This is a genomic window from Devosia sp., from assembly GCF_028290435.1.
Classification (GTDB): domain Bacteria; phylum Pseudomonadota; class Alphaproteobacteria; order Rhizobiales; family Devosiaceae; genus Devosia.
This window is the reverse complement of record NZ_JAQGJV010000015.1, coordinates 111142-166644: the sequence shown is the minus strand read 5'-3', so window position 1 is coordinate 166644 and position 55503 is coordinate 111142. Positions and strand designations below refer to the sequence as shown.

Here is a 55503-nt window from a genome sequence, read left to right as displayed (position 1 = left end):
AGATCTCCGACGGGCCGGCGAGCTGATCGATACCGACCGGCCCGAACACCTGCCTCTTGGCCTCGTTGACGAAGGCATTGCCGGGCCCGACGATCTTGTTGACGGCCGGCACGCTCTCGGTGCCGTAAGCCATGGCCGCAATGGCCTGGGCGCCGCCGATCTTGAAGATGCGATCGGCACCCGACAGGTGGCAGCCCGCAATCATGGCCTGATGGGCATTGGGCGGCAGGCAGGCGATCACCTCGTCGACGCCCGCGACCTTGGCGGGCACGATGGTCATGATCGGCGCGGAGAGCAGCGGATAGCGGCCACCCGGCACGTAGCAGCCGACGCGCTGGATCGGGATGACGCGGTGGCCCATATGAACGCCGGGCAGGGTTTCGACCTCCAGCGGCAGGATGGTCGCCAATTGCGCCTTGGCGAACTTGCGGACGTTCTCGATGGCAAATTCTGTGTCTTTGCGCGTTTGCGGATCGAGCGTCGCCAGCGCCTCCTCGCGTTCGGCCTGGGTCACTTCAAACACCGAAATATCGGATTTGTCGAACTTCACCGAGTATTCGCGGACTGCGGCATCGCCCCTTTTGCGGACATTGGCGATGATTTCGCTGACCAGGGTTTCGACCGGCGCATTGTCGCCGATCGAGGAGCGCTCGGGCGCCTTGAGGTAATGCACGCCGGCAAAGGGGGCGGGATTGGCTTGGGTCATGGCAACTCCGAATGCGAGCCGGCGGCTCTGCTGCAATCTCGGTCCATCGATGCAGGCGCTGGTGGCCACCGCCATATCGAGGAACGCGTTCTAAACGTCCGAAACGTCGAAATTGATCTTGCATACGTATTCAATATTTGCCAGTGTTTTTTGCCGAGCATTGCATTTTGACCCCACAGGACCCCAGCGCCCACCATGTCGCGCCGATTTCCCATAAAAACTCCCCAGTCTGCAGGCGTTTCGTGACCCAAGACCTGCCCTTGCTGCTGCTCGCCGGCACGCTTTGCGACGCACGGCTGTTTGCCCCGCTGATGCAGCAACTGGACCGACCCGACATGCAGGTCATCGTTATGACGGGCGCGACCACGGCGGCCGAGATGGCGCAGCGCATTCTGGCCGAGGCGCCGAAGCGGTTTTCGCTGGCGGGATTTTCCCTGGGCGGCATTGTGGCGCTGGAAATGATCGCGCAGGCGCCTGAGCGCATAGCGCGGCTGGCACTGATCGATACCACGCCACGGCCGGACCTGCCGGGCAATGCCGAAATACGGCGCGCCGCGGTGGCTAAAGCGCGGGCCGAGGGCCTCGATAGTTACGTGCTGGACGGCTGGCCAACGCAGGTGGCCCCGGCCAATCAGGACGATTATGCCTTGCGCCAGACGGTGCTGGCGATGGCCCGCGATGCGGGGGCGGAGGTGCTGGCCGCCCAGTCCGAACTGGCCATCGAGCGCGCAGATAGCCGGCCACGCCTTGGCGCAATCAACGTTCCAACCCTGATCCTGGCCGGCGAGCACGACGGCATCTGCCCGCGCCCGGCGCAGGAAGAACTGGCGACCGGCATTTCCGGCGCCCGGTTTTTTACCATTCCCGATGCCGGGCACTTCGCCCCGCTTGAAAATCCTGCCGCCATGGCGCGTCATATGCGCGAATGGCTGCAGCAGACCGATAGTTTTTCACCCAATCAGACTTTGCAGACAGGAGCCACGATGAGCCCGACCGAAACCCACAAGCATGCCAATGGCGGCTCAGCGATCGCCCAGACCGAAGCGGTATTGCAGGTGGAACGCCGCGACTATCCGGAACTGGCTCCCACCAATCGCGCCCGTGTCCAATCGATGGATGGTTTCGACGACATCTATACCGACATCGTCGATTACATCGTGCGCTGCACCCACAAGATCTGGGACGAACGCGATATCGGGCTGATCTACACCCACTACACCCATAATTGCGTGCTCTATGGCACCACCGGCACGATCTACAACCGTGAAGATGTCGTCCGCGACACCATCCAGCGGCTGGTATCCTTCCCCGAACGCCGCGGCATGGCCACCCAGGTGATCTGGAACGGCAATGATGTGGACGGGTTCTATACCTCGCATCTGGTGACCGGTTCGGGCCGCCACACTCAATATGGGCATCTGGGCCAGCCGACCGGCAAGCCGTTCGTCTCACGCACCATTGCCGACTGCATGATTTTTAAAAACAAGATCTATCGCGAATGGGTCGTCGCCGATCAGATGGCAATCATCAAGCAGTTGGGGCTTGATCCCAACCATTTCGCCGCACGCACCGCCAAGTCCAAGTTCGACGCTGGGCTGATCTCGCTCGATATTGGAGAAAACCGCCGCTTCCTGGGCCAGACCCCGCCGCCCGAAAAGGCCGATACCTCGCTGGCGCATAACGACATCGAAGTGCAGACGCTGGAAATGCTGCACGAGGTGTTCACCAAGCGCATGTTTGGCAAGATCGCCGAAGTCTATGCGCCCACGGCGCAATATCACGGCCCTCTGATGAAGGAGCTCTATGGCGTCGCCGCCATCATCCACCAGCATCTGGGGCTGATCGGTTCGATCCCCGACGCCTCGTTCGAGCCGCAATATGTCTCGTCGAACCCCAGCGAAGAGGGCGGCACCAAGGTTGCGGTGCGCTGGATCATGGAAGGCCACCATCTCGGCTACGGCATCCTGGGCGAGCTGGGCGATCCAACGGGCAAACGCCTGCAGGTGATGGGCATGTCCCACTATCACTGGAAAGACGGCAAGATCGTCGATGAATGGAACGTCTATGACGAATTGAGCCTGTTGACCCAGATCAAGCTGGCGCAGCTCGGTGACGGAGCGGCCTGACCTGCATTCCGTGTGGCTGTCTGAAAGGCAGCCACCGACCAGGCACGCTTCAGTTCGATCTGCCTGCCGCCGATTATTGCCACCGTCCACGACCGTGACAGATTGCGCCTGTACAAGCCGGTCGCCATTGTGAACACTGGCGCAAACACACGCGCTAAGCGCGAACGAGGAGACTGGCAATGAATGTGCTTTTCATCGGCGGCACGGGACAGATTTCCTATCCGTGCGTCGAGCGGGCCGTGGCCCAGGGGCATGCGGTGACGGTGTATAATCGCGGCAAGCGGCCGGACGAGCTACCGGCTGGCGTCACCTCCATCGTGGGCGACCTGACCTCGCCGGACTATGCCGATCTGGCCAAGGCCAATTATGACGTGGTGTGCCAGTTCATCGTGTTCACGCCGGACCAGATGGCGCGCGACATCGAGGTATTTGCCGGCCATTGCGGCCAATACATCTTCATCTCCTCGGCCTCCGTCTACGAGAAGCCGGCACGCCATTATGTGATCACCGAAAACACTCCGGCGATTAACCCATACTGGCCCTATAGCCAGGCCAAGATCGCCTGCGAAAACCTGCTCATCGCGTCCAGCAACCTGGCCTGGACCATTGTACGTCCGAGCCACACGGTGCGCACGGGCCTGCCCATCATGATGGGCGACAGCGATGTCATGGCGCGACGCATGCTGGATGGCGAGCCCACCATCGTCGCCGGCGACGGCAATACCCCCTGGACGCTGACGCGATCGGTCGATCTCGCGGTGCCCTTCGTGGGCCTGTTCGGCAAGCCGGCGGCCCTCCACGATACGTTCCACATCACCAATGACCGCGCCCATATCTGGAACGATATCCAGACGGCCATTGGCCGGCTGCTTGGTGTCGAAGCCAAGATCGTTCATGTCCCCACCGACACCCTGGTTCGCTATAATCCGGAGTGGATTGGCCCCCTGACCGGCGACAAGGCCTGGACGGCGATCTTCGACAATTCCAAGGTCAAGAGCGTTGCCGGCGACTTCACCTGCGCGCAGAGCCTCGACGAAATCCTGGCCGAACCGATCGCGCATCTGAAGCAGCGCCTCGCCACCAACCGCCCGCCAAAGGGCGAGTTTGACGCCCTTGTCGACCGCATCTGCGCGGCCCAGTCCGCATTAGGGTAGGCGCGCTAAGGCTGCGAGCGGGTTTGCTCTATCACCTCGGCAATCCGCTCGAAGACGGGGCTAAGGGGATTGGCGGCGCGCCACACCAGCGAGAGCATCCGGCTCGGTCCCGGCAGCGCGATGGCGTGGATAGCGATGCGCGCGTCAGCCTCCTTGCGAAGGGCAATCTGGGGTAGCAGCGTCACGCCCTGCCCATTGGCTACGAACTCCACGATGGTCGACAGCGATGTCGCCGCAAACGCGCGAGCGGTGGGATGCCGGTCCAACCGGCACGCCGCGATGGTCTGATCGCGGAAACAGTGACCCTCATCGAGCAGCAGGATGCGCTCGGGCGCCAACTGGTCCAACTGCACCGGACCATCGAACGCTTCCCCAAGGCTGGTGGCCAGCACAAACGAATCCCGGAACAGCGCGCGGCTGACCAGTTTAGGGCCGTTATCGGGCGGGTCGGTGCCGATCAGGGCGATATCGAGACTGCCATCGGCCAGGCCGGTAATCAGAGCCTCGGTCCGGTTCTCGCTGATGGTGAAATTGAGCGTCGGCATGCCGCTGGTCAGCGCCGGAAAAATCTCGGGCAACAGATAGGGTGCAACAGTGGGAATGAGCCCGAACCGGAGTGCCCGGTCCAGGCTGCCGCCATGACCAAGCGCGAAGGCATCAAGGGCCTCCGCGCTTTCTATCGTCGCCTGCGCCATTTCAACGAAGCGGCGCCCGAACGGCGTCAGTTGAATACCGCTCTTGAGCCGGTCGAAGAGCGGCGTTCCACACAAATCTTCCAGCGCCGAAATCTGCTGGGACAGCGCCGGTTGGGACACGGCGCACGCTTCGGCAGCGCGGCCAAAATGGGCATGGCGGGCGAGTGCCGCGGCATAGCGCATCTGCTTGAGGGAGATCGGCATTATAATTTCATCCTATCGACATGCCAAGATTTATCGATTGGCCTAATGGAAGTCACGCTCCTATAACCGCCCCAGCAGCAGCAATAGGAGCCCCCATGAGCGATCCCCACGCCCCCAATCCGCATGACACCACGAGCACCGGCGCCGGCGAGTGCCCGGTCGATCACAGCGGCAAGGGTGGAAAGCCGCCCAAAGCCCGCCATGGCAATGGCGATTGGTGGCCCAAGCAGCTCGATATCGGCATGCTGCACCGCAATTCGTCCCTGTCCGACCCGCTGGGCGCGGAGTTCGACTATGCCGAGGCGTTCAAGACGCTCGATCTGGCAGCGGTCAAGGCCGACCTGACCGCCCTGATGACCGATTCGCAGGATTGGTGGCCCGCCGACTTCGGCCATTATGGTGGCCTGTTCATCCGCATGGCCTGGCACAGCGCCGGCACCTATCGCATCACCGACGGCCGCGGCGGCGCCGGACAGGGGCAGCAGCGTTTCGCACCGCTCAATTCCTGGCCCGACAATGCCAGCCTCGACAAGGCCCGCCGCCTGATCTGGCCGATCAAGCAGAAATACGGCAATGCGATTTCCTGGGCTGATCTGATGATCCTGACCGGCAATGTCGCGCTCGAATCCATGGGCTTCAAGACCTTCGGCTTTGCCGGTGGCCGCGCCGACGTGTGGGAGCCCGAAGAGCTGTTCTGGGGTCCCGAAGGCACCTGGCTGGGTGACGAGCGCTATTCGGGCGAGCGTGAGCTGAGCGAGCCGCTGGGCGCCGTGCAGATGGGCCTGATCTATGTGAACCCGGAAGGCCCGAACGGCAATCCGGACCCACTGGCCTCGGCTCGCGACATTCGCGAGACCTTCCGCCGCATGGCGATGGACGACGAGGAAACCGTGGCGCTGATCGCCGGCGGCCATACCTTCGGTAAGACCCATGGCGCGGGCGACCCGTCGCTGATCGCTGCCGAACCGGAAGGCGCGGACCTCGAAGACCAGGGCCTGGGCTGGAAGAGCAAGCATGGCACGGGTATTGGCCCCGACGCCATCACCTCGGGCCTCGAGGTCACCTGGACGCAGACCCCGACGCGCTGGAGCAATTTCTTCTTCGAGAACCTGTTCAACTATGAGTGGGAACTTTCGGCCAGCCCGAACGGCGCCAAGCAGTGGGTGGCCAAGACCGACGATGCGGTGATCCCCGACGCTTTCGTCGCTGGCAGGAAGCATCGCCCCACTATGCTCACTTCCGACCTGGCACTGCGGTTCGACCCGGCCTATGGGCCGATCTCGCGCCGCTTCTTCGAAAACCCGGACCAGTTCGCCGATGCCTTCGCCCGCGCCTGGTTCAAACTGACCCACCGCGATATGGGCCCGAAGGTGCGCTATCTCGGCGCCGAAGTGCCGAACGAGGACCTGATCTGGCAGGACGTGATCCCGGCCGTCGATCACGAGCTGGTCAATGATGCCGATATCGCCGCGCTCAAGGGCCAGATCGCCGCGTCGGGCCTGACGGTTTCTGAACTTGTCTCCACCGCCTGGGCTTCGGCTGCCACCTATCGCGGCTCCGACAAGCGCGGCGGCGCCAATGGCGCCCGCATCCGCCTCGCCCCGCAAAAGGATTGGGCGGTCAACCAGCCCGCTCAACTCGCCAAGGTGCTGGCCAAGCTCGAAGCCATCAAGACCGCATTCGGCAAGACGGTGTCGCTCGCCGACCTGATTGTCCTCGCCGGTGGCGTGGGCATTGAGCAGGCCGCCACGGCCGCCGGGCGGGATGTGGTGGTGCCGTTCACGCCAGGCCGCATGGACGCGTCGCAGGATCAAACCGACAGTGTGTCCTTCGGCGCCCTCGAGCCGCGTGCCGATGGTTTCCGCAACCACTACAGCCCGCGCGCCTTCATGGAGCCCGAGGAATCCCTGGTCGACAAGGCCCAACTGCTGCGCCTGACCGGGCCGGAAATGACCGTGCTGGTGGGTGGCCTCCGCGTGCTGAAGGCGGGTGCCAGCGAGCATGGCGTGTTCACCACCCGGCCGGAAACCCTGACCAATGACTTCTTCCTCAACCTCTTGGACATGGCCACGGTGTGGTCGCCCAAGGCCGGCGAGCAAGGCGTCTACGAGGGGCGCGATCGCAAGAGCGGCGAGCTGCGCTGGACCGGCACTCGTGTCGATCTGATCTTCGGCTCGCATTCGCAACTGCGCGCCTTGGCCGAAATCTACGGCCAGTCGGACGCATCGGCCAAGTTCACCAAGGACTTCGTTGCCGCCTGGGTCAAGGTGATGAACGCCGACCGGTTCGACCTGCGCTAGCGCCTGCCCGGCGAGTTCGCCGGGCCATGATTGTTCAGACGCCGCGAGGGTCTCGCGGCGTCGCTTTGAAATCGAATTACCGCGTTTGCGGATGCATTTCCCATTACTCGGCCGGTTGAGGTTGTCCGTCCGCGACGGCCTCAGTCTGCTTTTCGCAGAGGCTGCTCTGGCCGAGAGCCACGGTCAGGACGGTTGCCGCACCCGCCGCAACAGAGACCCAGAAGCCGTTCTGTGCGCCGTAGGTGTCGACGACCCAGCCCGACACGAGTGAGCCCAGAGCCATGCCGATACCGACGCCGGTCATCACCCAGGTAACGCCTTCGGTCAGCATGGACTCCGGAACCCGCCGCTCGATCAGGCCGAAGGCGGTGATGAAGGTCGGCGAGATGGCGACACCGCTAAAGAAGATGGCTACCGCTAGAAGCGTGACGGAGCTACCGGCAATCACCAACGGCAGGGCAGTCAGGGCGACAACACTGACAGCGATCAGCATCTGGCGCCGGAGAGGCATTTTTGGATTGATCGCGCCGAGGACGAGGCCGAGCACAAACGATCCGACCGCGTACACGCCGATGACGACACTGGCCGCACCCGGCTGGTCGAGTTCATTCGTGATGGCGACCGACGTCACTTCCGCCGTGGCGAATATCGCCCCTACGAAGACCAGTGCCAGCGTGATGATCTGAACCGGCCGCAGCCAGATAGCCGAGCGCCGCGGGGCATTATGGTCAAGCGCCCGCACTTTTGGCTCGCTCGACCGCTGCAGCAGAAACGCAGCCGTGCCAAAGGCCAGGAAGGCCACGGCGGCGAGCATGCCGGCCTCCGGGAAGAGTGACACGGACAGGGCGACCGAGAGTGAGGCGCCCGCGATGTAGATCAGCTCGTCGGCGCTCGACTCAAAGGCGAAGGCGGTGTTGATCTCCGGCCGATCGCGGAACATTTCGCTCCAACGGGCACGAACCATTGCCGATATGCTGGGCATCGTCGCGGCGGCCAATGCGGACACGAACAGCGTCCAGACCGGCCAGCTCTGGTTCACAGCCGCAATCAGCACCAGAAAGGCGGCGACCGACACGAGCGCCGCTGGCGCGACGACCGCAGTCTGGCCGAAGCGGTCGACCAGGCGGGACAATTGCGGCGAAACAAACGCGTTTGCCAGCGCGAACGTGGCCGAAACGGCACCAGCCAGCCAGTACTCGCCGTAAGTCTGGGACAGCATGGTGATGATACCGATTGGCGCCATCGCAACGGGCAGGCGTGCGATGAACGCGGCCGCCGAAAAGCCCTTGGCGCCCGGCGTCCTGAATATTTCCGCATAGGGATTTGACATTTGGAAGCTCCTTGAACAGCAGCGCATGTCACGCATATACTCAACGTATGTGAGTGAGGTAATCACATACGTTTCGTATGTCAATTCAAATACGAAGCGTATGTGAGCGTGGAGTGCATGATGCGAAAGACGCGCCAGGAGATGATTGCGGAGACCCGCGCCAAGCTGATCGCCGCGGCCCGTCACACCTTCGGCACCGTCGGCTACGCCGAGTCGAACATGGATGAGTTCACCGCCGAGGTGGGACTGACCCGGGGCGCCCTCTACCATCACTTTGGTGACAAGCAGGGCTTGCTGCGGGCGGTGATCGAGGAAATCGATGCCGAGATGACGGCGCGCCTGAAGGAGATTTCGGGACGTGCGCCCACGCGCTGGCAAGGCGTTGTCGATGAGTGGATCGGCTATATCCAGATGGCGCTCGAGCCTGAGATCCAGCGGATCATGTTCCGTGATGCCCCGGCAGTTCTGGGGGACATTTCGCAGTGGCCGAACACCAATGGTTGCGTCATGGCCCTGAAGGAAAGCCTGGATGAGCTCAAGGCCGATGGGGTGCTGGTAGACGTCGACACGGAGGGCGCGGCGCGCCTGATCAACGGCGCCAGCAGCCACGCGGCCACCTGGATTGCCAGCTCCGACAATCCCGAGCAAACCTCCATTACGGCCGTGGCCAGCTTTCGCACCCTGCTTGAAGGCCTTCGGTTGCGCTGAATCCCCCATGGTTCAAGGCCGGCGTCTTGGCTGGCGCCAAGTCGCTGGCTCTGCCTTCGCCGGCCGTCATCGAAGATGACTACAAGAGAGAGGGTTCCGTTTTGAGGGCCGGCCTCTCGAGGCGCTGCAGCCACGCGACGCCGCTGGCAGCCACTCGTACCAATTATCCTGGGTAGGTCCAATACGGGCCTTGGTGGGGCGAAGTTCGGAAATGCTGCGAACTGATTTCGAACGCCTGCCCGTCGCTCGACGGTGTTCTGCCACCAGGTAATTTTGGCTCGTCATCGGTGGTGAACCAGAACACGATCGTTGCCAGCCGCAAGCGGATCTGGCTGCTTCAGGGAGGGCATGCGACGAGACGCCGGGTACATTTTCATGGGCACGGACCAGCGCCGCAACGTGGTTTACCGAACCTTAAGTGCCGGGGCCGTACTCAGATTCCCAAGGCCTATCCTTCGCTGTGAACGGTCATTCTCCAACCAGAAAGACCAACAGTGTCAGCCCTCCTTACCGGTAGCATCGCCCGTCGCCTTTACAGCCTCATCGCCGTTTTTGCGGTCGGCTTTGCGGGGGTGCTGGCGTTCCAGCTTTATACGCTGCGTTCCAATCTCGATGATTTCAAACGCACCGAATTGCAGAGCGTGGTGCAAGGGGCCGTCAGCATTGCGCAGAACTATTACGATCGCGCGCAAGCTGGCGAGTTCACTGAAGACGAGGCCAAGAAACTGGCTTTGGCGTCGCTGCGCGGGTTCCGTTACCAGGGCAAGGAGTATGTCTTCATCGACACCGTCGACATGGTGATGCTGATGCATCCCACCAAGCCGGAGAAGGAAGGCAATGACCGCTCGATCGAAGCAGATGGCCGCGGTAAGCTCTACATGAAAGAGATGATCACCAATGCGGTGGCCAACGGCTCGGCATACGAGACCTATCTGTTCAAGGATCCCAAGGGCGGCGAATTCGACAAGGTCAGCTATTCCGAAGTTTTTCGTCCCTGGGGCTGGAATATCGCCTCGGGCGTGCTGCTGACCCAGGTCGATGCCATCTTCATGACCGCGGCTCTGACCAGCGGCGCCATCGCGCTGGGGGTGACGCTGTTGCTGCTGCTGATCGGCGTGTTGATCGCGCGCAGCATCAGTCGGCCGATCGCCGGGCTCAATGCCAACATGGCGGCGCTGGCCCAAAATAACTTCGATATCGAGCTGAAGGGACAAAACCGCAAGGACGAGATCGGCGACATGGCGCGGGCCGTGGAAGTATTCCGCGAGAACGGGCTCAAGATCAGCCAGATGACCGAAGCGGAAGCGACCCGTGTCATTGCCGATCAGGCGGAACGTCAGCGCATGATGGCTGAACTGCAACGCGCTTTCGGACAGGTGGTGGATGCCGCTATCGCCGGCGATTTCAGCAAGCGGGTTGATACCGAATTCCCCGATCCCGAGCTCAACGGCCTCGCCGGCAGCGTCAACAATCTGGTCACTACGGTCGATCGCGGCATCGCCGATGTTGGGCAGGTGCTGACGGCATTGGCCAATACCGACCTAACGCGACGCATGACTGGCGACTATGCCGGGGCCTTCGCCAAGCTGAAGACCGACGCCAACGGTGTGGCCGATACGCTGACCGATATCATTGGCAGGCTCAAGGGCACCTCTGGAACGCTGAAGACCGCGACGGGTGAAATTCTGGCCGGGGCCAATGACCTCAGCGAGCGCACCACGCGGCAAGCGGCGGCGATCGAGGAAACGTCGGCGGCCATGGAGCAACTCGCCTCGACGGTGCTGGCCAGCGCCACCAAGGCTCAGGCCGCTAGCGTCCAGGCCAAGTCGGTATCGCGGACGGCCGAAGACAGCGGCGCGGTGATGGGCCAGGCAACCGAAGCGATGGATCGCATCACGGCCTCGTCCAGCAAGATTTCCAACATCATCGGGCTGATTGACGATATCGCCTTCCAGACCAATCTTTTGGCGCTGAACGCCTCGGTGGAAGCCGCTCGGGCAGGGGATGCGGGCAAGGGGTTTGCGGTGGTCGCCGTGGAAGTGCGGCGGCTCGCGCAATCGGCAGCGTCCGCATCGGCAGACGTCAAGATTTTGATCGAACAGTCGGCCAACGAGGTCAAGGGCGGTTCGCGTCTGGTCTCGGACGCCGCCAGCAAGCTGCACGGCATGCTCGACGACATCCGCGAAAACACCGCGGCGCTGGAGTCGATCTCACAGGAGAGCCACGAGCAGGCTTCGGCGATCCGTGAGGTCAATGTCGCTATGCAGCAGATGGACGAAATGACCCAGCATAATGCGGCGCTGGTCGAGCAAACCAATGCAGCGATTGAACAGACCGAGGCGCAGGCCAACGAGCTCGACAATATCATTGACGTGTTCACGACCGGGGATGTGCCGCGCTCACTTGGGTCCCACACGGCACCCGTCGTGGTCGTGCCGTCGAAATCACGGCCATCGCGCGCCTATCTGACCCAAGGCAATGCGGCGATAGCGCAGGATTGGAACGAATTCTAGGTGCGGCGGCATTGCCGAAGCCCCATTGCCTTCACCCACCTAAGCGCGGCTGCATAGCGGCTGCGGGACTTCCCCGACGTTTCCGATATCGATCAAGGTCGCCAAGCCCTGCCCAATTCCCACCCACTGCCAACGCCGGTAGCGCACTTTGGAGCGTAGGTTTAGTCGAGTTCAGTCTCGGCACGAGTGCACATTGAAAAACGTCAGTCTTTTCAACTGCATAGCTTATTTTGAAATGGGAAGTGGAGCGGGTGAAGGGAATCGAACCCTCGTCGTAAGCTTGGGAAGCTTCTGCTCTGCCATTGAGCTACACCCGCAATCGCCTCTTGATGCGTCAAATGGGGCAGGGCGTCAAGCGCGACGCGATGGCTTGCACGATCAATGCGCTTGATAGACGCGATCCTGCGCCGTTCGATCGGATATCCGCGTCGGCCCCGGGCCCTCGCCCCCGGCTCGTCCTCGCCGGTCTGAGCTGCTCCATACCCCATTGTGGGGGGATGACGGGTAGTAAACTTTGCTGAACCATTCGCTCCAGACAGCAGGACCGGGGGCGGTCCGGAGGGAGCATCGATCATGAACCGCAGGGTTTTCATCGTCGCGGCCATTGCCGCATCCATCGCCATGCCGGCTCTGGCTCAGAACGACGTCTGCCGCGACCAGAACGGCAATGTCGACCAGAACCTGAGCCAGGGCTGGCAGCAGTTTCAGGCCGGCGCCGATCCACAGGCCATGGGGCAATTGACTGGGGTCTGGTACACCGAAATCCCCAACCAGTTCAGTCCCGGCCAGGTTGCCCAGCGCTATACCACCTTTGAGCCCAGCGGCCTGTTCACCACCCAGACCCGCGTCTGCGCCAATGGCCAGATGTGTTCCGATTATCCCGGCCACGGCTTTTGGGCCTCGCAGATGCAGAACGGCGTGCTCGTCACCTTCTCCATCTTATCCGATACCCAGGTGACCAACTACTGCTCCATCACCCAGGCCCAGTTCACCGGCCCCAACACGCTGCGCGACCAGAACGGGCAGGTGCAGCAGCGCGTGCAATAGCGCTACGATCCCGCTGGCAATGCGGGCATGCTGTGCGCCATAATCCCCGCATAGCGAGGGGATGAATTGCCATGCAGCAGCCGAGTTTTGATTTGAGCGGACAAGTCGCCCTGGTGACCGGCGCCGGCCGGGGATTGGGCCGGGCGATTGCCCTGGCATTAGCCAATGCCGGCGCCGACGTGGCGCTGGGCCTGCGCGATATCGCCGCCGATGGTGGCCTGGCCGATGAAATCGCTGGCCTCGGTCGCCGCGCGCTGAAGCTGCAAATGGACGCGGGCAATCTGGATCAATCGCGCGCCGCCATGGACGAAGCCATCGCCAAGCTGGGCCGGATCGATATCCTGGTCAACAATGTCGGCGGCGGTGGCAGCCAGGGCCCGGTTGAGGACTTCACCGAGCAAACCTTTGACGACACCATCGGCATCAATCTCAAGTCCTCGTTCTTCATCGCCCAATATGCCGGCAAGCACATGATCGCCAGGGGCAGCGGCCGCATCATCAATATGAGCTCGCAAGCCGCCTTCGTGGCCCTGCCCGGCGAGGCGATCTACTGCATCGCCAAGGCCGCCGTCTCCCACATGACCAAGTGCATGGCGGTCGAATGGGGTAAATACGGCATCACCGTCAACGCCGTCGCCCCCACCTTCATCGCCACCCCCGGCACTGCACCAGCCCTGGCCGATCCGGTCTTCAAAGCCGATGTCGAAGACCGCATCGCCGCCCTCCACCGCATCGGTGAGCCCCACGAAGTCGCCGGTGCCGTCGTATTCCTCGCCTCGCCCGCCGCCTCGCTGATCACCGGCCAGACCATGCTCATTGATGGCGGCTGGACCGCGCGCTAGGGCAAATACGGCTTGAAATGCTTCGACAATTTCAGCGTCTGCGCCTGATAGTTCGAGCCCAGCGCTGAGCCGTAGAGCCGATCCGGCGGCTCGGCCAGTTTCTCATAAATCAGCCGCCCGATGGTCTGCCCATGCCCGAGCAAAAACGGCACCTCGCGACTGCGCACTTCCAGCACCGCGCGGCTGCCCGTGCCGCCGGCCGCCGAATGCCCAAACCCGGGATCGAAAAACCCCGCATAATGCACCCGGAATTCGCCCACCAGCGGATCGAACGGCACCATTTCGGCCGCATGGGTCGGCGGCACGTGCACCGCCTCGTCACTGACCAGAATGTAGAATTCATCCGGATCGAGGATCAGCTCGTCGCTCCCGCGATTGGTCAGCGGCTCCCAGAAATCCAGCACATCGAGCGCCGCCTTCTTGTCGACATCCACCACCGATGAATGCCGCTTGGAGCGAAATCCGATCAATGCATTGCGATCCGCGCCCTTGAGATCGATCGACAGCGCCACCCCATCGTCCACCGGCCGGTGATCGCCAAACACCAGTGTCTGCTGCCGATGCAGCGCCTGATGTTCCGCCACGGTGAGTTTGGTATCGCCCGACCGGAACCGCATCTGGCTCAGCCGCGACCCGGTGCGCACCAGAATGGGGAACGTGCGCGGGCTGACTTCGAGATACAGCGGCCCATGATAGCCCGCCGGCATCTGGTCGAACCCACGCGCCCGATCACCGATAACGCGGGTGAACACATCCAGCCGGCCGGTCGAACTCTTCGGATTGGCCGAGGCACTCACCGCGTCCGGCAGCGCCAGGCTCTCCTGCAACGGCACCAGATAAACGCAGCCACGCTCCAACACCGCGCCATGCTTGAGGTCGATTTCGTGCAGTTTCAGCGCATCGATCCGCTCTGCCACCGAATGGCTCGGCCCCGGCAAAAAGCTGGAGCGCACCCGGAACGCCGTATCCCCCAGCCGCAGGTCCAGGCTCGCCGGCTGCACCTGGTCCACATCGAATTCGCGCGTCGTGGCGATAGCGCCTTGCTGGCGCAAGACCTCGATGAGCCGCGCCGGAAAAATGCCCTGCGGCCAGGCCTGTTGCGTGCTCATAGCGATCTGTCCCGCATGCCGATGCTTTCCCCTATCAATCCGCGCAATTGACGCCAAGCGACAAATGGAATTACATCCCGATCAGTGGTGATTTGGCCGGTCTGGTTGCAGCCACTTTAAACAAATTGCTAAGAGACCGTTCAACCGGCCGCATGTTTGTGGGCCGGTTTTTTTGTTTGAAGGCATTCCATGTCCAAGGCCGACAACCCCCTCAGCGACCCAAGCAAGCGCGCGCCCGAAACCCAGCTCGTCCATGGCGGCGACAAGCGCACCCCGTTTAATGAGACCTCCGAGGCGCTGTTCCTCACCTCCGGCTACAGCTATCCCAGCTCTAATCACGCCGAACGCCTGTTCAACAACGAGATTCCGGGCGCGCACAATTACTCGCGCTTCGCCAATCCCACCGTCGATATTTTCCAGGAGCGCATGGCGCTGCTCGAAGGCGCCGAGGCTGCGCGCGGTTTCGCCAGCGGCATGGCCGCCGTCACCAATGCGGTGATGAGCCAGGTCAAGGCCGGCGATCATATCGTGGCGGCGCAGGCCCTGTTCGGTGGTTGCCGCTTCGTGGTCGAGGATTTCATGCCGCGCTGGGGCGTGTCCTCGACGCTGGTCGATGGCCGCGATCCCGAAAATTTCGCCCGCGCCATGCAGCCCAACACCAAGGTCGTGTTCATCGAAACGCCGACCAATCCGACCCTCGAACTGGTCGATATCGCCGCCGTCGCCGATATCGCCCACGCCCATGGCGCCAAGCTGATCGTCGACAACGTCTTCGCGACCCCGCTCTACCAGAAGCCCCTGCAGCTCGGCGCCGATCTCGTCACCTATTCGGCCACCAAGCATATCGACGGGCAGGGCAGGGTGCTCGGCGGCGTCGTGCTCGGCAGCAAGGAACTCATTACCGGCGACGTGCATACCCTGCTGCGCCAGACCGGCGCGACCCTCAGCGCCTTTAACGCCTGGGTCCTGCTCAAGGGCCTCGAAACCCTGCCTTTGCGCGTCCGCCAGATGACCGAAAGCGCCGCCAAGATCGCCGATGTCCTGGGCAATCACCCCAAAGTCAATCGCGTCATCTATCCCCATCACAAGTCGCACCCGCAATACGATCTGGCCAAGCGCCAGATGACGGCCGGCTCGACCCTCGTGGCGATCGACGTCAAGGGCGGGCAGGAGGCGGCATTCAAGCTGTCGGACAGTCTGGCGGTCATCCTGATTTCCAACAATCTGGGCGATGCGAAGTCGATCATCACCCACCCCCGCACCACGACGCATCAGCGCCTCACCGAAGAAGTGCGGTTGGAAACCGGCGTGACACCGGGCCTGCTGCGCCTGTCGGTTGGCTTGGAAGCCAGCGAGGATTTGATCGCGGACTTGTTGTACGGCCTGGATCAAATCTAGCCAAGCGGGCGGGGCCCTCTTCACCTCTCCCTTTGGGGGAGAGGTGAAGAGGGCCTTTGCTGGGTGAGGTGCCCGTAGAGGGCCCCCTCACCCGCCCCAAGAGGGTCGACCTCTCCCCCAAAGGGAGAGGTGAAGAGTGCCCTCGCCAACCCCGCCAAACTCGGCCATAAGAACTTTGTTCTCATCCAAGGCAATGGCGTGCGGCCCATGCGTTTGATCGTCGTCCTGATTGGCCTGCTTGCGGGCATGGTGTCAGCATCCGCCCAACCCATCCCCTATCACGCCGATCCCAGCGCCCGCGAAATCCTGCCCAATCTCGCACCCGTCCCAGCCATCCGTTTCCTCACCACCGCCGATTTCCCACCCTTCAATTTCCGCGACGCCGGCGGTGAGCTGATCGGCTTCAATATCGATCTCGCCCGCCGGATTTGCACCGAGGTCAACGTCGCCTGCACCGTACAGGCCTGGCCGTGGGAGCAGGTCTCCAACGCGCTGGCCGACAATCAGGGCGATGCGCTGATCGCCGGGCTCGACATGTCCGCGCAAAACGGCGCCAAGTTCGATTTTTCCAGCATTTACCTGGCTTTGCCCGGCCGCTTCGTCACCCGTGCCAGTGACATCGCCGCCTTTTCGACCGTCGGCCTCAAGGGTAAAACCGTTTCCGTCCGCACCGGCTCGCGCCACGAGGAATTCCTCAAGCGCTATCTGCCTGACGTGAAGATCGCCGGCTTCCCCAGCGAAGTCGAAGCCCTGGCCGCCGTACAGAACAACCAAGCCTCAGCCTTTTTCGGCGACGCCATGCGCGCCTCCTTCTGGCTCAATGAAAACCTGAGCTGCTGTGGCTTCGCCGGCGAACCCTATTTCCGCCCCGACCTGTTCGGCGAAGGCCTCTCCATTGCCGTCCCCGCCGGCCACGACGCCGTCCGCCAAGTCATCGACTGGGCCCTGATCAAGCTCAAGAACAAGGGCACGTTGGACGAACTCTATCTCCGCTGGTTCCCGGTCGGGTTTTACTAGCAGGACAGTCGGGTTTTGCGCACGGGCACGGGCCTTGCTGGGCAGACACCCTCATCCGGCGCTGCGCGCCACCTTCTCCCCGACGGGGAGAAGAATAGAAAGAGCGCCGGCCTCTCAAGATTCCTCTCCCCGTCGGGGAGAGGGTGGCCGAGCGAAGCGGAGGCGGGGTGAGGGTGTCTGCCCCTAGCGACCCAAGCCCCTCACAATTACAGAAATCCTACCCCGGCATCCGCCGATGCCGCGCCCGCGCCGCCGTCTCGATCGCCGCGGTCACCAGCCGGTCCAGATCCATCTTGTCGCGCATCAGTTCCAAAAACCGCAATTCCTCCTGCGTCAATTGCAAATCCACCGCGGTAATCTCCACCACCAGCGAATAGGCCGTGTCCTGCAATTTCCTCGGCAGCGCCGCAATCGCGTCGTCCACCAACTGGTCCAGCCCATCGCCATTCAGCTTGTCGACGCAGTCATTGGCCACGGCTCCGAGCCGGTCCCGATCAAACCCCTCGAACACCGGCAACCGCCCGACCAGCGTTTCGATACGGCGCAACTCCTTGTCGCTCATCGCCTCATCGGAGGAGGCAGCAACGACCATCAACTGGATCAGCGCATCGTGGGCGGCGGTGGACATAAGGCAATTCCCCGTGGATCAAGGCCGATACATAGGCGCACTACGCCATTTGACAAGCGTCCCCAACATTGACGCAAGCCCCCCCAAATGCAACACACCAGCCTTCACCTGACCTCGAAAGGGCTGTCCCTTGTCTGCTCCGCTCCCCGCTCTCGATCCTGCGTTTTTCGACGCTGCCCAAACTGCCCGCGCCTGGCCGTTTGAGGAAGCCAAAAAGCTGGTCGCGCGGATCGAGAAAACCGGCAAGAGCGAGGTCCTGTTCGAGACCGGCTACGGCCCCTCGGGCCTGCCCCATATCGGCACCTTCGGCGAGGTCGCCCGCACCACCATGGTGCGCACGGCGTTCCGCCTGCTGACGCGCGACGAAATCCCCACGCGCCTCTTGGCATTTTCCGATGACATGGACGGCTTCCGCAAGGTGCCGGGCAATGTGCCCAATCAGGAGATGATGGCCAGCTTCCTCGGCAAGCCCCTGACCCGCGTGCCCGATCCGTTCAGCAACGAATATCCCTCGTTCGGCGCGGCCAATAATGCGCGCCTGCGCGCCTTCCTCGACGGCTTCAACTTCAACTACGAATTCGCCTCCTCGACCGATTACTACACCTCTGGCAAGTTCGACGAAGCCCTGCTGCGCATGCTGTCCGTTTATGACGCCGTCATGGACATCATGCTCCCCAGCCTGGGGCCGGACCGCCGCGCTACCTATTCGCCGTTCCTGCCGATCTCCAAGGTCAACGGCAACGTGCTGCAGGTGCCCATGGTCGAGATCAATGCCAAGGCCGGCACGATCGTCTACATCGACCCAGCTGACGGCGAAAAGTACGAGACCACCGTCACCGGCGGCGCCGTCAAGTGCCAGTGGAAGCCCGATTGGGCCCTGCGCTGGTTCGCGCTCGGCGTCGACTACGAAATGGCCGGCAAGGACCTGATCGACAGCGTCAAGCTCGCCAGCCGCATCGTTACCGCGCTCGGCGGCAACCCGCCCGAAGGCTTCAATTACGAGCTGTTCCTCGACGAGGGCGGCCAGAAGATTTCCAAGTCCAAGGGCAATGGCCTGACCATCGACGAGTGGCTGACTTATGCGGCCCCATCGAGCCTGGGCCTCTACATGTTCGGCAAGCCCCGCGCCGCCAAGCGCCTGCATTTCGACGTCATCCCCCGCGCCGTCGACGACTATTACAGCTTTGTCTCCAGCTACCACGCCCAGACCCCGGCCGAGCGGCTGGAAAATCCGGCCTTCCACGTCCACTTCGGCGCCGTGCCGAACCCCGACGTGCCGCTGAGCTTCGCCTTGCTGCTCAACCTCGTCTCGACCGCAAACGCCGAAGACACCACCGTCCTCTGGGGCTTCATCTCGCGCTACCTCAAGGGCGCCACCGCCAAGACCCATCCCGAGATCGATAGCCTCGCCGGCTACGCGGTGCGCTATTTCAACGACAAGGTGAAGCCCACCAAGATCTACCGCGCCCCCACCGATCAGGAACGTGCGGCCCTGCAGGACCTCGCCGACCAGCTCGCCGCCCACGAAGGCTCGGTCGACGCCGAAATGCTGCAGAACCTGGTGTTCGAAGTGGGCAAAGCCCACAATTTCGACCCCCTCCGCGCCTGGTTCGGCGCCATCTACGAAGTCCTCCTCGGCCAGACCCAAGGCCCCCGCTTCGGCTCTTTCATCGCCCTTTATGGCGTCGCCGAAACGCGCAAGCTGATCGACACGGCGCTCGCCGGGAAGCTGCTCAAGGCCGAATAATGTCCGCTAAACAGGCCGGTCATTTACCGCACAGACGGGAGTGGCTGGCTTGGATGGTATCGACAGCCGCCAAGACGGCCTGCGCTCTTTACCGCGCCGAAATTCACACGTCGATTCGCCCCGCCGGCCGCTACGATCCGTGGAAGACCGCTTCGATATTGTAGCCGTCCGGATCTAGGACGAACGCCGCGAAATAGTGTTGGTGATAATGCGGACGCAAGCCGGGAGCACCGTTGTCACGTCCCCCGTTACCCAGAGCTGCCGCGTAAAATGAGATCACCTCTTCGCGGTTCATGGCGGTGAAAGCTATATGCACGCGGGGCTCGTGCGGGGTTCCGCGCGAGATCCAGAAGGCGCCTCCGGGGTCATCGCCCTTTTGCGTCTGGGCCCGGCCAAATCCGATGGCATCCCCCAGGTCTAGCTTCCCACCCATGCCCAATGTGGCCAGAACCGCGTCGTAAAATACCCTGGAGCGCGCCAGATCCGTGACGTTGATTCCCGTGTGATTGATCATTTGCCCCTCGTCACCACCGGCACAGCCAGCCACGGTAATTGCGCCCTACTGGCTCGCCCAGATAATCCGCGCGATCCATTCGATCTCGTTCATCTCCAACATCCGCGGTTCATAGGCGGGGTTGAGCGAATGCAGTTCGATCTGCTTGGCGCTCTGGCGCGCCAGTATCTTGGCCATCACCTCGCCATCGCGCGTTTTGACCACGACCCGATCGCCGCGCCGCACCTGCTGGGTGGGCGACACGACCACCCGGTCGCCCTCGCGATACAGCGGCTCCATCGAATCGCCGTGGATTTCCAGCGCGTAAATCCCGGCCTCGCCCGGCGTCGGCAGCGCAACCTCATCCCAGCCTTGCCCGACCGGAAACCCCGCGCTGTCGAAAAACCCACCGGACCCGGCCTGCGCCAGCCCCAGCAGCGGCACCGTACGCATGCTCGGCGCATCGGAGATTTGCATGAACGCCCCGGTGCCATTGAGAAAACTGTCAAAGCTTTCCCCCGTGGCATCGAGAATTTTGGAAATGCTTTCGGTCGAAGGCCAGCGTTCCCGCCCATCCTTGCTGACGCGCTTGGACACATTGAATGCCGTGGCGTCCAGCCCGGCGAGCTTGGCTAGCGCCGAGACGGAGTGACCCTGCCGCCGCGCCAGTGCGTCGATACCATCCCAAATGGCTCTATGTGACAGCATGACCGGATAATCCGAACAGGAAATCAATCTTATATACGGAATTATATCCTATCTAAGCACATCTCTTCCCCTTGTAAAGACCCTTCTCGAGCCGCCCCGCTTGCGCACCCACCAGCCCCCCGCTAGGGTCCGCGCATGACCAATTTAGACCTGATCTACAAGATTGCCACCGAGGCCATCTACGCTCCCTCACGCGGCACGGCCAGCTTCGCCGGCATGCCCATCGATGCCAAAGATGGCTATCTGCACCTGTCCACCGCGCCCCAATTGGCCGAAACCCTGCGCCTGCATTTCGCCGGCCAATCCGGCCTCGTCCTGCTCGCCGTGCGCAGCGTCGATCTGGGCGACAAGCTGGTCTGGGAGCCCTCGCGCGGCGGCCAGCTTTTCCCGCACTACTACGGTGCGCTGCCCCTCTCCGCCGTCGCCTGGGAAGCCCCGGTCAGCGTCGCCGCCGATGGAAGCTGCCTGTTGCCCGAGGCGGTTCAATGATTTTCGCGCCGCTTTCGCCTCTGCTGCGCCTGCCGCTGGTGCAGGGCCTCAGCCAGCAGGCTTTGCTGAAAATGGATGCCGAAACCGCCCACGGCGCCACCATCACCGCCCTGCGCCTGGGCCTGGCGCCCCAGCAAAGCCACCCCGACGCCTCCGAATTGCGCACCTCCCTCTGCGGCCTCGACCTGCTCAATCCCGTCGGCATGGCCGCCGGCTTCGATAAAAACGCCGAAGTGCCCCGCCCGCTGGCGCAGATGGGCTTCGGCCTGGTCGAAATCGGCACCGTTACGCCGCGCCCCCAGTCCGGCAATGCCAAGCCGCGCCTGTTCCGCATCAGTGCCGCCGAAGGCGTCGTCAACCGCATGGGCTTCAACAATGAGGGCCATGACGCCGCCTTCGCCCGGCTCAAGGGCCAGCGCATTCCTGCCGCGCTGGGCGTCAATATCGGCGCCAACAAGGACAGCGAGGATTTCGTCGCCGACTACGTGTTGGGCGTCAATCGCTTCGCCGACCTGGCCGATTACCTGACCGTCAACATCTCCTCCCCCAATACGCCCGGCCTGCGCAACCTCCAGGGCGACGAAGCCCTGCGCCGCCTGCTTGGCGATGTGCTCTATGCCCGCGCCAAGGCCAAAACCCGCGTCCCGGTCTTCCTCAAGATCGCCCCCGACCTCGACGAAGCCGCCCTCGACGCCATTGCCAAGGTGGTCCTCGCCACCGACCTTGATGGCCTGATCGTCTCCAACACCACCATCACTCGCGACACCGTCGCCGGCATGGAAAACGCCTCCGAGACCGGCGGTCTCTCAGGCAAACCCCTGTTCGATCTGGCCACCCAGCGCCTGGCGCAAACCCGCCTGCGCGTCGGCGACCTGCCCATCATCGGCGTCGGCGGCATCCACTCGCCCCAAAGCGCGGTGGCAAAAATCCAGGCTGGCGCCAATGCCATCCAGCTTTATTCGGCACTGGTTTTCGGCGGCCTCGACCTGCTCGACCGTATCAAACGCGGCCTCACCGCCGCCGTCCGCGCCGAAGGCAAAACCAATATCAGCCAACTCGTCGGCAGCCACACGGCGGAGTGGGCGGCGGGCCGCACAATCGGCTAGGCAGTAAACAACCCCGCCTTCTTTCGCTCCAGCGCCCACCAATAAATCCCGCCGCGGGCGATGAACCACACATGCATGGCCGCCCACAGGCCCAGATTGCCGAACAGCGGCTGCAGGATCAGGGCTGCGGCGAGAAACACCACCAGCGAAATCACCATGCCGTCGCGCATCACGGTATTGAGCGTGGTGCCCACCAAAATGCCGTCGAACACGAAGGCCGGCATGAACGTCAGCGCACACAGCGCCGCGATCCACAGGTAACTCATCGCCTCTTGCCGCACCGCCTCATTGGTGGTCATGAAACTCAGCACATAGGGACCGCCGAAATACCACGCCAGACCCAGCCCGCCCGCCAGCAGCAAGCCCCATTGAAAGCTCAGCCCATAGGCGCGATCGAACGCCGGCCGCCAATTGGCGCCCACCGCTTTGCCGCTCAATTGCTCGGCCGCCTGTGCAATCCCGTCGAGGAAATAGCCGACCACCATCAGCAGGTTCAGCAGCAGCGCATTGGCCGACAGCGCCACCTCGCCCATGCGCGAACCTTGCGCGGCGAACCACGCATAGGCCCCCATCAGCGCCAGCGAGCGGATCATCAGGTCCCGGCTCAGCCCGAACATGCGCTTGAGGGCCTTGGTATCGAGCAATTCACCCGGCTTGATCAGCCCCAGCAACGCCCCGAGCCCGCCATAATGCCGCGCCACCAGCACCAGCCCGAGCAGCGCGGCAACCACTTGCCCCAGCACCGTACCCAAAGCCGCGCCGGCCACGCCCATGCCGAGTCCATAGACCAGGCCAATGCTGGCCACGATGTTGATGCCATGCAGCAGCATCTGCAGCATCATGCCGGTGGTCGCGGCCGCCCGGCCGTAAAACCAGCCGAGCAGCGCATAATTGATCAGCGCAAACGGCGCCGACCAGATGCGATAGCGGAAATAATCCCCCAGCGCGGCGGCAACGCCGGGCTCGGGCGCGAGCAGGCTATTTGCCGCCCACAGGATGGGCCAGCTCAGCGCGATCATGACAATGCCGATACCCACCGCCAGCACCAGCGCCCGCGCAAAATGCAGCAACCCATCGCGTGGATCGCGCGCGCCAACTGACTGCGCCGTCAGCCCCGCGGTGCCGATGCGCAGGAAATAGGCCAGCGAGAAAATCACGTCGAACACCAGCGCGCCCAGCACCAGCCCGCCCAACAAGGCGGCGTCGCCGAGCCGGCCGATCACCGTGATATCGACCAGCCCCACCATCGGCTCGGTGATGAAGGCGATCGAAGCGGGCAGGGCGATTTTCCACACATCGGCATGGCGCACCTGAAACGGATATTGCGGGCGCGCGGCGTCTTGGGTGGTCATGAAATGCTCAAAATGAAATTAGCTGTCGGTGATCAGCGCGATCACCACATCGGCGCGATTCTGCGACGCGCTCACCAGATCATAATTCGGCAAATCCGTCCGCTCGATATGGGCGATATTCCGCTCCGTGGAAAACAGCCCCGCCTCGGCGTGACGCTTCAGCAGCCGCGCCTTGACCGTTTCGCGATCCACGTCGATGAACACCGCATAATCCAGCAACGGCTTGACCCCAGCCCATGGGCCGTCGGTCAGCAGCAAGTAATTACCCTCGACGATCAGCACCCGCACATCGGGCAGCACGGCGAAGGCATTGTCCACCACGTCCTCGATCTGGCGCGAATAGCCCGGCCCCATCACCGCCGAATTGGCATGCTTGAGCTTGTGCAGGAAGCTGACAAAGTCCGCGCCTTCGAATGTATGCGGCGCGCCTTTGAAATCCACCGTCCCCAGCGCTTCCAGCTTGGCATGGCGCATGTGAAAACCGTCCATCGGCACCAGCGCCGCGCTGCCCGGCTTGGTGGCATTGAGCATGGTCACCAACTCCGCCGCCAGCGTCGATTTGCCGGCCCCCGGTCCACCCGCAATGCCGATAGCGATGCGATGGCCCGCCGCGCTTTCCATCTGCAGGATATGGCTGACCAGCCGCGACAGCGCCTGCTGCGGCGTGAGCTCCAGACGCTGCGGCATCAGCGCCGCCGCGACGTCAAGCGCATCACGATCCAGATCGGCACCACGATCGCCGCTCCGGCAATCACATAGCCCGCTACGCTGCGCAGCAGGCCCGTGCTGTCGCGGAACGCATCACGCACCAGATCGATTGCCGCATTGAGCAGGCTCTGCGGGTTGAGGCCGAACACCGACATCAAAAATCCCACCACCAGCGAGATCAGCACCAGCCGCACGACCACCGCGCCCGGCCGGTCGCCCAGCAACCGCTCCAGCTTCGATGGCCGCTCGCGTTCCGTCATTTGCTCGCTCATCGTGAACCTCCGTGCCGCTTTGTGTGTTGAACACGATCATATAGGCTCTTTGATGATTTGCAGAAGCCCCCGGCGTCCAGCGTGAGCCTCCCCCCCGTCATCGCCGACTGGTTCGCCAGCAAGGGCTGGTCCCCGCGCGCCCATCAGCTCGATGTCCTCGCCAGTTGGGAAGCCGGCGCCTCGGCCCTGCTGATCGCCCCCACCGGCGCCGGCAAGACCCTGGCTGGCTTCCTGCCGACCCTGACCGATCTCATCGACGGCAAGCACGAGGGCCTCCACACCCTCTACATTTCCCCACTCAAGGCCCTCGCCGTCGACGTGGCGCGCAACCTGATGGCGCCGATTTTTGAGATGAACCTCAAGATCAAGGTTGAGACCCGCACTGGCGATACCCCCGCCAGCCGCCGTGCCCGCCAGCGCACCGATCCGCCGCAAATCCTGCTCACCACGCCCGAACAGATGGCCCTGCTGCTGAGCCATCCCGAGGCCGCCCGCATGTTCGGCTCGCTCAAGCGCATCGTGCTCGACGAACTCCATGCCCTCGTCACCTCCAAACGCGGCGACCTGCTCTCGCTCGCCATCGCCCGCCTGTCGGTGCTGGCGCCGCAAATGCGCATCACCGCCCTCAGCGCCACCGTCGCCCGCCCCGACCTGCTGCGCGACTGGATCGGCCAGCCCGCGCCACAAGCCCCGACCCACCTGCTGACGGCCCAGGGCGGTGCCCAACCCACGCTCTCGATCCTGCGCACCGACGAACGCCTGCCCTGGGCCGGCCACTCCGCCAACTACTCCCACCGTGAGCTCTACGCGACCATCAAGGAACACAAGACCACGCTGCTCTTCGTCAACACGCGCAGCCAGGCCGAAATGCTGTTCCAGGGCCTCTGGGCCATCAATGACGAAATGCTGCCCATCGCCCTGCATCACGGCTCGCTCTCGGTCGAACAACGCCGCAAGGTCGAAGCCGCCATGGTTGCCGGCAACCTCAAGGCCGTGGTCTGCACCTCCACCCTCGATCTGGGCATCGATTGGGGTGATGTCGATCTCGTCGTCCAGGTCGGCGCCCCCAAGGGTTCCTCCCGCATGCTCCAGCGCATCGGCCGCGCCAACCATCGCCTCGATGAACCGAGTAAGGCCCTGCTGGTCCCCTCCAACCGTTTCGAAGTGCTCGAATGCGAAGCCGCGCTCGAAGCCGTCGCCGAAAACCACCAGGACAGCGAAGATCCGATTCAGGGTGGCTACGATGTCCTCGCCCAGCACATTTTGGGCATGGCCTGCGCCGCCCCGTTTTTCGCCGACGACCTCTTTCAAGAAATCCAGCATGCTTGGCCCTACAAGGACCTGCCACGCGCCCAGTTCGATCGCATCCTCGATTTCGTCGCAACCGGCGGCTACGCGCTGCGCGCCTACGAACGCTATGCCAGATTGCGCAAAACCGACGAAGGCATGTGGCGCATTGCCAACCCCCAGGTCGCCCAGCAATACCGCCTCAATGTCGGCACCATCGTTGAAGAACCCATGGTCAAAGTCAGGCTCGTCCGGAGTAGGGCGTTCAAAAAAGGCCAGACAACCGGGCCCATCGGCCGTGGCGGCCGCGTCCTCGGCGAGATGGAAGAGTATTTCTTCGGCACGCTGGCGGTCGGCGATACCTTCATGTTCGGCGGCGAGATCGTCGCCTTTGAGGGCATGAAGGACAACGAAGTCTTCGTCAGCCGCGCCCAGTCCACCGATCCGAAAATCCCCTCCTACATGGGCGGTCGCTTCCCGCTCTCGACCTACCTCGCCGAACGCGTCCGCCGCATCATGGACACCCCCGAGGACTGGCACAAACTGCCCGATCCGGTCAGCGACTGGCTCCGCCTGCAACAATATGCCTCGGTTTTACCCAGTCGAAACAGTCTCTTAGTCGAAACTTTCCCGCGCGGCGCGCAAAACTACATGGTCTGCTACCCCTTCGAAGGCCGCCTTGCGCACCAGACCCTGGGCATGCTGCTCACCCGCCGCCTCGAACGCGCCCGCGCCCGCCCGCTCGGCTTTGTCGCCTCCGAATATGCCCTCGCCATCTGGGGCCTCGGCGATCTCTCCGCCCTGATCCGCACCGATCGCCTGTCGCTCGATGACCTCTTCTCCGAGGACATGCTCGGAGATGACCTCGAAGACTGGCTCGACGAATCCGCCCTGATGAAACGCACCTTCCGCAACTGCGCCATTATCTCCGGGCTTATCGAGCGCCGTCACCCCGGCAAGGAAAAGACCGGCCGCCAGATCACCATGTCGTCGGACCTGATCTACGATGTGCTCTACCAGCACGAGCCCGACCACATCCTGATCCAGGCCACCCGCCGCGACGCCGCCCGGGGCCTCCTCGATATCGAACGCCTCGGCCAGATGCTGCGCCGCATCCGCACTCACATCGTCCACAAGCCGCTCGATCGCATCTCGCCGCTGGCGGTCCCGGTGATGCTCGATATCGGCAAGGAGCCCATTTTCGGCGAAGGCCGCGAAAGCGCCATGGCTGATGCTGCCGATGAACTCATGCGCGAGGCGCTGGCGGGCAGGGATTCGTAAACGGGCTCGAATCAGCTATTCCCGACTCTGTCGATCAGTTGATGCGCGAGCCCATAGAACCCCGTTGAGCCAGCCTCTATATCAAGCCGAGATCACGGAGACCCCGATCTTGCGCTTTGCCGGACATGTGTTTCAGCCTTTGCCCTCCGGCGCGCTCTATTGGCACGCGCAGAAGACGCTGCTCGTTGCCGACCTGCATCTGGAAAAGATGAGTTCATTCGCCAAGCGCGGCCAGATGCTGCCGCCTTACGATACCGGCCTCACCCTCAAGCGCCTCGACGCCGATCTCCGCGCTACCGGTGCCCAGCGCCTCGTCTCCCTCGGCGACAGCTTCCATCGCGACGAGGGCACGACCACACTCAATGACGCCGATCGCGCCCGGCTCGACGGCATGACGGATCTCGCCGAATGGCTCTGGCTCTCCGGCAACCACGACCCCAAGCCGCATGCTCTGGGCGGCCAGTGCTTGCCCCATCTCGACCTCCACGGCCTGACCCTGACGCACGAACCCCGGCGAGGTGCCATCAACCTCGTCGCCGGTCACCTGCACCCAGCGGCTCACATCTACCTCGAAGGCCGCGCCACGCGCCGCCCTTGCTTCGTGCACGACAATCGCTTGCTGATCCTACCCGCCTATGGGTCGTCCACAGGCTCGATCAACATCCTCTCGCCGGCCTTTGTCGGCCTGTTCCACTGGGCAAGTATCGAAGTCACCATGCTCGGGCGGGACCGACTTTATCCGATTAGCCCCAGGCGATTGGTGCGGGGCTAACGTTTAAACAGCACCCCGCCCAGCCAGCCGGTGAACAGCGCCAGGATCACGCACACTACCCCATACAGCAGCGGTTGCTGCACTGACGCCAGCGCCAAAAACCGCTCGAACCCGAGCTTGCGCACCGCAAAACCCTCGGATTTGCGCGCGATGATCGCCCCATCCTTGAACACATAGGTCAGCGCAATATACGGCCCCGGCGGGGCATTGCTCGGCAGCGTCAGGCGCGCCGAATAGGTGTTGTCGGAGAGAAAATTGACACCGCTTTCGTTGACGCCGAACAGCCCCTGCTCGGTCATTAGGCGCACCAGTTGCCGTCCGAACACCGCCGTCTTCCACCAACCCGCATTGTTGGGCACGAGCGTGTGCGACTCCGGCAGGATGAATTGCGTGGTCAGCGTGGTGATATCGGTAATGTCCGCCAGCCGGTCGCTCGCCAGCACATGAAAGTAGCTGGGAAATTTGCGAAAGGTGACCTGGTCGGTGTTGAGCCAGATGCCGAAATTATGCGTCATCTGCCGCGCCGTCCGGTCAGCCGTCGGCCCTAGCACCACGACGATGACCTGAAAAGGTCCGTCGACGAATTTCTGCTCGGCTCCGGCGTCAGGCGCGATCGAGCCGAAAAACGTCATCTTCTCGCCATCGAAGCTTGAGGTGATTTCGATCTCGTCATTCGACATGGTCGACAGCAGCCGGTCGCCCAGTGCCGGCGTCGCCAGGCCGCCCAGCAGCGCCAGCGCGCCGAGCCAACGCCGCCAGGTCACGACCCGGCCCCCGTGCCGCTGACCACCATGCTGAAGGCGTCAGCCGGCGCTAGCACCAGCGTCAGCCCAAACCGGATCGCCACCGCCAGCACCAGCAGCGCCAGCAGCCCGCGCAACTGGTCGCCGCGCAATTGCTTGCCGGCCGAAGCGCCGAACTGCGCGCCCGCCACCCCGCCCACCATCAGGCTGAAGGCCAGCATGATATCGACGCTCTGGCTCTGCACGGCATGCAGGATCGTGGTCGCCGCCATCATCGCCACCACCTGCAGCAGCGAAGTGCCGATGACGACATTGCCCGGCACGCGCAGCAGGTAAACCAGTGCCGGCACCATGATGAAGCCGCCGCCAATGCCCAGCAGCGAGCCGACAAAACCGATGAACAGGCCGATGATCAGCACCGGCAGCACACTGATATAGAGCTTGGATTTCTTGAACCGCACCCGCATCGGCAGGCCGTGGATCCAGTTATGCTGGTTGGGCAAGCGCTCGCGCACCACGATACCGCTGCGGCGCTTGAGCAGGGCGCGGGTGGATTCGATCAGCATCAGCACGCCGATAAAGCCCAGCAGCACGAGGAATCCGACGGCAATCACCAGGTCGAGTTGCCCCGCATCGCGCAGCAGGTCGAACGTCGCAACGCCCCCAAAGGCCCCGATAATGCCCGATAGCACCAGATACATCGCCAGGTGCATGTCGATGCCGCCACGTCGATAATGGCTGAGCGCGCCCGACGTCGAGGCCGCCACCACCTGGCCCGTGACCGAGGCCACGGCCACCGAAGTGGGCACGCCTGAAAAGATCAGCAGGGGGGTCAGCAGGAATCCGCCGCCAACGCCAAACAGGCCCGACAGAAAACCGACCGCCGCTCCGATCCCCACGAGAAAGAAGAGGTTTACGGACATCTCGGCAATCGGCAGATAAATCTGCAAGACCTATTCCGTTCAATGCGTTCGAGGGCGGCTTACGCCGCCATTGCGTCACCACGAAGACGAGGATAACGCCCACAGACTTAAATTGCTTTAAGGGCCTACGTCCGGTTCATGCCGCTGTCAAATCATCATCGAAAGGCGCCACACGACGGCGCCGCACCCGCGCCGCCGCGTCAATTCAAACGGGTTGACTGCCCAGCACCGCGAGCAGCCGCGGATTGATCGCGCCGCTCTCGGTCATGCCCGTTCCCCGCTCGAATGCCTTGATGGCATCGGCGGTCTTCGGTCCGGCCAGGCCATCGGGCGTGCCGATGTCGTAACCCAGCTTGGCCAGCGCCGTCTGCACCCTGGACACCACTTCCTTGGTCTTGATCGTATCGCCGGGGCTGAAGGTCGCCGACCAGGTGCCGATTGGCGCAAAATTGGCGGCTAGATCGATCGGCTGCGACTTCCACGCGGCGATTTCGTCATTGAGGCGCTTGACCACGTCGGCCGTTAGCGAGCGGGCCATGTCGTCGCGGGCTTTGGCGGCATCGGCATCGCCGCTGCGTGCCGCCAGCGAGAACCACTTGTAGGATTCTTCGAGATTCTGATCCACGCCGAGGCCACGAGCATGCAGCATGCCCAGGTTGAACTGACTGTCGGTCATGCCCAGATTGGCCGCCCGCTCGAACCACTCGGCGGCGGTTTCGAACTGCTGGTCGCCCAATTGTCCGCTGGCATAGAGGGCCGCCAGGTTGTGCATGGCCATGCGGTTGCCGGCCTCGGCGCCGCGCTGATACCAAAGCTTGGCAATGTCGAGGTCCTTGTCGACCCCGTTGCCCACTTCATACAGGTTCCCCAGCCGGTATTCAGCCGGCACGAAGCCCTGTGCTGCGGCCCGTTCGTACCAGGTCGCGGCAGCCTTGTAGTCCTGGCCGAGGGCGCGGCCCTCGGTATAGATGGCGCCGATCTCGAACTGCGCCCGCGCATCGCCATTGGCGGCGGCCTGCCGCAGTTCGATCGGGCCGACCGCTTCGGGCGCCAGCTCGAACGTGACCGGCGCTGCCGTTGTGGCAGGAATGCTGGCGGTGGTTTCGGGGACGGCTTGGTTCGGTGCCTCGATTGGCGTGATCTGCCCGGCTTCGCCCTTGGCCATCAAGGCCGATGGCATCGGGGTGGTCTCGGGCGTTGCAAACGTCATCGCCACGCGCGAACCGATCGAGCCGACGGCCAGGGAGTCGACCGGGCTGTCGCTGGACGCACCAGCGTCGCCCAAATCGCCGCTATCGGTGTCGCTCGCAGGCTCCGTGTTCAATGGAGCAGGCGCGGGCACTGCCGGTTCGGTTACGCTTTCGACGGCCTGAGGCGGCGTCGGGCTATTGGCAGGCGCCACGCGCTGCAACACTAGGTTCAGCGCCAGCATCGAGGTGGCAACCAGCACCGCCGCCAGCAGCAGGGGCCGCCGATGACGGGTCAGGAAACTCGGCTTTTCGATCACGACGCCATCGGCGTCCAGCATCGGCTCGGGCGCGGGCTTGGCCTGCTTGGGGGTCTTCGGCGCTTTGGGCTCCTTGACCGCCTTTGGCCGCTTGACCTCGGCTGGGGCCAGTGTCGGCTCCACCGGGGCGTCGCCATTGGGACGCGGCGGCATGACGCGCGATAGCGCCTTGCTGATCAGCGAATTGTTGTCGGGAGTGCTTGCCTGGGTATCCTGCTTGGCGCGCTGCGCCCGCCGGGCCGCGGCCACGAAAGTGCTAGTGCTGGTCTGGTTGAGCGGAGGCTCGGCCTGCACCTGCGCCAAAGCGCGTTCGGGCTCGGGCGCGAACGGATCGCGGCCGGCACTGGCAAAGCTGGACTGCGGCTGCGGCGGCCGCTCGACCGCGTTCGGATCGTATATCGGCTTGGCCGAAACCGCTGGAATCACGGCCTCTGCGGTCACGACCGGATGAGCCTTGCGCGGTCCGTTCTTGGCTTCGAGCGCCGTGCGTACCGGGCCGGCATCCTTGAACCCCGGATCGGTCAGCGGCGCGTCGTCGGCCGGATTGGCCGGCATGGCATCACTGGGCGCCGGCGCATCGGTGCTGCGACGATCGAGCGCGTGCAGCATGTCATCGAGCGCTGCACTGCTGGCAGCGGCCCTGGCCGGCCGTTCGGGCTCCGGGGGAATGGCCGCGGCTTCGAGCCGGGCAAATGGTCGCTCCTGACGCTGCGTCAGCGCCGTTTCCAGCCGTGTCAGCCGCTCGGCGGTGTCTTTTCCCGCGGTATTCAGCAGCGCCGACATGCGCTTTTCGAACACGTCGATCGTAGCGTCAGTCATCACCGGGGCAGGGGCCGCGGCGTTGGATTTGGCGACGGCCAGCGAGGTGCGTTCAGCCACCATCGCCGCCAGGGCGTTATAGTCCGGCTGGGCCGCGGGCTCGTCATGCGTGGAATACAGCTTGGCCAGCCCGTCGAGCTGTGCGCCGGTTTCGTCCATGCGCGACATCAGCAGTTTGAGCTGGCTTTCGATCTGCCCGGTTCCGGCATCGCCGCTCGGCGTCGCCAGCTTTTCCGATAGCGCATCGAGCTGGCTTTCGATCCGTGAAAACCGCGGCTCCATGCCGCTCATCACTGCATTGCGCAGTGCCAGGATATCTTTCTTGAGCCCGGCCACGTCGCCATTGGCGGTCTCGAAGCCGCCGATACGATCGGCCAGCGCGTCGACCTTGCTCATCAGCGTGCCGGGCATGGCTTCGCGATCGCGCATCGCCTGGGTGAAGCCGGCCATTTCCGAGGTCAGCCGTTCGAAGTCGCCCGACGACAGCGCCAGGTTCTTTTCGATCGAGTCGATCCGGTCATAGACATTGCGGACGCTCTTTTCGATCGCCGTCATTGCCGGGGCCAGCGTCTCGTCCATGGCGGGCAGGGCGTCCGCCCGGTCCTCGCGCACGATTTCGCGTTCCATCTGCGTGGCCTGCAGTTCGGCAAGTTTGCCAACCGTGGCGGAAACGTCATCGAGCCGCTTGTTGATGGTGGACAGATCCACCTTGGGCGCATCGCCGATCATGCGGGCCAAAGCCGCGATCTGGGTCTCCAGCCGCTTGACCTGGCCGGTTTCACCCACGGCGCCAGCCAGCAATTCCACCACATGGGTCAATTGCTCGACCTGGTTGGCCACTTCACGCACGCTGCCATTGCTGGCGCGCTGCGACTTGAGGTCACCTTCGAGCCGCTCAAGGCGACCGGACAGGCCTCCCACCAGCGCGTTCAGCTCGCGAAATTCGGGCATGTCGGTGGCCCGGCGTCCCAGCGCCGCTGCGGGCGCGGAAAACTGGCGGCTGCGGATTTCGGCGATTGCCGAGCGGAGCTGATCGGTATCCGCATCGATCATATCTTCGGTTTCGTCACGGTCGCTGAAGCGGTCTACCGCGCGCTTGACCGTGCGCAGTGCCTCGCGCCGCCGTGCTGACGGCTCCGGTGTGCCGCCGACCTGGTCGCGCAGGCTCCGCACGCGCTGTGACAGTCCCTCAAGCGCGGGATCGACGCGCTCGGTTCGGGCATAGCGCCCCTCCACCTGATCGAGCAGGGCGACCAGTTCGCCACGCAACGCCTGCCAGTCACCCGTATTGAGGTCCTGGTCAGCGTCGGTATTGTCCGAGATGGGGAAGGCGCGGGCCATGATGAGTCCCATTCGTGTGAAACAGCATACCCCGGCGACTTCGCCCGAAGGTATGAGGGCCACTCTTGGGAATTTATGGTAAAGAACCCGTTAAGTATCGCTGCAATATGCCCAAACGCGGGTCTTAACGGTGCAATTTGATCGACTTTTGCGCCGCCAAGCTGCCAAATATCGGGCATACTGCGTATGCCGACACGCCGCCGGGAGAAGCCTTCGCATGACGCGCCGCCGCATTATCATTGTTGACGATCACCCGCTGTTCCGCGCCGCGTTGCGCCAGACGCTGGTGGGTGGCGACGCCAGCGTCACGGTCGAGGAAGCAGGCGATCTGGCCGGCCTGACCGCCGCGCTGGAGGCCGATCGCGATTGCGATCTGGTCCTGCTCGATCTCAATATGCCCGGCGTGCGCGGGTTTTCCGGCCTGCTGCTGCTGCGCGCGCAATATCCCGATATTCCGGTGATGATCATTTCGGCAGTCGAGGACGGCACCGTGGTGCGCCGCGCCTTCGAGCTCGGCGCCGCCGGGTATCTTCATAAATCGGTCGGTCCTACCGAAATCCGCCGCTCCATCGAAACCGTGCTCTCGGGAGAGGTGTTCATCCCCGAAGGCATGACCCTGGCCGGCGAAGACAAGCACACCGCCCTGATGCGGCGCCTGTCCACCCTGACGCCCCAGCAGGTCCGCGTGTTGATGATGCTCAGCGACGGGCTGATGAACAAGCAGATCGCCTATGAGCTGACCATCTCGGAAGCCACCGTGAAGGCCCACGTCTCGGCCATCCTGCAAAAGCTTGACGTCGACAGCCGCACCCAGGCCGTCATCGCCGCCGCCCGCATCGAGGAAGGCCAGTTCGAAGCCCTGTTCTCGATTGGTGCCGAGAAGGCTTAAGCCCCGCCGCCTGCGCCGGTGAAGAACTCGATGAGCCCGAACGGCGCGCGCTCGCCGAGGCACAGGTCCACGATCATATGTGCATCCACGGCCTCGGCCGCGCTGCGGACAAACATCGTCGCCTCATAAAGGGCAAGCGCTGCTTCAGTATCATCGGGATTGGCGGCGATCGCTTGGCCCAGTTCGGCGCCGTCCAGCATTGCCAGGTTCGCGCCCTCCCCCGCAGGCGGCATCAGGTGCGCCGCATCCCCGATCAGCGTTACCCCCGGCACGCGATCCCAGCGATGTCCGTCCGGCAGCGCGTAAATCATGCGCGGGACTGGCGCGGCCTCGCCATCGGTGATCAGCGCGATGAGAGCCGGCGACCAGCCCTCGAACTCGGCCGCGACGCGAGCGGCAGCCGCGGCTGCGTCGGTGAAGTCGATGCCGGCAACCCATTCGGCCGGCCGGTTCAACTGCACATAGGTGTGCAGCACGCCGCCCGCCTCGCGATGCGCCGTGATCCCTTTTCCCGGCGTCAGCGCATACATGGCGCCGCTGCCCACGGCCTCAGCCGCCGCCGGGTGCCGCCTGTCGACATCATGCAGATAGGTCTCGACATAGGTCGTGCCGACATATTCGGGCGTGGCGTCCGACAGCAGCGAACGCACTTTCGACCAGGCCCCGTCGGCCCCGACCAGCAGGCCTGTGGTCACGCGCGAGCCATCGGTAAAGCTCAGCATATGCCGGCCACCGCCAAGTGCCATGACGCCCGCCAGCTTTTTGCCCCACTGGATCGTGCCCTCGGGCAGCGATTCACGCAAAATCCGCCGCAGGTCGCCCCGTAGCACCTCGGGACGACTATCGGTGCCGTCATCGGGCTCGGCGTAAAGCACCGCGCCATGTGGATCCAGCGCCCGCGCCGCCGCGCCGCCTTGGTGGATGATGGACCTGAATACCTCAGTCAGGCCCGCCGCCTCCAGCGCCACCTGCCCATTATGCTCGTGGATGTCGAGTTGCCCACCTTGTGTGGGGCTTTCGGCGAATGGCTCTGCCTCGTAGATCGTCACGGGGATGCCATGAACATGCAGGACGCGTGCGAGGACGAGGCCGCCAAGGCCCGCGCCAATGATCGTGACTGGAGTGGTCATCATGATGGTCCTTCTAAGAGACTGGAACGGCGTTCCATTGATGTGTATTTGGAACGCCGTTCCATTCATGTCAAGATGCGACCATGACAAATAAGACTCAGCGAAGCGAACGGCGGGCAGACGCGCTCTCCAAGGACAAGATCGTCGAGGCGGCGATCGCCATCCTCGACACCGACGGAGAGGCCGCCCTGACCTTCCGCGCGCTCGCGGCCCGCCTGTCTACTGGCAGTGGGGCGATCTACTGGCATGTCGCCGATAAGAGCGATCTGCTCATGGCGGCCACGGACGCAATCATCTCGCGCGTGATGGCTAACGTCGTCGTCGCCGACGGGCCGGCCAACTCGATCCGCGCCATCGCGCTCGGCGTGTTCGATGCCATCGACACGCATCCCTGGGTCGGCGCCCAGCTCGCCGGCGAACCGTGGCAAGCCGCCATGGGGCAGATCCTCGAGCGCATCGGCCGACAGCTCCAGGCGCTGGGCGTTCCTCAGCATGCCCAGTTCAATGCCGCCTCATCGCTGCTGAATTTCATCCTTGGCGTTGCCGGCCAGAACGCCGCCGCCGCCCGCCTCAAGGGTCGCGTTACAGACCGCTCGGCCTTTCTCGCCAGCGTTGCCGCACAATGGACCCAGCGCGACCCCAGCGAGTACCCCTTCGTTCGTCAGGTCGCGGCGCAATTGCTTGACCATGACGACCGCCAGCAATTCCTTGCCGGCATCGATCTCATCCTCGCCGGAATCGGCACTCTTCGGTAGGACGCCTCACGCCAGCTTCTTGCCCACTGGCAGGCGCTGCCCCGCCAATCCGCTGATCGCCGCCCGCAATGCTGCGGGCTTGACCGGCTTGGTGACGACGGCGACGCCGCGATCCTCAGCCAGGGCCCGCACCGCCGCGCTGCGATCTGCTGTCACCAGGGCCGCCGGCAAATGGCCACCCACATTGTGGCGCAGCCACTCGATGGCATCGAGCCCCGAGGTCTGGTCAAGGTGGTAATCCATCAGCACCAGATCGGGATACCAGCCCTCCAGCAGCCGCTCTCGATCGATCTGCTTGAGCGACAGAGCCGTGCGCACATCGCAGCCCCAATGGGTCAAGAGGCCCTGCATCGCCTCCAGGATCGCCCGCTCATTGTCGACGCAGAGGATCTTGAGGTTGAGCGTGCCGAAATTGGTCTCGCTGGCCACCGTCCCCACCTCCAGCGCCGGCCGCAGGGCCCGCGTCACCGGCAGGAACAGCGAAAACCGCGAGCCAACCCCTTCGACGCTATCCAGTTCCAGCGTCAGCCCCAACGCCGTCACCAGCCGCTGCACGATCGACAATCCCAGCCCCAGTCCCTGCGCCATGCGCGCGCCCCGCTCCAGCCGGGAGAATTCGGCGAACAGCAGTTTGTGTTGGTCCTTGTTGAAGCCGATGCCGGTATCGATCACATCGAGCCGCATGCGATTGCCGCGCCGCCGCAGCCCCACCAGCACCTTGCCGCCGGGCGCGGTATATTTGATGGCGTTGGACACCAGGTTCTGCACGATGCGGCCGATCAGCGCCCGGTCCACCAGCACCGTCGCGTCGGATGCCACAATCTTGAGCGCGATCGAACGCTCGCGCGCCATTGGCCCGAACTCCACCTCGATCTTGCGCAGCAGGTCCTGGGCATTGACCGGCCCCGGCACCGGCTTGAGCGCACCGCTGTCGATGCGTGAAATATCCAGCAGCGCGCCCATGATATCCTCGACCGCCGTCAGCGAGGCCTCGATGGAATTGGCCAGTTCGGCCAGACTCGTCGATTTGGCCCGCTCGATCAGCGTCGAGGTATAGAGCCGCGCGGCGTTGAGGGGCTGCAGCAGGTCATGGCTGGCGGCGGCCAGAAAGCGCGTCTTGTCGTGATTGGCCGCATCGGCCTTGGCGCGGGCCACTTCCAGCTCCGAATTGACCCGCGTCAGAGATGCCGTACGCTCCTCAACCCGCCCTTCCAACGACAGGTTCATCCTTTCCAGTTCCCGCTCGGCCCGGACCCGGTCGGTGACATCGGCAAAGCTGACCACCAGGCCCCCATCGGGCAGGCGGCTGGAATGAAACTCCAGTGTTTGGCCGACGCCGCCAAGGCGCTGCGTCACCGTTGCCGCCACCGCCGTCAGCACATTGACCCGCTCGATGGCCAGCCGTACCGCATCGCCCGCACCCAGATCGCCCCGCGTGCCAAGGAACAGCGCGATGTCGAACAGTGGCGTTCCGGACTGCACCAGCACCTCAGGTAGCGTCAGCAGGTCACGATAGCGCATGTTGGAGCTGACCAGCCGCAAGGCGGCGTCGAATATGGCAATGCCCTGCGGAATGTGGTCCATCGCCTGCCGCAGGCTAGGCTCGACGTCGGTGGTGGTAGGCGGCATGGCCATGGGCTGGGAGCTTTTCGTGTTTGGCCGATTATCCGCCCGCAGCCGGCCTGCCGCAAGGCCGCCACCCATTGCAATCGGTCGCATTCTACGAAAGTCTGGTGCCGTCGCCCGCAAGGACGGGTCAACGAGCGTGAGGGATAGCTATGTTCAAGGAATTCAGAGACTTCGCCATCAAGGGCAACATGATCGATCTCGCGATTGGCGTCATTATCGGCGCGGCCTTCGGCGCCATCGTGTCCTCCATTGTCGATGATCTGTTCATGCCGCTGATCGGGTTGATCCTGGGCGGCATCGATTTCTCGAACCTGTTCGTAGTGCTGAAAAATCCGGACAATGTGCCGGTCGTCTCGCTCGCTGCCGCCAAGGCAGCAGGTGTTGCCACGCTCAATGTCGGCCTGTTCCTCAACGCGGTCGTCAAGTTCACCATCATAGCCTTCGTGCTGTTCATGGTGGTCAAGGCCATCAACTCGCTCAAGCGCAAGGCCGCCGAGGAACCCACCGAATCGTCGCCGGCGCCAAGCCGCGAAGAAGTGCTGCTGACTGAAATCCGCGACGCCCTGCGGACACGCCCAACCGCCTGAAGCAAGCATCATCGATCTTTTGCGGCCTCCTAGGGCTTTAGGAATAAAATCCGTTGACTTGCTGTTTGTGGGGATATAAACCCACAGACATAGGTAGTTGCTCCTACGCAATGTCCATCTCGGACGGCACGAACACTTAATGCAAACTACCTTGGCGATTCACCGGAGCTGAACTGTTCATTGCGACAGAAGCGCTGTCGTAGTTTATCGGAGCTTTGCCCAATGCTGGGACGGGAGATGGATCGCTGAAGCCAAGCATGTCACTGGGCAGAGGACAGCATGAGCGACGAGATCTTTTATCATTCCTTCCTAAACCGCGACCGTCTGATCCATATTGTTGATACCGATCCGGCTACCTGCGAGGCCCTGAGCGTTTTATTCAGGCTCGAAGGCTTTCAAACTATATTTTCGGTGGAGGCTGGCCATTTCATCGCCAGCCTGTCCCGCCGCCGGCCCGATGTCGTCGTGGTCAATCTGCAACTGGGGGAAGACAGTGGGCTGGGGCTGCTGCGCCGGGTCAAGGCGATGCGTACCGGAACGCCGGTGTTCATGCTCTCCGAGGCGCCGCAGATCGACGCCGCGGTCACCGCGATGAAGCTTGGCGCCGCCGATGTCATTACCAAGCCGATCGATACCGAGCATCTGCTCACCGTAGTGCGCGACGCGCTGCGGCGGGACGTGCATCTGGGCGCCATGCATGGCGGCGGCCGCGCCGTCGAGGTGCGTGGCTTCTCCCAGCTCACGCCGCGTGAACGCGAAGTGCTGCAGCTGATCACCAATGGCCAATCCAACAAAGAAGCCGGCCGCGAACTCGGCATTTCCCCCCGCACCATCGAGGTGCACCGGGCCCGCGTCATGGAAAAACTCGGCGCCCGCAACACCGCCGACCTGATGCGGATCGTGCTGACCTCGTAGCGGCTAGCTCAAACCACATCCGTCCAACGCTTGCGGGGGGCTGGGGCACATGCTCCAATACCCTCGGGGCGCTGGATGGGATGAACCGTGATCAAAGCCGTATTATTCGACCTCGACGAAACCCTGCTGGTCCGCAAGGCCGCCATCCGGGCTTTCATCGAGGAACAGTATCAGCGCCATGCCGCCGACTTCGCGGGTGTCGCACGCGACCAATACGTCGTGCGCTTCCTCGCCCTGGAGGATGAGGGCCGGACGCCGAAGACAGAAGTATACCCGCAACTGGCGGCCGAACTGGGCCTTGGCGCTTTGGCTGCGGCCGATCTGCTGGCCGACTATCAAACCGTCTATCCGCGCTACGCCGTCCTCAGTCCGGGCGCGACCGAAACGCTCCTTGCCCTGCGCGCAAAGGGGCTCAAGACCGGCATCATCACCAATGGCAGCGCCGTGGTCCAGAACGGCAAGATCGACGCCACCGGCCTGCGCCCGCTGCTCGATATCGTGCTGGTGTCGGAGGCCGAAGGCCTGCGCAAGCCCGATCGCCGCATTTTTGAACTGGCCCTACGGCGGCTGAACCTCGCGGCGGACGAAACCATCTTCGTTGGCGACAACCCTGCCGCCGATGTCGACGGCGCCCGCAATGCCGGGCTACTCCCCGTCTGGTACCACAGCACCACCGAATGGCCCGCCGACCTGCCGCCGCCGGCACACACCATCAGCAGCTTGTCCGAAGTCGCCGCTCTCTGCGGCGAGGTCGCCTAGCCACCCATTGTCGGCAGCGTCAGATCCCCGGAGGTCAGCTTGCTTGCCGTCAGCGCCGCGTCGGCCTGTTCCCGCGGCAGTTCCAGGCTCGCCCAGACGCTGACCAGCGCATGGCGCAGCTCGAACACCATCTCGTCGGTGTGCAGCGGCGTCGGCGTGATGCGCAGGCGCTCGGTGCCCTTGGGCACCGTGGGGTAGTTGATCGGCTGAATATAGATGTTGTGCTTGTCCAGCAGCATGTCGCTTGCCGCCTTGCACTGGCGCGCATCGCCCACGATCAGTGGCACAATGTGGGTATCGGTATGCATCACCGGCAGGCCGGCATCGGCCAGGATCGCCTTGGTCAGCCGCGCCTGGCGCTGATGTGTTGCTCGCTCGACGCCCGAACCCTTCAAGTGTTCGATCGAGGCGCGGGCCGCGGCGCAGATGGCTGGGGGCAGGGACGTGGTGAAGATGAATTCGGGTGCATAGGACCGCACGGCATCGATGATCGCCTTGTTGGCGGCGATATAGCCGCCCATGGCGCCAAAGCCCTTGGCCAGGGTGCCCTCGATCACGTCGATGCGGTCCATCAGGCCATCGCGCTCGGCAATGCCACCACCGCGCGGCCCGTAAAGGCCAACGGCATGGACTTCGTCGATATAGGTCAGCGCGCCGAATTCCTCGGCCAGGTCGCAGATTTCCTTGATCGGGGCGATATCGCCATCCATCGAATACACCGATTCAAAGCAGATCAGCTTGGGCCGCTTGCGATCAGTGGCGGCCAGCAGCTCGCGCAGATGCGCTACGTCGTTGTGGCGGAAAATGGTCTTGGTCATGCCCGACTGGCGCACGCCCTGGATCATCGAGGCGTGATTGAGCTGGTCTGAGAAGATGATGCAATCGGGCAAGAGCCGCGCAATGGTCGCAATGGCTGCCTCGTTGGAGACGAAGCCGGACGTGAAGACCAGCGCGCCTTCCTTGCGGTGCAGATCGGCGAGCGAACGCTCCAGCTCGACCAGCGGACGGTTGGTGCCCGAAATATTGCGCGTGCCGCCGGAGCCGACGCCAAGGCGGCCCGCGGTCTCCTGCATGGCGGTGATCACCTTTTCGTGCTGGCCCATGCCCAGATAGTCGTTGGAGCACCAGATGGTGATCTCGCGCGCATTATCCGACTCGTCGCGATAGACCGCTCGGGGGAAGCGCCCGGCAATGCGCTCCAGGTCGGCAAACACGCGATAGCGCTTTTCCTGCCGCAGCGTGTCCACTGCATCTTCGAAAATGCCGCGATAATCCATCAGCTTAGTCCTCAACACTCGGCCGCGGCCCGGTCGGATAAACCGTCTGGGTCTTGCAACATAGGCGAGCCTAATTTTGTCGGCCCGGCATTGACATAGGTCAATTCGCCGCGCGTCGCATACGCCGCAGTTTGGAGACGTTATAAAGTGCTGCCGGCGCGCTGCCAAGAACTCGCGAAGCCCCGGACGCGGATTAGTGACGAGCGGGCGCCGTTCAGGTTGCCTTTAACCGGGCAAAGGTAGAACGCGATTAACTGCGCAATATGTGGACGATTGCCGTTTCTCATTGGGTGTCGCTATAACTTCAACAGCAACAAGGCTGATGGGGGAAGCAATTGGAGCGTTTAGGGGGGATGAATACGGCGGTTGAACAAGACGAGGCGCTGCTTCGAGCCGCTGTTGCGGTGCGAAAGAACCCACAGGCGCTGTTCACCAATTTCCAGTGGTTTCTCGTCAATTCCAAGAACACTGTCTATTTCACCGCCTTCTCCAGGACTGCGATCGACAAAGAAATCCTGCTGAACTTCGTCGCCGAAATGGTTTCGCTGGCGCCCCAGCTCACCCATGGCTTCGTCGGCGCCCTGCCGGGCCAGCCCTTTCCCCAGCATATGCTCGACGCCATCACCACGGTCAGCGAGGTCGATGATTTCGAGGGCTATCCCGACAAATGGCTCGGCAAGGGCCTCGATATTTTCGAGCACAGGGATTTGCCGCTGTTCCGGGTCTATGCCATCACCCGCCGCGGTGGACCCGATGAAAACGGCCATGCCTCGATGGTGCTGGTGCGTTCCAGCCATGCGCTGCTCGAAGGCAATGACTCGTCGCTGCTCAGCCGGTCGCAGTCGATTGCCCGTGGCATCACCGCGCCCGCGCCCAAGGCCAAACTACCGTTCAAGCGTCGCTTCGGCCTTGCCATCGGCTCGGTCATCGGCGCGCTGGTCCAGCTCTACCTGTCCAATTCCAAACCGCTGACGCCCAAGGAACTCGGCTTCCGCTCGCTGGCGATCGAACGCAGCCGCCTGCGCGATTTAGCCAACCGCATCGGCGTGCGGCAGCGCTCCCTGATGTTCGGCCTCATCACCCAGGCGCTCAACGTCGCCGAAAAGGGCCCCGAAGCCGCCGTCATCACCGCGGCCTATACCATGCTGGATCATTCGACCCGCACCGAGGCCGATGACGACATGTTCCGCGTCCGTGCGCTCGACGCCAAGTTCAAGGTGCAGCCCAATTTCCTCGACTACGTCCGCTCCATCGACCAGACGCTGACCGAAATCGAGCAGAAGGACACCACCACCTTCCAGTTCATCCTGATGGGCATGTTTGCCCTGCACCGCAAGATTTCCAGGGTCTTGCCCTTCCTCTACGGCGACAAGTTCTTCCACTATAATGGTACCATGGACGTGGTGCTGACGCTGGTGCCGCCGCATCGCATGTATGGCAACATGACGCGCAATCTGGTGGAGCCGGTCTATGTCGGCTCCTTCCATCCCAGCGCGAACCTGTGCACCTTCGTGCCCGGCCGGAAATACGTCACCTTCAATTTCGCCATGGAAACGCGCTATCTCAACCGCGTCGATGACATCATGACCTTGCTGGAAACCACCGAGAAGCTGGACATCCCTGCGCCCGCCAAGGCCATGGCCAACCGACTCTAAGCGGCAAAGCCGGAAATCGTCGCTACCACCATGTCGTGGTCGGACAGCACTTCGCCATCCGGCGCTACCGATGGCACGATGTGGCTTTCCTCCACCTCGAGGCCTCGCGTCAGCACCCAATCGAGCTTGTAGGCGCGCTTGGGACTGCGGCTGATACGGCTCGGCCGCGTAGTCATCTGGTCCATCGCGCCGCTATGGCGCTGGTAGCCGCGCTGCTGCGCGTCGGCGAACAGCGGCTCGGCATCGAAATCGCCGCCGTCGGCCAGCCCGGTATTGAGATCGCCGCCGATGATCACCGGCATGCCGCCGCTCATGGCTTCGACAGCATCGAACAGGGCCCGCATCTGGGCCGCGCGGTGTGCCGCGTCGCCACGGCTTTCCAGGTGTACCGACACGGCATAGAGCGGCCCTTGCTCGGTCATCACCACCGCGCCCACCGCGCAGCGCGTGCCGACGCGGCCGGTTTCCATTTCTGGATTGAACCAGAACAACTGATCGGGCAGGCGCACCACCACGGGCGTGATCAGGCCGGTGCCTGCGAGCAGGGCATTGCCGTGAAAGCCATTGCGGTTGAAATCATCCTTGCAGTACTCGCGGTGCACCGCGGTGCCGATATCGAGCTCCAGGAATTCCAGCCCGAACGCATAGTTCATGCCGAGCTGGTTGGCGATATCGCGCGAAGTGTGCCGCTGCCCGGTGCGCGCCATGCCGTTATCGACCTCCGACAGGAGCACGAGACTCACGTTTTCCGCGCGCAGCATCTCGGCGGTGGCTTCGACCGCGTAGCACTGCTCCAGGTTCCATGCGCCAACCCGTAGCGGGAAGGCCAGTGCCGGTGACGGTGCTGCCGGAGGGGCCTCCACGCGCTGCAGGCACTCCAGCCCGGCCATCGCCTGTTCATGGTTGGCGCCATTGCGCTCCAGCGCCCGCAGCACTGCGCGATCTTCCTGGGACGGCACGGCGAGCGTAGTGGGCTGGGCGGGTTTGACGAGATCGAATGACATTGAACTGCTCCGGGCGAGGTTGCCCGGCGATTAGCCGAACCGGATGTCGCTACGGTGACAGGCGCCCTTGCGGCTATCGCGCCCCCACGCTAAATCCGCTGCAGTCCACCGGCGAGAACATCATGTCCGACTTTGCCTCCTATCCCAGCCTCAAGGGTATTCCCGTCGTTATCTCCGGCGGTGCCTCGGGCATCGGTGAAAGCCTCGTGCGCAATTTCGCCGCGCAGGGCGCCAAGGTGGGCTTTGTCGATATCGCCGTGGAGGCCGGAAACAGGCTCGCGGACGAGCTGACCGCGGCGGGCCAAACCGCGAAATTCACCCAATGCGACGTCACCGATCTTGCCGTCTATCAGGCTGCGATCGCCGGCTTCGCCGCCGCCCATGGCGATGCGCTGGTGCTGGTCAACAATGCCGCCCACGACCAGCGTCACGAATGGAACGAGGTCACGCCGGACTATTGGGACGACCGCATGGCCGTCAATCTCAAGCACCACTTTTTCGCCATCCAGGCCGTGGCCCCAGCCATGATCAAGGCCGGCCGCGGCTCGATCATCAATACCGGCTCGATCAGCTGGATGGTGATGACGCCACGCATTCCGATCTACGAAACCGCCAAGGCCGCCACGCATGGCCTCACCCGTTCCATGGCTCGCGCTTTGGGTAAGTCCGGCATCCGCGTCAATACGCTGGTGCCCGGCTGGGTGATGACCGAGCGGCAATTGACCCATTGGCTCGATGCCGAGGGCGAGGCGGCGCTCGACCGCGACCAGGCCCTGGCCGGCCGCGTCTATCCCGACGATATCGCGCGCATGGCCCTGTTTCTGGCGTCAGAGGATAGCGCCATGATTTCAGCCCAGCAGTTCGTCGTCGATGGCGGCTGGGCCAACGCCTGACGGTGCGCGCCATCAGGGGCTTTCCCTGATCATCATGCTGCCGTATTGACCACGCACGAGACCAATCACTTGCCAGGGGACATTGTCATGAAGACCAATATCATCGTTGCGGCGCTTGCCGCGCTGGCGCTCAGCGCCTGCAGCACCACAAATCCCTATACCGGGCAGTCGCAGCTCTCCAATACGGCGGGCGGCGGCTTGCTTGGCGCCGGCGGCGGCGCTGTCGCGGGCGCGCTGATCGGCGCGGCCGTGGGCGGTGATGCGCGCGTTGGCGCACTGATCGGCGCCGGCGTTGGCGGCCTGACCGGCGCTGCCATTGGCAACTACATGGACCAGCAGGAAGCAGAGCTGCGCGCGCAGTTGCAGGGCACCGGTGTCTCGGTGACCCGCGTCGGTCAGCAAATCATCCTCAACATGCCGTCCAACATCACTTTCGCCACCGATCAGTCGAACGTGCAGCCGCAGTTCAACCAGACGCTGGTCTCGGTAGCCCTGGTGCTCAAGAAGTTCGACAAGACGCTCATCGACGTTTCGGGCCATACCGACTCGCAGGGCGACGACGCCTACAATCAGCAGCTCTCCTACAAGCGCGCCATTTCGGTGGCGACCATTCTGGCCAACCAGGGCATCGTGCAGCAGCGCTTCTCGATTACCGGCCACGGCGAGCAGAACCCCATCGCCTCCAACAGCACCGAATCCGGCCGCGCGCAAAATCGCCGCGTCGAAATCCAGCTGTCGCCAATCCAGGGCTGATCGAGCCTTCACCCGGATGCGAAAAGCGCGGCCATCGGGCCGCGCTTTTCGTTTATGGTGCCACTGGCGCGACGGGTTCCACAACCGGCGCCGAAGTCGGCGTGCCCGGCTGCACTTCGCTGCCCGGCGCCCCATTGAACACCTGAAGCGCCAATACGATAGCGATGACGATCGCCAAGGCCACCAAGCCATAAAGCCACCAATTGGTCGGGCTGGTCGCCGCAACGACAGCATCGTGTTCGCCGGCCACCTTCAATTCGGAGCCATCGGGCACGTCGACCGTGCTGCCATTTTCATCCACCAGCACGTCGACATTGGCTACCGTGGGCTGACGCGGGAATTTCGAGACCGTGGCCATCAGAAATCTCCCCGCGCGACTGTGTCGGCGCCCACGCCATCCTGCACGCCCTGGCGCACTTCGGCGATAGCGGCATCGATCTCTTCGGCATCGACTGCCATCGACTTGCCTTCGTGATGGGCGCCGGTCACGTCGGCCTTGAGCTGGTTCAGCAGCTCGATTTTTTCCTTGGCCGTAAACAGGGTGTGGTGGGCGATTTCCATGGGCGTGATGTTGTCATCGCCCCCCATGCGCTCTTCGAGACTGTCGAATGCCATTTCCGCCTCCATTAACATACAAGGAGAGCGGACCGCTCCCCGTTGCCCTGTCAATGCGAGGCGAAGGCCTTGGGTTCCCTAGACGACCAGGATCGGCGTCCCAACCGGCACGCGCTGGTAGAGGTCGATGACGTCTTGGTTGATCAGGCGAACGCAGCCGCTGGAGACCGCTTCGCCAATGGTTGCGGGGTCCGAGGTGCCGTGCAGGCGGTAGATGGTGTCGCGACCATCCTGATAGATATACATGGCGCGGGCGCCCAGCGGATTGCCGAGCCCGCCCGGCATGCCATTAGCCCATGGCGCCGCATTGGGGTCGCGCAGCACCATTTCACGCGGCGGCGTCCAGGTCGGCCACATCGCCTTGCGGGCGATTTCGGCGCGTCCCGACCAGGCAAAGCCCTCGCGGCCGATGCCGACGCCATAACGCAGCGCCTGGCCGCCTTCCTGCACCAGATAGAGATAGCGTTCCGCCGTGCTGACAACGATGGTCCCCGGACGCTCCCCGGTGGGGTCGGGAACGTATTGCCGGAAATGGGTTGGCTTGAGATAGCGCAGGTCGACAGCCGGAACAGGGAATTTCTCGTTCGGCAGCGCCGCATACATCTGCAGGTAGGCCGGATCGAACGTCGGCTCCGGCGGCAGGCGCTCATCGGTGGTGGCACAGCCGGCCAGGGCGAGGGCGCTGAGGGCAGCGCTCCCAGCCAGGAAACCGCGACGGGAGACGGAGGGAAAGGGTAGGGCGGAAGTTGTCATGAAGGGCACTGACCGGACGATCGACAAGGAGGGGGCTGGGGCAAGCCACACAGCCCACCCAAGCGATGTGCTGTCATAACGCAATCGCCCTTAATGCGACGCCAACGCGTCGATCACATTCGGTTCATCCACTTTTCCGGAACTCGATTCCAGCCGTCGCGTTATCCTGTCACACCAACCAGAGGAGATTTTCCATGGCTTACGATGACAACCGCAACGCCAGCCCCAATATCAAGGAAACTCATGATCTGATCGCCTCCGACAAGGTCGAAGGCACTAAGGTCTATGATCCCAATGGCGAGCATATCGGCTCTATCGAACGCATTCTGGTCGAAAAGCGCAGTGGCAAGGTGTCCTACGCCGTGCTCAGCTTCGGCGGTTTCCTCGGCATCGGCCACGATCACTACCCGTTGCCCTGGTCAAAGCTCAACTATGACGAGGAACTGGGCGGCTATCGCGTCGATGTCTCCAAGCAGCAGCTTGAAGGCGCTCCCAAATACGAACGTGAAGACGACGATTACTGGACCGAGGAAAACGGTCGCCGCGTCTACGACTACTATGGTGTAGCGCCCTATTGGATCTGACCCTCGCCCGGTGCGATGCGATGATCGTCTCGGCCCGCTCTATCCGCAAGGATAGGGCGGGCTTTCTCAGCGGTGATGAACCAACACGCTTTGTACGATTTTCACCGTGCAAACGGATCGAATACGCTCCCCCGGGCTTGAGTATATCCTGACTGCGCGCCTTCCGGCACGCCCCCTGGTGTCAGTGAGCCAGTTTAGGTGATGATTTGCCGTTCAACGGACCTTTACCGGCCATTCTTGTCGTCGAGGATGAATTTCTGATCCTCTCGGCCACAGCCTACGATCTGCGCGACGCCGGTTTCACTGTGTTTGAAGCTAGCAATGCGGACGACGCCATAGAGCTGCTCGAAGCCCATGGCGAAATCCGCATCCTGTTTACCGACGTGGATATGCCCGGCTCGATGGATGGCCTCAAGCTCTCCGCCGCTGTGCGCGAGCGCTGGCCGCCAACCCTAATCATCGTTACCTCCGGCAAGACCCTGGTTGGTCGCGCCAAACTGCCCGTCGGAGGTCGCTTCTTTCCCAAGCCCTACAGTACCGGCAAAATCGCTTCCGCCATGCAGGAAATGCTCGCCTGACGGTGACCGATATCAGTCGATGATCATGCCACCGCCATCCAGAAATTCGATATAATTGGTGCAGGCGAAGACGCTCACCGCCTCATGATCGGCCTTGGCCAGCCGGCGCGCCGCGTCCTTGGACAGCGTGATGGCCTGATCCCCGCTATCCGGCATGCCAGCCGAATTGGTCAGATCGATAGCCGCATCGGCCAGCACGTCATCGGGCGCGATCTGGAAATACACATGGCCCTGCAGCACCGTCACGGGCTTTTCCGCATCAAGCCGATAGCTCAAATCGACCTGCACTTTGCCGCTGTTCGAAACCGCCCAGTCATCGAACTGCAAGACGCGTGCCGAACCCTGCCCACTGCAATCACGGGCCTCCGCCACGCCCGTCACGGCCAACATCGCTAGCAGACCCAGAATCACGACACGCATTGCGGCCTCCATTTTGCCTTCCATGCGCCATAGCAACTGAACGCAAGCTGAGCGCTGGCCGGGAATGAACGTCTCGACGGCTGGAGGCGGGATATGGCGAGCCGCTATCCGCCGAGCGTTTGCGCGACGGTGATGAGCCGGTTCACCACGATGGTGCTGATGCGCTCGCCCTTCGCCGCAGAGGCGAAAGCTGGGTTGCCGACGACACCGCTGCCGCCGGAGATTTCGCGCATGCTGCGATACATGCTGCCCTGCGCGCCGCGCAGCATGTCGCCCTCGGCCCACGGATAGGTATGGACGTAGCTGAGTTCCTGCGGGATCGGGTGTTGCACCAGATGCGGTGCGATGTGCTGGATCAGCGAAGTTTCGAACTCGCAGGCATGGCCGATGCCGAACGGGCCCGATTCATTGACCGCAACGAGCTCGGCATGCGCCAGCGTCCACCATGTGACCAGGCCGATGGTGACGCCCGGATTGTCCGCGCCGAACTGCTCGACGATGACCTGGCCGATGGCCTGGTTGCCACCATGGCTGTTGACGATCACGATGCGCTTGAAGCCGGCATCGACCACCGATTGCAGCAACTCGGTGACGTAGCCAAGAAAAGTAGCATGCTTGACGCTGAGCGTGCCGGGGAAGTCCAGATGATGGCGCGAGCAGCACACCTTGATCTGCGGCAGCACCAGCACTGTGTCGGTCAGCGCGTCATCCAGGCGATCGAGAAAGTGGGCGCCGATCAGCGCATCGGTCGCGACCGGCAGATGCGGGCCATGCTGCTCGATGGCGGCGATGTTGAGGAACACCGGGATATTGCGGTCGATCGCGTCGATCTGGCGCGTCGTAAGGTATTCCCATTTCATGGCTTGGCCGCCCACATTTCGATTTCCACGAGATAGTCGCCCAATAGGCCCGTCTGCACGGTGGTGCGCACCGGCAGCGGCTTGGGCATGATGTCGAGATAGACGGCATTGAATTGCGGCCAGTGATCGAGGTCGGTAACGTAACAATTGACCTTGAACACATCGGCCAGGGTGCAGCCGGCGGCCGCCAGTTGCGCCGCGCAATTGCTCAAAGTCGCCCGCGCCTGGCCGGCAAAGTCGGCCGCCAGCATGGTGCCGTCCGGCCCAACCGCGACCTGGCCGGAGATGACCACCAGCCGTCCCGCGGCCACTTCGAGAACCGGGGAGTAGGGGCCAGCCGTCACGTGCTGGCTGCTGGCCGGGGCGCGAATAACGCTGCGGGTGGGGCCATCGGCCGTGCCCATCGGATTGGGCAGATAGCCAAGGAAACCCGCTATCTTCCAGGTCTGGCCCAGCTTGCGGCACAGATAGATGGTCTGCCAGTTCAGCCGGTCCATGCCCCCATCGGCACGGGCGATGCCGCCATCGAATTTCTTGTGCGCCACGGCGAAGTCGGCCTGGATATCGATGTCGCGCAGGATGGTGGCGCGATACGTGGCGAGCCGATGATCCTCGGCATATTCGACGCCGATCGACTGGCGGGCGAACGCGATCCAGTTGCGCGCATAGGCATCGAGCGAAGGATAGAGCGGCCGCCAGCTGTCGGGGTTGGACGAGCGCAGCCCGTCGATACCGAAAAACCCGTCGGGCACGAAATCGCGGGCATGGGCATCCCAGTCGGCGGTCAGATAGGCCTCGATATCGCGCCGCACCAGCATCTCCCAGATGGCATGGCGGTCGGCATCGGCGGGCGGAAACGGATTGACGTCATAGGGCATGGTCGCCTCCTAGAGGGTGAAGACGCGTTCGCCGGTCTTGAAGCGATCGATCGCTTCGCGCGACGGGGTGACACCCAGCCCTGGCCCCTGCGGCAGCCTCACGAACGGCGGCTCGAACGCCAGCGGCGTTTCCAGCAGGTCATGCGAGCGGATCATGCGGCCGAAGATATCGGACGGCCAGGTGCAGGAGCGGGCCGCTGCCGCCTGGTGCACATACATGGCCTCCAAAATCCCTAGATCGACCTCCGAGCCATGCCAGCAGGGCAGGTTGGCCGTGTGTGCGATGGCGTCGAGATCGCGGAATTTTGCGAGGCCGCAGTTGAAATTGAAGCCGTCGACGGCGCCATGGGCGATGGCGTTGATGGCGTCATAGGGCCGCTGGCCCTGATAGACATAGGGTAGCGACAGGTGCAGCACGACCGGGGTGGCGGTGAAATTGCGCAATCGCGCATAATCCTGCAGCATCCAGCGCGGGATCGGGTCTTCGATCAGCATCAGATTGCCGATCGCATCGAGTGCGCGCAGCCGTCGCCGGGCCTCGCCGGCATTTTCCCAGCGCTGGTTCGGATCGATGATCACCCACATTCCGGGCGCATTGGCCTTGATCTCTTCGCACCAGCCGACGACGTCGTCGTCCAGCCCAGCCTTGAGCTTGATGCAGTCATAGCCCTGCGCCTGGAATTGTTTGGCGACCTCACTCATTTCGCCAGGCACGCGGTAACTCGACCACGACCCCACCTTGACGGCGTCCCGCACCGCACCGCCCAGCAGCTTGTGCAGCGGAATATCGAGCGACTTGGCCTCGGCATCCCAGATGGCGCATTCAAAGCCATCATATTCGCGCGATAGCGGGATCGGCAGGTCCTGCAAGCTCAGCTCGTCCAGTGTCCGGCCGAGCAGGTTCGGCACCACGCCCTCGATAGTGGCCCAGTTGTGGTCGCGGTAAAATTCGCCCCAGCCGATGGTGCCATCGGCCAGCTTGAGCTGCAGGATGAGCTTGGGCAATTCATCGAATTGGACCGACCAGCCCGCCTTGCCACCCACTGGCAACATATGCAGCGGCTTGTCGTAGCCGGGGCTGTTGACGGAGCCCGGATTGGCGGGCACCACGACTTCCTCGAAGCGGAACTCGACGATGGTCTTGGGCGATGGGCGCATCTGACGAACCTCGGAATGGCACCTCGTGATAGGACCGGCGCGAAAACTTTACAATCGCAAAATTACGGCATTTCGGATTTGGCGTAGTTAAACTACACTCCAGTGACCAACACGGAGATGACCATGGCTGACCGCGTCGTAATCACAGGCGCCGCCGGCGATATCGGCCGGGCGCTGACCGAACTGTTCCTGGCGCGCGGCCAAAGCGTCATCGGCTGGGACTTCGATGCGCGGCGGCTGGCGGATAATGACGCACGGTTCGCCGAGCGATATCGCTCGATACCGGTGGATGTCACCGACCCCGCCTCGGTCGATCGCGCTTTTGCGCAGACTATGGCGGGCGGCGAGAGCGTGCAGGTGCTGATCAACTGCGTCGGCGCCGTCACCCAACCGCGGCTGGCCGAAACCCGTGAGGTCGATTGGGGGCGCGATATCGAGGTCAACCTCTCCGGCGCTTTCCGTTGCCTTCAGGCGGTGCGGCCAGCCATGATCGCCGCTGGCGGCGGCACCGTCATCAACATCACCTCGGTCAACGGCGTCGCCATGTATGGCTATCCCGGCTATAGCGCCGCCAAGGCCGGATTGATCCAACTCACCAAATTCGCCGCCACCGAGCTTGGCCCGTTCGGCATTCGCGTCAATGCCATTATGCCGGGCACGGTGCGCACCAAGGCCTGGGACGAGCGGCTTGCCGCCGACCCGGCAATCCTTGATAATGTGAAGAAATACTATTCGCTGCGCGACGTTTGTGCTCCGGCAGATATCGCGGAACTGGCCTGGTTCCTGGCCTGCGGGCCGTCGCGGATGATCAACGGCGCCATCATTCCCATCGATGGCGGTCTGACCGCAGGCATTGGCCTCGTGGCAGGCGAGTTTTGCGGGGTGGAGTTCTAATCATCGCCAAACGCACCAAGACCCCCGAGCCGGTTTCGCCCGCCATGCCTGCGCGCGAGCGCCGCCCGGACCTGCTCGACCGGCTGCAATTGGCCACCCAGACCCTGCACAGCGCCGAACTGCAGGTGGCGCAGGCCATCCTCGGCGATCCCGAATGGGTCAGCCGCTCCTCGATCAAGGTGCTGGCCGAAAAGGCCGGTGTCAGCGAGCCCACCGTGATCCGGTTGGCGCGCAAGCTGGGCTGTTCGGGCTATTCCGAATTCAAGCTGCAACTGGCCGAAGACCTGATCGTGACGCGCATGTTCCTGTCCCCCGAGGCGGTGGTGCAGAACTCGCAGCCCTCTTCGATCGCCGAGCACATGTTCGAGGCGGCCACCCGCACCATGAGCGAAGCCATGGCCATGCTCGATGGCAATGCCCTCGAACGCGCCGCGCGGGCCGTGGCCAAGGCGCGCCGCGTGCTGTGCTATGGGGTGGGCGGCGCCTCCGCCATCCTCGCTCAGGAGGCGGAAAACCGCCTGTTCCGGCTCGGCCTCGCCGCGCAGGCCAGCGCCGATTATTATAAGCAGCGCATGGCCGTTTCCATCATGCAAGCCGACGATGTGCTGCTGTGCTTTTCCGCCACCGGTAAGCCCGAGGCGCTGATCGAAAGCGCCCAGATCGCCAAGGGGCGCGGCGCCACGGTCATCGCAGTGACCCCCTCGGGCAGCGGGCTCTCCAATGTCGCCGATATCACGCTGGCGGTGAACATCTTCAACGACGAGATGTATTTCAACCTGCCCAGCCCCACCCGCTACGCCCAGCTCTATCTGCTCGATTGTATGGCCGCGGCCGTGGCGGTGGAACTGGGGCCGCAGTCGTTCCAGAACCTGAAATCCATCCGCCAGACGCTTAGCAGCATGCACGGCACCATGAAGTACCAGCCCATCGGCGACTGAGCCACTCCGTATGGGCCTAATTGCAAAACTACGCATTCTCACTTTTTATGCGTTGCAAAACTACGGATGCGTGGTTAGGCTTTCCCCATCGGCGCGGTCTGGCGCCTCAGGGGGACTTGCATGCGTAAGACGGTTTTTGCCTTCGGTCTGGGAACGGCGCTGAGCGCGCTGTCTTTTGGTGCGCTGGCCCAGGATCAGGTCAAGCTGGTCTATTGGTCGCTGTGGAACGAGCCCGAGCCGGGCGCCAACGTGGTCAAGTCGCTGATCGCCGATTACGAGGCCGCCCATCCCGGCGTCACCATCGAGGCGGTGTGGAATGGCCGCCAGAACCAGACCACCGTGCGAAACGCACTGGCCAGCGGCACCCCCATCGACATCATGGATGCCGACATGGACGGGCTCAAGGGCGGCCTCGCCGGCGCCGGTGAACTCCTGCCCTGGACCGACGATCTCGCCGGCGCTTCGCCCGATGGCACAGGCCCTTTTGCCGACCTGTTCTATCCGACCCTGATCGATATGAGCGCCAACGACGGCGTCTCCTACCAGATCCCCTACATGCTTTACGCCTACAACATCCTCTACAACGCCAAGCTGTTCCGCGATGCGGGCGTGACGAGCGCGCCGGAAGACTGGGACGACTTCGTCGCGGCGCTGGAAAAGGTCAAGGCCACCGGCGTCAATGCCATCGCCATCGAAAGCGATATCGCTTTCTACAACGTCAAATGGTTCAACTACCTGCTCGAACGCATCGCCGGTCCCGACTTCCTGCTCAAGGCCGTCGAGGACAAGACCGGGGAAACCTGGCGCGATCCCGCCGTCCGCAAGGCGCTCGACATGGAACTCGACCTCTGGACTCGTGGCCTCGTGCCCGAGGAAAGCCGCGGCTACCAGTGGCCCGCGGCCCAGCAGACCGTCGCCTTCGGCGAAACCGCGGCTGAACTCGTCGGCTCCTGGCTGCCCGTCGAGCTTGCCGATACGGTCGAGGAGGGCTTTGAATGGGGTGCCATGCGCTTCCCCGCCGTCAAGGGCGGGCTGGGCGACATCAATCATGTCGAGGTCAATGCCTTCAGTTTCGGCGTGCTCAAGGGCACCAAGCATGAGGCGGAAGCGCGCGACTTCATCAAGTTCGTGGTCTCTGCGCCCTCGCAGCAGCGCTTTGCCGACGAGGCCAAGATCGGCGTCGCCAACAAGAGCGTCGCCTGGGCACCCGAAGTGGCAACCGCCCGCCAGTCGCTCGACGAGGCCAGCTTGATCCTGCCGGAAAACCACGGCATCAAGGCGCTCTACCCGGACTATTCCACCAATGTCTACGAGGCCCTGCACAACCAGGCCTTCCTCGGCCTGATCACGCCGGAGGACTACATCGAGCAGATGGTATCCCGGACCAAGGAATTCTGGGCCAACCGCTAAAGCCAATGGCGCGCCGCCCCGGCGGCGCGTCCCTCATTCATCATCGAGCCTGCGGGGACTGTCGTGATACGCAAACGGCTGATTGTGCTGTTTCTCGCCCCGGCGAGCCTGCTCTATGGCGGGCTGTTCCTGCTGCCGACCCTGTCGACCTTCTATTTCTCGCTGTTCAACTGGTCCGGCTTCGGCCAGGACATGACCTTTGTCGGCCTCAACAATTATGTACGGCTGTTCAACGACACTGTGTTCTGGCTCAGCCTGCGCAACACCTTGGCAATCCTCTTCGTCGGCGGCTTCTTCGTTTTCGGGCTGGCCTTCCTCTATACCGTGCTGATCACCTCGGGCATCTGGGGCAAGAAGTTCTTCCGCCTGGTGTTCTTCCTGCCCAATGTGGTGTCGGTGGTCGCGCTGGCCGGCATGTGGGCCTATATCTACAATCCGCGCTCCGGCCTCATCAACACGACGCTGTCGACCATTGGGCTCGACAGCATGGCCAAGACGCTGTGGACCTCGCCCAACAATATCTTCTGGGCCATGCTGGCGGCTTTGGTCTGGGTGTTCACCGGCTTCTTCCTGATCCTGCTGATGGCCGGCGTCGACAAAATCCCCACCGATACCTATGAGGCGGCCGATCTTGAAGGCGCGTCGCTGTGGCAGAAATTCTGGTTCATCACCGTGCCCATGCTGTGGGACGTGATGACCATCTCCTTCGTCATCTGGATGATCAACGCCATCAAGATGTTCGAATTTCCCTATGCCTTCGGCTTCCTGCAGGTGCCCCAGCAACTCTACACGCTGGGCATCTACCTCTACATCATGGGCTTCGGGCAGCGTGACCCGATCTACC

The 55503-nt window shown here is 63.2% G+C and carries 52 protein-coding genes, 1 tRNA gene and 1 riboswitch (1 of these 54 only partly in view); of the genes, 28 read left to right on the top strand and 25 right to left on the bottom strand.

All coding sequences use genetic code 11. From position 1 onward, the window contains the following. Nucleotides 1–706: histidinol dehydrogenase (gene hisD, locus JWP26_RS04810; RefSeq protein WP_299724237.1), on the bottom strand; the 706-nt coding region annotated here is incomplete at its 3' end. Nucleotides 707–948: 242 nt separating this feature from the next. Between hisD and JWP26_RS04805 the strand changes: the two genes are divergently transcribed. Both JWP26_RS04805 and JWP26_RS04800 read left to right on the top strand, forming a co-directional pair. Then, the gene (locus JWP26_RS04805) at nucleotides 949–2832 is read left to right on the top strand and encodes an alpha/beta fold hydrolase (RefSeq protein WP_299724235.1); all 1884 of its coding nucleotides are present in this window, start codon (nucleotides 949–951) and stop codon (nucleotides 2830–2832) included. 173 nt (nucleotides 2833–3005) lie between these two features. Then, on the top strand, nucleotides 3006–3986 hold the full coding sequence (locus tag JWP26_RS04800) for an SDR family oxidoreductase (protein WP_299724247.1): 981 nt from the start codon (nucleotides 3006–3008) through the stop codon (nucleotides 3984–3986). A 5-nt stretch (nucleotides 3987–3991) separates the two neighbouring features. Here JWP26_RS04800 and JWP26_RS04795 read toward each other — a convergent pair whose 3' ends face one another. Next, on the bottom strand, nucleotides 3992–4885 hold the full coding sequence (locus JWP26_RS04795; protein WP_299724233.1) for a hydrogen peroxide-inducible genes activator: 894 nt from the start codon (nucleotides 4883–4885) through the stop codon (nucleotides 3992–3994). A gap of 95 nt (nucleotides 4886–4980) precedes the next feature. On the opposite strand from JWP26_RS04795, the gene katG reads away from it, so the two are divergent. Further along, nucleotides 4981–7185: a catalase/peroxidase HPI gene (katG, locus tag JWP26_RS04790; RefSeq protein WP_299724231.1), complete on the top strand. Its 2205-nt coding sequence runs from the start codon at nucleotides 4981–4983 to the stop codon at nucleotides 7183–7185. Nucleotides 7186–7288: 103 nt separating this feature from the next. Here the strand turns inward: katG and JWP26_RS04785 are convergent, their stop codons facing one another. After that, complete coding sequence (locus JWP26_RS04785) at nucleotides 7289–8515, bottom strand: MFS transporter (protein ID WP_299724229.1); 1227 nt, start codon at nucleotides 8513–8515, stop codon at nucleotides 7289–7291. Between the two features lie 120 nt (nucleotides 8516–8635). On the opposite strand from JWP26_RS04785, the gene JWP26_RS04780 reads away from it, so the two are divergent. Next, nucleotides 8636–9223 carry a TetR/AcrR family transcriptional regulator gene (locus tag JWP26_RS04780; protein ID WP_299724227.1) on the top strand — a complete coding sequence of 196 codons (588 nt, stop codon included), beginning with the start codon at nucleotides 8636–8638 and terminating at the stop codon, nucleotides 9221–9223. 494 nt (nucleotides 9224–9717) lie between these two features. Continuing rightward, a complete protein-coding gene (locus tag JWP26_RS04775) occupies nucleotides 9718–11736 on the top strand; it encodes a methyl-accepting chemotaxis protein (protein WP_299724226.1) in 2019 nt (672 codons plus the stop codon). A 243-nt stretch (nucleotides 11737–11979) separates the two neighbouring features. On the opposite strand, the gene JWP26_RS04770 is transcribed toward JWP26_RS04775, so the two are convergent. Further along, nucleotides 11980–12053: transfer RNA gene (locus JWP26_RS04770), tRNA-Gly, on the bottom strand. Between the two features lie 256 nt (nucleotides 12054–12309). On the opposite strand from JWP26_RS04770, the gene JWP26_RS04765 reads away from it, so the two are divergent. Together JWP26_RS04765 and JWP26_RS04760 are read left to right on the top strand one after the other, a co-directional pair. Further along, complete coding sequence (locus JWP26_RS04765; protein ID WP_299724224.1) at nucleotides 12310–12783, top strand: hypothetical protein; 474 nt, start codon at nucleotides 12310–12312, stop codon at nucleotides 12781–12783. A 71-nt stretch (nucleotides 12784–12854) separates the two neighbouring features. After that, on the top strand, nucleotides 12855–13625 hold the full coding sequence (locus tag JWP26_RS04760; protein WP_299724222.1) for an SDR family oxidoreductase: 771 nt from the start codon (nucleotides 12855–12857) through the stop codon (nucleotides 13623–13625). On the opposite strand, the gene JWP26_RS04755 is transcribed toward JWP26_RS04760, so the two are convergent. After that, the gene (locus tag JWP26_RS04755) at nucleotides 13622–14734 is read right to left on the bottom strand and encodes a 2'-deoxycytidine 5'-triphosphate deaminase (RefSeq protein WP_299724220.1); all 1113 of its coding nucleotides are present in this window, start codon (nucleotides 14732–14734) and stop codon (nucleotides 13622–13624) included. The genes JWP26_RS04760 and JWP26_RS04755 overlap by 4 nt on opposite strands. Nucleotides 14735–14808: 74 nt before the next feature. After that, nucleotides 14809–14886: riboswitch (SAM riboswitch) on the top strand. Between the two features lie 37 nt (nucleotides 14887–14923). On the opposite strand from JWP26_RS04755, the gene metZ reads away from it, so the two are divergent. Beyond that, nucleotides 14924–16132, top strand: coding sequence for an O-succinylhomoserine sulfhydrylase (gene metZ / locus JWP26_RS04750; RefSeq protein WP_299724218.1), 1209 nt, complete (start codon nucleotides 14924–14926; stop codon nucleotides 16130–16132). 207 nt (nucleotides 16133–16339) lie between these two features. Next, nucleotides 16340–17149 carry a transporter substrate-binding domain-containing protein gene (locus tag JWP26_RS04745; RefSeq protein ID WP_299724216.1) on the top strand — a complete coding sequence of 270 codons (810 nt, stop codon included), beginning with the start codon at nucleotides 16340–16342 and terminating at the stop codon, nucleotides 17147–17149. A 217-nt stretch (nucleotides 17150–17366) separates the two neighbouring features. On the opposite strand, the gene JWP26_RS04740 is transcribed toward JWP26_RS04745, so the two are convergent. Further along, nucleotides 17367–17777 carry a tellurite resistance TerB family protein gene (locus JWP26_RS04740; RefSeq protein ID WP_299724214.1) on the bottom strand — a complete coding sequence of 137 codons (411 nt, stop codon included), beginning with the start codon at nucleotides 17775–17777 and terminating at the stop codon, nucleotides 17367–17369. A gap of 130 nt (nucleotides 17778–17907) precedes the next feature. Between JWP26_RS04740 and JWP26_RS04735 the strand changes: the two genes are divergently transcribed. Next, complete coding sequence (locus tag JWP26_RS04735) at nucleotides 17908–19524, top strand: lysine--tRNA ligase (RefSeq protein WP_299724212.1); 1617 nt, start codon at nucleotides 17908–17910, stop codon at nucleotides 19522–19524. Between the two features lie 130 nt (nucleotides 19525–19654). Here the strand turns inward: JWP26_RS04735 and JWP26_RS04730 are convergent, their stop codons facing one another. Beyond that, nucleotides 19655–20038: a VOC family protein gene (locus JWP26_RS04730; protein ID WP_299724210.1), complete on the bottom strand. Its 384-nt coding sequence runs from the start codon at nucleotides 20036–20038 to the stop codon at nucleotides 19655–19657. Between the two features lie 45 nt (nucleotides 20039–20083). After that, entirely contained in the window at nucleotides 20084–20725 is a 642-nt protein-coding gene (locus tag JWP26_RS04725; protein ID WP_299724208.1) for a helix-turn-helix transcriptional regulator, read from the bottom strand. Between the two features lie 135 nt (nucleotides 20726–20860). Between JWP26_RS04725 and JWP26_RS04720 the strand changes: the two genes are divergently transcribed. Continuing rightward, nucleotides 20861–21214, top strand: coding sequence for a DUF952 domain-containing protein (locus JWP26_RS04720; protein ID WP_299724206.1), 354 nt, complete (start codon nucleotides 20861–20863; stop codon nucleotides 21212–21214). Then, entirely contained in the window at nucleotides 21211–22320 is a 1110-nt protein-coding gene (locus JWP26_RS04715; protein WP_299724204.1) for a quinone-dependent dihydroorotate dehydrogenase, read from the top strand. The genes JWP26_RS04720 and JWP26_RS04715 overlap by 4 nt, the downstream gene beginning before the upstream one ends. Here JWP26_RS04715 and JWP26_RS04710 read toward each other — a convergent pair. From JWP26_RS04710 to JWP26_RS04700, 3 genes are read right to left on the bottom strand one after another with little or no spacing between them, the layout of a single operon-like run. Continuing rightward, the gene (locus JWP26_RS04710; protein ID WP_299724202.1) at nucleotides 22317–23672 is read right to left on the bottom strand and encodes an MATE family efflux transporter; all 1356 of its coding nucleotides are present in this window, start codon (nucleotides 23670–23672) and stop codon (nucleotides 22317–22319) included. The genes JWP26_RS04715 and JWP26_RS04710 overlap by 4 nt on opposite strands. An 18-nt stretch (nucleotides 23673–23690) precedes the next feature. After that, nucleotides 23691–24359: a nucleoside/nucleotide kinase family protein gene (locus tag JWP26_RS04705; protein ID WP_299724200.1), complete on the bottom strand. Its 669-nt coding sequence runs from the start codon at nucleotides 24357–24359 to the stop codon at nucleotides 23691–23693. Then, nucleotides 24359–24652, bottom strand: a complete 294-nt coding sequence (locus tag JWP26_RS04700; protein ID WP_299724198.1) for a DUF6460 domain-containing protein — start codon at nucleotides 24650–24652, stop codon at nucleotides 24359–24361. Before JWP26_RS04700 ends, JWP26_RS04705 begins: the two co-directional genes overlap by 1 nt. Nucleotides 24653–24733: 81 nt before the next feature. On the opposite strand from JWP26_RS04700, the gene JWP26_RS04695 reads away from it, so the two are divergent. Then, the gene (locus JWP26_RS04695) at nucleotides 24734–27220 is read left to right on the top strand and encodes a ligase-associated DNA damage response DEXH box helicase (RefSeq protein WP_367184066.1); all 2487 of its coding nucleotides are present in this window, start codon (nucleotides 24734–24736) and stop codon (nucleotides 27218–27220) included. 64 nt (nucleotides 27221–27284) lie between these two features. Next, on the top strand, nucleotides 27285–27992 hold the full coding sequence (pdeM, locus tag JWP26_RS04690; protein WP_299724195.1) for a ligase-associated DNA damage response endonuclease PdeM: 708 nt from the start codon (nucleotides 27285–27287) through the stop codon (nucleotides 27990–27992). On the opposite strand, the gene JWP26_RS04685 is transcribed toward pdeM, so the two are convergent. The 3 genes from JWP26_RS04685 to JWP26_RS04675 all read right to left on the bottom strand — a co-directional run bounded on the left by JWP26_RS04685 (nucleotide 27989) and on the right by JWP26_RS04675 (nucleotide 33325). Beyond that, complete coding sequence (locus JWP26_RS04685; protein WP_299724193.1) at nucleotides 27989–28756, bottom strand: TIGR02186 family protein; 768 nt, start codon at nucleotides 28754–28756, stop codon at nucleotides 27989–27991. The two genes, pdeM and JWP26_RS04685, sit on opposite strands and share 4 nt — an antisense overlap. Further along, the gene (locus tag JWP26_RS04680) at nucleotides 28753–29685 is read right to left on the bottom strand and encodes a sulfite exporter TauE/SafE family protein (RefSeq protein ID WP_299724191.1); all 933 of its coding nucleotides are present in this window, start codon (nucleotides 29683–29685) and stop codon (nucleotides 28753–28755) included. Before JWP26_RS04680 ends, JWP26_RS04685 begins: the two co-directional genes overlap by 4 nt. Nucleotides 29686–29863: 178 nt before the next feature. Beyond that, complete coding sequence (locus tag JWP26_RS04675) at nucleotides 29864–33325, bottom strand: peptidoglycan-binding protein (protein ID WP_299724189.1); 3462 nt, start codon at nucleotides 33323–33325, stop codon at nucleotides 29864–29866. 217 nt (nucleotides 33326–33542) lie between these two features. Here JWP26_RS04675 and JWP26_RS04670 point away from each other — a divergent pair, with 217 nt between their 5' ends. Then, nucleotides 33543–34214, top strand: coding sequence for a response regulator transcription factor (locus tag JWP26_RS04670; RefSeq protein ID WP_299724187.1), 672 nt, complete (start codon nucleotides 33543–33545; stop codon nucleotides 34212–34214). On the opposite strand, the gene JWP26_RS04665 is transcribed toward JWP26_RS04670, so the two are convergent. After that, the gene (locus tag JWP26_RS04665) at nucleotides 34211–35344 is read right to left on the bottom strand and encodes an NAD(P)/FAD-dependent oxidoreductase (protein ID WP_299724184.1); all 1134 of its coding nucleotides are present in this window, start codon (nucleotides 35342–35344) and stop codon (nucleotides 34211–34213) included. The genes JWP26_RS04670 and JWP26_RS04665 overlap by 4 nt on opposite strands. 83 nt (nucleotides 35345–35427) lie before the next feature. Here JWP26_RS04665 and JWP26_RS04660 point away from each other — a divergent pair, with 83 nt between their 5' ends. Next, nucleotides 35428–36099, top strand: coding sequence for a TetR/AcrR family transcriptional regulator (locus tag JWP26_RS04660; protein WP_299724181.1), 672 nt, complete (start codon nucleotides 35428–35430; stop codon nucleotides 36097–36099). A gap of 6 nt (nucleotides 36100–36105) precedes the next feature. Here the strand turns inward: JWP26_RS04660 and JWP26_RS04655 are convergent, their stop codons facing one another. Beyond that, entirely contained in the window at nucleotides 36106–37734 is a 1629-nt protein-coding gene (locus JWP26_RS04655; protein WP_299724178.1) for a PAS-domain containing protein, read from the bottom strand. 143 nt (nucleotides 37735–37877) lie between these two features. Between JWP26_RS04655 and mscL the strand changes: the two genes are divergently transcribed. The 3 genes from mscL (at nucleotide 37878) to JWP26_RS04640 (ending at nucleotide 39989) form a co-directional block, all read left to right on the top strand. Next, nucleotides 37878–38315 carry a large conductance mechanosensitive channel protein MscL gene (mscL, locus tag JWP26_RS04650; protein ID WP_299724175.1) on the top strand — a complete coding sequence of 146 codons (438 nt, stop codon included), beginning with the start codon at nucleotides 37878–37880 and terminating at the stop codon, nucleotides 38313–38315. Nucleotides 38316–38594: 279 nt separating this feature from the next. Then, complete coding sequence (locus tag JWP26_RS04645; RefSeq protein ID WP_299724172.1) at nucleotides 38595–39230, top strand: LuxR C-terminal-related transcriptional regulator; 636 nt, start codon at nucleotides 38595–38597, stop codon at nucleotides 39228–39230. Between the two features lie 87 nt (nucleotides 39231–39317). Then, nucleotides 39318–39989: an HAD family hydrolase gene (locus JWP26_RS04640; RefSeq protein ID WP_299724169.1), complete on the top strand. Its 672-nt coding sequence runs from the start codon at nucleotides 39318–39320 to the stop codon at nucleotides 39987–39989. On the opposite strand, the gene hemA is transcribed toward JWP26_RS04640, so the two are convergent. Next, entirely contained in the window at nucleotides 39986–41266 is a 1281-nt protein-coding gene (hemA, locus tag JWP26_RS04635; protein ID WP_299724166.1) for a 5-aminolevulinate synthase, read from the bottom strand. The genes JWP26_RS04640 and hemA overlap by 4 nt on opposite strands. Nucleotides 41267–41619: 353 nt before the next feature. Here hemA and JWP26_RS04630 point away from each other — a divergent pair, with 353 nt between their 5' ends. Then, nucleotides 41620–42921 carry a hypothetical protein gene (locus tag JWP26_RS04630; RefSeq protein WP_299724163.1) on the top strand — a complete coding sequence of 434 codons (1302 nt, stop codon included), beginning with the start codon at nucleotides 41620–41622 and terminating at the stop codon, nucleotides 42919–42921. Here the strand turns inward: JWP26_RS04630 and JWP26_RS04625 are convergent. Further along, on the bottom strand, nucleotides 42918–43925 hold the full coding sequence (locus JWP26_RS04625; RefSeq protein ID WP_299724160.1) for an endonuclease/exonuclease/phosphatase family protein: 1008 nt from the start codon (nucleotides 43923–43925) through the stop codon (nucleotides 42918–42920). The two genes, JWP26_RS04630 and JWP26_RS04625, sit on opposite strands and share 4 nt — an antisense overlap. A gap of 122 nt (nucleotides 43926–44047) precedes the next feature. Here JWP26_RS04625 and JWP26_RS04620 point away from each other — a divergent pair, with 122 nt between their 5' ends. Next, nucleotides 44048–44818: an SDR family NAD(P)-dependent oxidoreductase gene (locus tag JWP26_RS04620; protein WP_299724157.1), complete on the top strand. Its 771-nt coding sequence runs from the start codon at nucleotides 44048–44050 to the stop codon at nucleotides 44816–44818. 87 nt (nucleotides 44819–44905) lie between these two features. Beyond that, nucleotides 44906–45571, top strand: coding sequence for an OmpA family protein (locus JWP26_RS04615; RefSeq protein ID WP_299724154.1), 666 nt, complete (start codon nucleotides 44906–44908; stop codon nucleotides 45569–45571). A gap of 52 nt (nucleotides 45572–45623) precedes the next feature. Here the strand turns inward: JWP26_RS04615 and JWP26_RS04610 are convergent, their stop codons facing one another. From JWP26_RS04610 to JWP26_RS04600, 3 genes are all read right to left on the bottom strand, one after another. Further along, nucleotides 45624–45929 (bottom strand): hypothetical protein, encoded by a 306-nt coding sequence (locus JWP26_RS04610; RefSeq protein WP_299724151.1) that lies wholly within the window; start codon nucleotides 45927–45929, stop codon nucleotides 45624–45626. After that, a complete protein-coding gene (locus tag JWP26_RS04605) occupies nucleotides 45929–46186 on the bottom strand; it encodes a hypothetical protein (protein WP_299724148.1) in 258 nt (85 codons plus the stop codon). The genes JWP26_RS04610 and JWP26_RS04605 overlap by 1 nt, the downstream gene beginning before the upstream one ends. A gap of 78 nt (nucleotides 46187–46264) precedes the next feature. Next, entirely contained in the window at nucleotides 46265–46939 is a 675-nt protein-coding gene (locus JWP26_RS04600; protein WP_299724145.1) for a L,D-transpeptidase, read from the bottom strand. Between the two features lie 194 nt (nucleotides 46940–47133). On the opposite strand from JWP26_RS04600, the gene JWP26_RS04595 reads away from it, so the two are divergent. Together JWP26_RS04595 and JWP26_RS04590 are read left to right on the top strand one after the other, a co-directional pair. Continuing rightward, entirely contained in the window at nucleotides 47134–47523 is a 390-nt protein-coding gene (locus JWP26_RS04595) for a PRC-barrel domain-containing protein (protein ID WP_299724142.1), read from the top strand. A gap of 206 nt (nucleotides 47524–47729) precedes the next feature. Then, the gene (locus JWP26_RS04590; protein ID WP_299724139.1) at nucleotides 47730–48101 is read left to right on the top strand and encodes a response regulator; all 372 of its coding nucleotides are present in this window, start codon (nucleotides 47730–47732) and stop codon (nucleotides 48099–48101) included. A gap of 12 nt (nucleotides 48102–48113) precedes the next feature. Here JWP26_RS04590 and JWP26_RS04585 read toward each other — a convergent pair whose 3' ends face one another. The 4 genes from JWP26_RS04585 to JWP26_RS04565 all read right to left on the bottom strand — a co-directional run bounded on the left by JWP26_RS04585 (nucleotide 48114) and on the right by JWP26_RS04565 (nucleotide 51417). Next, complete coding sequence (locus tag JWP26_RS04585; RefSeq protein ID WP_299724136.1) at nucleotides 48114–48521, bottom strand: hypothetical protein; 408 nt, start codon at nucleotides 48519–48521, stop codon at nucleotides 48114–48116. Between the two features lie 104 nt (nucleotides 48522–48625). Next, a complete protein-coding gene (locus JWP26_RS04580; protein ID WP_299724133.1) occupies nucleotides 48626–49381 on the bottom strand; it encodes a creatininase family protein in 756 nt (251 codons plus the stop codon). Continuing rightward, nucleotides 49378–50259, bottom strand: a complete 882-nt coding sequence (locus JWP26_RS22385; RefSeq protein ID WP_367184065.1) for a RidA family protein — start codon at nucleotides 50257–50259, stop codon at nucleotides 49378–49380. Before JWP26_RS22385 ends, JWP26_RS04580 begins: the two co-directional genes overlap by 4 nt. Before the next feature lie 9 nt (nucleotides 50260–50268). Then, the gene (locus tag JWP26_RS04565; protein WP_299724130.1) at nucleotides 50269–51417 is read right to left on the bottom strand and encodes a mandelate racemase/muconate lactonizing enzyme family protein; all 1149 of its coding nucleotides are present in this window, start codon (nucleotides 51415–51417) and stop codon (nucleotides 50269–50271) included. 123 nt (nucleotides 51418–51540) lie between these two features. On the opposite strand from JWP26_RS04565, the gene JWP26_RS04560 reads away from it, so the two are divergent. From JWP26_RS04560 to JWP26_RS04545, 4 genes are all read left to right on the top strand, one after another. Then, nucleotides 51541–52311, top strand: coding sequence for an SDR family oxidoreductase (locus JWP26_RS04560; RefSeq protein WP_299724127.1), 771 nt, complete (start codon nucleotides 51541–51543; stop codon nucleotides 52309–52311). Nucleotides 52312–52355: 44 nt separating this feature from the next. Further along, nucleotides 52356–53249, top strand: a complete 894-nt coding sequence (locus JWP26_RS04555) for a MurR/RpiR family transcriptional regulator (protein ID WP_299724124.1) — start codon at nucleotides 52356–52358, stop codon at nucleotides 53247–53249. Nucleotides 53250–53369: 120 nt separating this feature from the next. Next, the gene (locus tag JWP26_RS04550) at nucleotides 53370–54659 is read left to right on the top strand and encodes an ABC transporter substrate-binding protein (RefSeq protein WP_299724121.1); all 1290 of its coding nucleotides are present in this window, start codon (nucleotides 53370–53372) and stop codon (nucleotides 54657–54659) included. Between the two features lie 63 nt (nucleotides 54660–54722). After that, on the top strand, nucleotides 54723–55503 hold the 5' portion of the coding sequence (locus JWP26_RS04545; RefSeq protein WP_299724118.1) for a carbohydrate ABC transporter permease. The gene runs 104 nt beyond the window's last position; the window shows 781 of its 885 coding nt (coding positions 1–781); its start codon is at nucleotides 54723–54725; its stop codon lies off the right edge, out of view.

What these genes read in the sequence shown, in the direction of transcription:
- JWP26_RS04795 (WP_299724233.1), bottom strand. Translation starts at nt 4,885, where the DNA reads ATGCCGATCTCCCTCAAGCAGATGCGCTATGCCGCGGCACTCGCCCGC.
- katG (WP_299724231.1), top strand. Translation starts at nt 4,981, where the DNA reads ATGAGCGATCCCCACGCCCCCAATCCGCATGACACCACGAGCACCGGC.
- JWP26_RS04785 (WP_299724229.1), bottom strand. Translation starts at nt 8,515, where the DNA reads ATGTCAAATCCCTATGCGGAAATATTCAGGACGCCGGGCGCCAAGGGC.
- JWP26_RS04780 (WP_299724227.1), top strand. Translation starts at nt 8,636, where the DNA reads ATGCGAAAGACGCGCCAGGAGATGATTGCGGAGACCCGCGCCAAGCTG.
- JWP26_RS04765 (WP_299724224.1), top strand. Translation starts at nt 12,310, where the DNA reads ATGAACCGCAGGGTTTTCATCGTCGCGGCCATTGCCGCATCCATCGCC.
- JWP26_RS04760 (WP_299724222.1), top strand. Translation starts at nt 12,855, where the DNA reads ATGCAGCAGCCGAGTTTTGATTTGAGCGGACAAGTCGCCCTGGTGACC.
- JWP26_RS04755 (WP_299724220.1), bottom strand. Translation starts at nt 14,734, where the DNA reads ATGAGCACGCAACAGGCCTGGCCGCAGGGCATTTTTCCGGCGCGGCTC.
- metZ (WP_299724218.1), top strand. Translation starts at nt 14,924, where the DNA reads ATGTCCAAGGCCGACAACCCCCTCAGCGACCCAAGCAAGCGCGCGCCC.
- JWP26_RS04745 (WP_299724216.1), top strand. Translation starts at nt 16,340, where the DNA reads ATGCGTTTGATCGTCGTCCTGATTGGCCTGCTTGCGGGCATGGTGTCA.
- JWP26_RS04740 (WP_299724214.1), bottom strand. Translation starts at nt 17,777, where the DNA reads ATGTCCACCGCCGCCCACGATGCGCTGATCCAGTTGATGGTCGTTGCT.
- JWP26_RS04730 (WP_299724210.1), bottom strand. Translation starts at nt 20,038, where the DNA reads ATGATCAATCACACGGGAATCAACGTCACGGATCTGGCGCGCTCCAGG.
- JWP26_RS04725 (WP_299724208.1), bottom strand. Translation starts at nt 20,725, where the DNA reads ATGCTGTCACATAGAGCCATTTGGGATGGTATCGACGCACTGGCGCGG.
- JWP26_RS04720 (WP_299724206.1), top strand. Translation starts at nt 20,861, where the DNA reads ATGACCAATTTAGACCTGATCTACAAGATTGCCACCGAGGCCATCTAC.
- JWP26_RS04715 (WP_299724204.1), top strand. Translation starts at nt 21,211, where the DNA reads ATGATTTTCGCGCCGCTTTCGCCTCTGCTGCGCCTGCCGCTGGTGCAG.
- JWP26_RS04710 (WP_299724202.1), bottom strand. Translation starts at nt 23,672, where the DNA reads ATGACCACCCAAGACGCCGCGCGCCCGCAATATCCGTTTCAGGTGCGC.
- JWP26_RS04705 (WP_299724200.1), bottom strand. Translation starts at nt 24,359, where the DNA reads ATGCCGCAGCGTCTGGAGCTCACGCCGCAGCAGGCGCTGTCGCGGCTG.
- JWP26_RS04700 (WP_299724198.1), bottom strand. Translation starts at nt 24,652, where the DNA reads ATGAGCGAGCAAATGACGGAACGCGAGCGGCCATCGAAGCTGGAGCGG.
- JWP26_RS04675 (WP_299724189.1), bottom strand. Translation starts at nt 33,325, where the DNA reads ATGGCCCGCGCCTTCCCCATCTCGGACAATACCGACGCTGACCAGGAC.
- JWP26_RS04670 (WP_299724187.1), top strand. Translation starts at nt 33,543, where the DNA reads ATGACGCGCCGCCGCATTATCATTGTTGACGATCACCCGCTGTTCCGC.
- JWP26_RS04665 (WP_299724184.1), bottom strand. Translation starts at nt 35,344, where the DNA reads ATGACCACTCCAGTCACGATCATTGGCGCGGGCCTTGGCGGCCTCGTC.
- JWP26_RS04660 (WP_299724181.1), top strand. Translation starts at nt 35,428, where the DNA reads ATGACAAATAAGACTCAGCGAAGCGAACGGCGGGCAGACGCGCTCTCC.
- JWP26_RS04655 (WP_299724178.1), bottom strand. Translation starts at nt 37,734, where the DNA reads ATGGCCATGCCGCCTACCACCACCGACGTCGAGCCTAGCCTGCGGCAG.
- mscL (WP_299724175.1), top strand. Translation starts at nt 37,878, where the DNA reads ATGTTCAAGGAATTCAGAGACTTCGCCATCAAGGGCAACATGATCGAT.
- JWP26_RS04645 (WP_299724172.1), top strand. Translation starts at nt 38,595, where the DNA reads ATGAGCGACGAGATCTTTTATCATTCCTTCCTAAACCGCGACCGTCTG.
- hemA (WP_299724166.1), bottom strand. Translation starts at nt 41,266, where the DNA reads ATGGATTATCGCGGCATTTTCGAAGATGCAGTGGACACGCTGCGGCAG.
- JWP26_RS04630 (WP_299724163.1), top strand. Translation starts at nt 41,620, where the DNA reads ATGAATACGGCGGTTGAACAAGACGAGGCGCTGCTTCGAGCCGCTGTT.
- JWP26_RS04625 (WP_299724160.1), bottom strand. Translation starts at nt 43,925, where the DNA reads ATGTCATTCGATCTCGTCAAACCCGCCCAGCCCACTACGCTCGCCGTG.
- JWP26_RS04620 (WP_299724157.1), top strand. Translation starts at nt 44,048, where the DNA reads ATGTCCGACTTTGCCTCCTATCCCAGCCTCAAGGGTATTCCCGTCGTT.
- JWP26_RS04615 (WP_299724154.1), top strand. Translation starts at nt 44,906, where the DNA reads ATGAAGACCAATATCATCGTTGCGGCGCTTGCCGCGCTGGCGCTCAGC.
- JWP26_RS04610 (WP_299724151.1), bottom strand. Translation starts at nt 45,929, where the DNA reads ATGGCCACGGTCTCGAAATTCCCGCGTCAGCCCACGGTAGCCAATGTC.
- JWP26_RS04605 (WP_299724148.1), bottom strand. Translation starts at nt 46,186, where the DNA reads ATGGCATTCGACAGTCTCGAAGAGCGCATGGGGGGCGATGACAACATC.
- JWP26_RS04600 (WP_299724145.1), bottom strand. Translation starts at nt 46,939, where the DNA reads ATGACAACTTCCGCCCTACCCTTTCCCTCCGTCTCCCGTCGCGGTTTC.
- JWP26_RS04595 (WP_299724142.1), top strand. Translation starts at nt 47,134, where the DNA reads ATGGCTTACGATGACAACCGCAACGCCAGCCCCAATATCAAGGAAACT.
- JWP26_RS04585 (WP_299724136.1), bottom strand. Translation starts at nt 48,521, where the DNA reads ATGCGTGTCGTGATTCTGGGTCTGCTAGCGATGTTGGCCGTGACGGGC.
- JWP26_RS04580 (WP_299724133.1), bottom strand. Translation starts at nt 49,381, where the DNA reads ATGAAATGGGAATACCTTACGACGCGCCAGATCGACGCGATCGACCGC.
- JWP26_RS22385 (WP_367184065.1), bottom strand. Translation starts at nt 50,259, where the DNA reads ATGCCCTATGACGTCAATCCGTTTCCGCCCGCCGATGCCGACCGCCAT.
- JWP26_RS04565 (WP_299724130.1), bottom strand. Translation starts at nt 51,417, where the DNA reads ATGCGCCCATCGCCCAAGACCATCGTCGAGTTCCGCTTCGAGGAAGTC.
- JWP26_RS04560 (WP_299724127.1), top strand. Translation starts at nt 51,541, where the DNA reads ATGGCTGACCGCGTCGTAATCACAGGCGCCGCCGGCGATATCGGCCGG.
- JWP26_RS04555 (WP_299724124.1), top strand. Translation starts at nt 52,356, where the DNA reads ATGCCTGCGCGCGAGCGCCGCCCGGACCTGCTCGACCGGCTGCAATTG.
- JWP26_RS04550 (WP_299724121.1), top strand. Translation starts at nt 53,370, where the DNA reads ATGCGTAAGACGGTTTTTGCCTTCGGTCTGGGAACGGCGCTGAGCGCG.